This is a genomic window from Novosphingobium sp. UBA1939, assembly GCF_002336885.1.
Taxonomy (GTDB): domain Bacteria; phylum Pseudomonadota; class Alphaproteobacteria; order Sphingomonadales; family Sphingomonadaceae; genus Novosphingobium.
The window spans coordinates 1-57,671 of record NZ_DDFB01000016.1 but is presented as its reverse complement, the minus strand read 5'-3'; the positions used below and the strand labels follow the sequence as shown (position 1 = coordinate 57,671).

Annotated in this window: 49 protein-coding genes (1 of these 49 running past the window's edge); 23 read left to right on the top strand and 26 right to left on the bottom strand. The window is 66.6% G+C overall.

Annotated elements, in window-relative coordinates; all coding sequences use genetic code 11:
* Positions 1–1,527 carry the 3' portion of a DUF885 domain-containing protein gene (locus B3547_RS03085; protein ID WP_194920712.1) on the top strand. It extends 282 nt beyond the left edge of the window, so 1,527 of the gene's 1,809 nt are visible here — the last part of the coding sequence; its start codon lies off the left edge, out of view; it ends in the stop codon at positions 1,525–1,527.
* A 43-nt stretch (positions 1,528–1,570) separates the two neighbouring features.
* On the opposite strand, the gene B3547_RS03080 is transcribed toward B3547_RS03085, so the two are convergent.
* A complete protein-coding gene (locus B3547_RS03080) occupies positions 1,571–3,370 on the bottom strand; it encodes an ABC-F family ATP-binding cassette domain-containing protein (RefSeq protein WP_292960057.1) in 1,800 nt (599 codons plus the stop codon).
* Between the two features lie 131 nt (positions 3,371–3,501).
* On the opposite strand from B3547_RS03080, the gene B3547_RS03075 reads away from it, so the two are divergent.
* The 3 genes from B3547_RS03075 (at position 3,502) to B3547_RS03065 (ending at position 6,043) form a co-directional block, all read left to right on the top strand.
* Positions 3,502–3,801, top strand: a complete 300-nt coding sequence (locus B3547_RS03075) for a PepSY domain-containing protein (RefSeq protein ID WP_124807509.1) — start codon at positions 3,502–3,504, stop codon at positions 3,799–3,801.
* Between the two features lie 109 nt (positions 3,802–3,910).
* The gene (locus B3547_RS03070) at positions 3,911–4,588 is read left to right on the top strand and encodes a response regulator transcription factor (RefSeq protein ID WP_292960055.1); all 678 of its coding nucleotides are present in this window, start codon (positions 3,911–3,913) and stop codon (positions 4,586–4,588) included.
* A gap of 132 nt (positions 4,589–4,720) precedes the next feature.
* The gene (locus B3547_RS03065; RefSeq protein ID WP_124807670.1) at positions 4,721–6,043 is read left to right on the top strand and encodes a sensor histidine kinase; all 1,323 of its coding nucleotides are present in this window, start codon (positions 4,721–4,723) and stop codon (positions 6,041–6,043) included.
* A 7-nt stretch (positions 6,044–6,050) separates the two neighbouring features.
* Here B3547_RS03065 and B3547_RS03060 read toward each other — a convergent pair whose 3' ends face one another.
* From B3547_RS03060 to rph, 4 genes are read right to left on the bottom strand one after another with little or no spacing between them, the layout of a single operon-like run.
* A complete protein-coding gene (locus B3547_RS03060; RefSeq protein WP_292960053.1) occupies positions 6,051–6,947 on the bottom strand; it encodes a tyrosine recombinase XerC in 897 nt (298 codons plus the stop codon).
* Positions 6,944–8,098, bottom strand: coding sequence for a radical SAM family heme chaperone HemW (gene hemW, locus B3547_RS03055; protein ID WP_292960050.1), 1,155 nt, complete (start codon positions 8,096–8,098; stop codon positions 6,944–6,946). Before hemW ends, B3547_RS03060 begins: the two co-directional genes overlap by 4 nt.
* 10 nt (positions 8,099–8,108) lie before the next feature.
* Positions 8,109–8,738: an RdgB/HAM1 family non-canonical purine NTP pyrophosphatase gene (rdgB, locus tag B3547_RS03050; protein ID WP_292960048.1), complete on the bottom strand. Its 630-nt coding sequence runs from the start codon at positions 8,736–8,738 to the stop codon at positions 8,109–8,111.
* On the bottom strand, positions 8,735–9,451 hold the full coding sequence (rph, locus tag B3547_RS03045; protein WP_194920729.1) for a ribonuclease PH: 717 nt from the start codon (positions 9,449–9,451) through the stop codon (positions 8,735–8,737). The genes rdgB and rph overlap by 4 nt, the downstream gene beginning before the upstream one ends.
* Positions 9,452–9,562: 111 nt before the next feature.
* Here rph and hrcA point away from each other — a divergent pair, with 111 nt between their 5' ends.
* Together hrcA and B3547_RS03035 are read left to right on the top strand one after the other, a co-directional pair.
* Entirely contained in the window at positions 9,563–10,627 is a 1,065-nt protein-coding gene (hrcA, locus tag B3547_RS03040) for a heat-inducible transcriptional repressor HrcA (protein ID WP_124807502.1), read from the top strand.
* Positions 10,624–11,184 (top strand): nucleotide exchange factor GrpE, encoded by a 561-nt coding sequence (locus tag B3547_RS03035; RefSeq protein ID WP_292960044.1) that lies wholly within the window; start codon positions 10,624–10,626, stop codon positions 11,182–11,184. The genes hrcA and B3547_RS03035 overlap by 4 nt, the downstream gene beginning before the upstream one ends.
* Before the next feature lie 29 nt (positions 11,185–11,213).
* Here B3547_RS03035 and B3547_RS03030 read toward each other — a convergent pair whose 3' ends face one another.
* Positions 11,214–11,918, bottom strand: a complete 705-nt coding sequence (locus tag B3547_RS03030; protein ID WP_223806408.1) for a cysteine hydrolase family protein — start codon at positions 11,916–11,918, stop codon at positions 11,214–11,216.
* Between the two features lie 145 nt (positions 11,919–12,063).
* Here B3547_RS03030 and B3547_RS03025 point away from each other — a divergent pair, with 145 nt between their 5' ends.
* Positions 12,064–12,324, top strand: coding sequence for a glycine zipper domain-containing protein (locus B3547_RS03025; protein ID WP_124807500.1), 261 nt, complete (start codon positions 12,064–12,066; stop codon positions 12,322–12,324).
* On the opposite strand, the gene B3547_RS03020 is transcribed toward B3547_RS03025, so the two are convergent.
* Positions 12,300–12,815 carry a vgr related protein gene (locus B3547_RS03020; RefSeq protein WP_292960038.1) on the bottom strand — a complete coding sequence of 172 codons (516 nt, stop codon included), beginning with the start codon at positions 12,813–12,815 and terminating at the stop codon, positions 12,300–12,302. The genes B3547_RS03025 and B3547_RS03020 overlap by 25 nt on opposite strands.
* A complete protein-coding gene (locus tag B3547_RS03015) occupies positions 12,812–13,354 on the bottom strand; it encodes a copper chaperone PCu(A)C (protein ID WP_292960035.1) in 543 nt (180 codons plus the stop codon). The genes B3547_RS03020 and B3547_RS03015 overlap by 4 nt, the downstream gene beginning before the upstream one ends.
* Before the next feature lie 166 nt (positions 13,355–13,520).
* On the opposite strand from B3547_RS03015, the gene dnaK reads away from it, so the two are divergent.
* Positions 13,521–15,431 (top strand): molecular chaperone DnaK, encoded by a 1,911-nt coding sequence (gene dnaK / locus B3547_RS03010; protein WP_124807498.1) that lies wholly within the window; start codon positions 13,521–13,523, stop codon positions 15,429–15,431.
* Positions 15,432–15,498: 67 nt separating this feature from the next.
* Entirely contained in the window at positions 15,499–16,629 is a 1,131-nt protein-coding gene (dnaJ, locus tag B3547_RS03005; protein WP_125955395.1) for a molecular chaperone DnaJ, read from the top strand.
* Between the two features lie 30 nt (positions 16,630–16,659).
* Here the strand turns inward: dnaJ and B3547_RS03000 are convergent, their stop codons facing one another.
* Entirely contained in the window at positions 16,660–19,017 is a 2,358-nt protein-coding gene (locus B3547_RS03000) for a patatin-like protein (protein ID WP_292960125.1), read from the bottom strand.
* 265 nt (positions 19,018–19,282) lie between these two features.
* Here B3547_RS03000 and B3547_RS02995 point away from each other — a divergent pair, with 265 nt between their 5' ends.
* The 5 genes from B3547_RS02995 to B3547_RS02975 all read left to right on the top strand — a co-directional run bounded on the left by B3547_RS02995 (position 19,283) and on the right by B3547_RS02975 (position 26,920).
* Complete coding sequence (locus B3547_RS02995; RefSeq protein ID WP_124807496.1) at positions 19,283–20,668, top strand: TIGR03013 family XrtA/PEP-CTERM system glycosyltransferase; 1,386 nt, start codon at positions 19,283–19,285, stop codon at positions 20,666–20,668.
* Positions 20,665–22,812 carry an XrtA/PEP-CTERM system histidine kinase PrsK gene (gene prsK, locus B3547_RS02990; RefSeq protein WP_292960028.1) on the top strand — a complete coding sequence of 716 codons (2,148 nt, stop codon included), beginning with the start codon at positions 20,665–20,667 and terminating at the stop codon, positions 22,810–22,812. The genes B3547_RS02995 and prsK overlap by 4 nt, the downstream gene beginning before the upstream one ends.
* Positions 22,812–24,176 carry a PEP-CTERM-box response regulator transcription factor gene (gene prsR / locus B3547_RS02985; RefSeq protein ID WP_292960122.1) on the top strand — a complete coding sequence of 455 codons (1,365 nt, stop codon included), beginning with the start codon at positions 22,812–22,814 and terminating at the stop codon, positions 24,174–24,176. The genes prsK and prsR overlap by 1 nt, the downstream gene beginning before the upstream one ends.
* Before the next feature lie 13 nt (positions 24,177–24,189).
* Positions 24,190–25,752: a tetratricopeptide repeat protein gene (locus B3547_RS02980; protein ID WP_292960026.1), complete on the top strand. Its 1,563-nt coding sequence runs from the start codon at positions 24,190–24,192 to the stop codon at positions 25,750–25,752.
* Between the two features lie 100 nt (positions 25,753–25,852).
* A complete protein-coding gene (locus B3547_RS02975) occupies positions 25,853–26,920 on the top strand; it encodes a CaiB/BaiF CoA transferase family protein (protein WP_292960024.1) in 1,068 nt (355 codons plus the stop codon).
* Positions 26,921–26,939: 19 nt separating this feature from the next.
* Here B3547_RS02975 and B3547_RS02970 read toward each other — a convergent pair whose 3' ends face one another.
* Both B3547_RS02970 and panB read right to left on the bottom strand, forming a co-directional pair.
* The gene (locus B3547_RS02970) at positions 26,940–27,989 is read right to left on the bottom strand and encodes a DUF475 domain-containing protein (RefSeq protein ID WP_292960022.1); all 1,050 of its coding nucleotides are present in this window, start codon (positions 27,987–27,989) and stop codon (positions 26,940–26,942) included.
* A gap of 127 nt (positions 27,990–28,116) precedes the next feature.
* Positions 28,117–28,986 carry a 3-methyl-2-oxobutanoate hydroxymethyltransferase gene (panB, locus tag B3547_RS02965; protein ID WP_292960020.1) on the bottom strand — a complete coding sequence of 290 codons (870 nt, stop codon included), beginning with the start codon at positions 28,984–28,986 and terminating at the stop codon, positions 28,117–28,119.
* Between the two features lie 204 nt (positions 28,987–29,190).
* On the opposite strand from panB, the gene B3547_RS02960 reads away from it, so the two are divergent.
* Complete coding sequence (locus B3547_RS02960; RefSeq protein ID WP_292960018.1) at positions 29,191–30,711, top strand: amino acid permease; 1,521 nt, start codon at positions 29,191–29,193, stop codon at positions 30,709–30,711.
* An 81-nt stretch (positions 30,712–30,792) separates the two neighbouring features.
* Here the strand turns inward: B3547_RS02960 and B3547_RS02955 are convergent, their stop codons facing one another.
* Both B3547_RS02955 and B3547_RS02950 read right to left on the bottom strand, forming a co-directional pair.
* Positions 30,793–31,518: a hypothetical protein gene (locus B3547_RS02955; protein WP_292960016.1), complete on the bottom strand. Its 726-nt coding sequence runs from the start codon at positions 31,516–31,518 to the stop codon at positions 30,793–30,795.
* Between the two features lie 377 nt (positions 31,519–31,895).
* Positions 31,896–34,658, bottom strand: coding sequence for a hypothetical protein (locus B3547_RS02950; protein ID WP_292960014.1), 2,763 nt, complete (start codon positions 34,656–34,658; stop codon positions 31,896–31,898).
* Positions 34,659–34,695: 37 nt separating this feature from the next.
* On the opposite strand from B3547_RS02950, the gene B3547_RS02945 reads away from it, so the two are divergent.
* The 4 genes from B3547_RS02945 to B3547_RS02930 all read left to right on the top strand — a co-directional run bounded on the left by B3547_RS02945 (position 34,696) and on the right by B3547_RS02930 (position 38,673).
* Positions 34,696–35,001, top strand: coding sequence for an Hpt domain-containing protein (locus tag B3547_RS02945; RefSeq protein WP_124807665.1), 306 nt, complete (start codon positions 34,696–34,698; stop codon positions 34,999–35,001).
* 102 nt (positions 35,002–35,103) lie between these two features.
* The gene (locus tag B3547_RS02940; protein WP_292960012.1) at positions 35,104–36,345 is read left to right on the top strand and encodes a hypothetical protein; all 1,242 of its coding nucleotides are present in this window, start codon (positions 35,104–35,106) and stop codon (positions 36,343–36,345) included.
* 10 nt (positions 36,346–36,355) lie between these two features.
* On the top strand, positions 36,356–37,297 hold the full coding sequence (locus tag B3547_RS02935; RefSeq protein ID WP_292960009.1) for a hypothetical protein: 942 nt from the start codon (positions 36,356–36,358) through the stop codon (positions 37,295–37,297).
* The gene (locus B3547_RS02930; RefSeq protein ID WP_292960007.1) at positions 37,294–38,673 is read left to right on the top strand and encodes a sensor histidine kinase; all 1,380 of its coding nucleotides are present in this window, start codon (positions 37,294–37,296) and stop codon (positions 38,671–38,673) included. The genes B3547_RS02935 and B3547_RS02930 overlap by 4 nt, the downstream gene beginning before the upstream one ends.
* Positions 38,674–38,680: 7 nt before the next feature.
* Here B3547_RS02930 and B3547_RS02925 read toward each other — a convergent pair whose 3' ends face one another.
* The 3 genes from B3547_RS02925 to gltX form a co-directional block, all read right to left on the bottom strand.
* Positions 38,681–38,878 carry a hypothetical protein gene (locus B3547_RS02925; protein WP_292960004.1) on the bottom strand — a complete coding sequence of 66 codons (198 nt, stop codon included), beginning with the start codon at positions 38,876–38,878 and terminating at the stop codon, positions 38,681–38,683.
* Positions 38,879–38,896: 18 nt separating this feature from the next.
* The gene (locus B3547_RS02920) at positions 38,897–40,183 is read right to left on the bottom strand and encodes a citrate synthase (protein WP_124807484.1); all 1,287 of its coding nucleotides are present in this window, start codon (positions 40,181–40,183) and stop codon (positions 38,897–38,899) included.
* A 66-nt stretch (positions 40,184–40,249) separates the two neighbouring features.
* Positions 40,250–41,728: a glutamate--tRNA ligase gene (gene gltX / locus B3547_RS02915; RefSeq protein ID WP_292960001.1), complete on the bottom strand. Its 1,479-nt coding sequence runs from the start codon at positions 41,726–41,728 to the stop codon at positions 40,250–40,252.
* Between the two features lie 119 nt (positions 41,729–41,847).
* Between gltX and B3547_RS02910 the strand changes: the two genes are divergently transcribed.
* Entirely contained in the window at positions 41,848–43,974 is a 2,127-nt protein-coding gene (locus B3547_RS02910; RefSeq protein WP_292959999.1) for a ComEC/Rec2 family competence protein, read from the top strand.
* Here B3547_RS02910 and lexA read toward each other — a convergent pair.
* The 9 genes from lexA to B3547_RS02865 all read right to left on the bottom strand — a co-directional run bounded on the left by lexA (position 43,968) and on the right by B3547_RS02865 (position 53,700).
* Positions 43,968–44,660 (bottom strand): transcriptional repressor LexA, encoded by a 693-nt coding sequence (gene lexA / locus B3547_RS02905; RefSeq protein WP_124807481.1) that lies wholly within the window; start codon positions 44,658–44,660, stop codon positions 43,968–43,970. The genes B3547_RS02910 and lexA overlap by 7 nt on opposite strands.
* Positions 44,661–44,717: 57 nt before the next feature.
* Positions 44,718–45,923 (bottom strand): molybdopterin molybdotransferase MoeA, encoded by a 1,206-nt coding sequence (locus tag B3547_RS02900; protein ID WP_292959988.1) that lies wholly within the window; start codon positions 45,921–45,923, stop codon positions 44,718–44,720.
* Positions 45,920–46,411, bottom strand: a complete 492-nt coding sequence (gene moaC / locus B3547_RS02895; protein ID WP_292959987.1) for a cyclic pyranopterin monophosphate synthase MoaC — start codon at positions 46,409–46,411, stop codon at positions 45,920–45,922. The genes B3547_RS02900 and moaC overlap by 4 nt, the downstream gene beginning before the upstream one ends.
* 286 nt (positions 46,412–46,697) lie before the next feature.
* Positions 46,698–47,576, bottom strand: coding sequence for a hypothetical protein (locus B3547_RS02890; protein WP_292959984.1), 879 nt, complete (start codon positions 47,574–47,576; stop codon positions 46,698–46,700).
* 102 nt (positions 47,577–47,678) lie between these two features.
* Positions 47,679–48,467 carry an indole-3-glycerol phosphate synthase TrpC gene (gene trpC, locus B3547_RS02885; RefSeq protein WP_292959982.1) on the bottom strand — a complete coding sequence of 263 codons (789 nt, stop codon included), beginning with the start codon at positions 48,465–48,467 and terminating at the stop codon, positions 47,679–47,681.
* Between the two features lie 150 nt (positions 48,468–48,617).
* Positions 48,618–49,610, bottom strand: coding sequence for an anthranilate phosphoribosyltransferase (gene trpD / locus B3547_RS02880; RefSeq protein ID WP_292959980.1), 993 nt, complete (start codon positions 49,608–49,610; stop codon positions 48,618–48,620).
* Positions 49,607–50,191, bottom strand: coding sequence for an anthranilate synthase component II (locus tag B3547_RS02875; RefSeq protein ID WP_292959978.1), 585 nt, complete (start codon positions 50,189–50,191; stop codon positions 49,607–49,609). The genes trpD and B3547_RS02875 overlap by 4 nt, the downstream gene beginning before the upstream one ends.
* A 9-nt stretch (positions 50,192–50,200) precedes the next feature.
* Entirely contained in the window at positions 50,201–51,745 is a 1,545-nt protein-coding gene (locus tag B3547_RS02870; RefSeq protein WP_292959976.1) for an anthranilate synthase component I family protein, read from the bottom strand.
* A gap of 26 nt (positions 51,746–51,771) precedes the next feature.
* Entirely contained in the window at positions 51,772–53,700 is a 1,929-nt protein-coding gene (locus B3547_RS02865) for a peptidyl-prolyl cis-trans isomerase (protein ID WP_292959973.1), read from the bottom strand.
* Between the two features lie 261 nt (positions 53,701–53,961).
* Between B3547_RS02865 and tpiA the strand changes: the two genes are divergently transcribed.
* The 3 genes from tpiA (at position 53,962) to B3547_RS02850 (ending at position 56,981) form a co-directional block, all read left to right on the top strand.
* Positions 53,962–54,720: a triose-phosphate isomerase gene (gene tpiA, locus B3547_RS02860; protein ID WP_292959970.1), complete on the top strand. Its 759-nt coding sequence runs from the start codon at positions 53,962–53,964 to the stop codon at positions 54,718–54,720.
* Positions 54,721–54,833: 113 nt separating this feature from the next.
* On the top strand, positions 54,834–55,172 hold the full coding sequence (gene secG, locus B3547_RS02855) for a preprotein translocase subunit SecG (RefSeq protein WP_292960120.1): 339 nt from the start codon (positions 54,834–54,836) through the stop codon (positions 55,170–55,172).
* 177 nt (positions 55,173–55,349) lie between these two features.
* Positions 55,350–56,981, top strand: a complete 1,632-nt coding sequence (locus B3547_RS02850) for a CTP synthase (RefSeq protein WP_292959968.1) — start codon at positions 55,350–55,352, stop codon at positions 56,979–56,981.
* A gap of 265 nt (positions 56,982–57,246) precedes the next feature.
* On the opposite strand, the gene B3547_RS02845 is transcribed toward B3547_RS02850, so the two are convergent.
* The coding region (locus tag B3547_RS02845) for an Hsp20 family protein (RefSeq protein WP_292959966.1) at positions 57,247–57,671 on the bottom strand (425 nt) is incomplete at its 5' end.

The window sequence follows — 57,671 nt, the reverse complement described above, 5'->3', positions numbered from 1 at the left end:
GGCGTGGATGCGGGAAGCCTGAGCGCCGCCGCCCGGCTGAACCGCGATGTCCTTGCCTACAAGTTCGAACAGGAACTCGCCGGCAAGCCGTTCGGGCTGGACGACGTGGAAAATCCCTATCCGATCACGCAGCAGAGCGGCGTCTATTTCAGTGTTCCCGACTTTCTCGACAGCCAGCACCCGGTCGAGAACGCCGATGACGCCGAAGCCTATCTGACGCGGCTGCGGGCCTTCGCTTTCGCGCTGGACGATGAAACCGCGCGGCAGCGGCGCGACGCCGGGCGCGGCCTGATCGCGCCGGTATGGTCCGTCGATCTGGTGCTGAAGCAGATGCGCGCGCTGCGCGCACCGTCGCCCGAACAGAACGCCATGGTGCGATCGCTGGTCAAGCGAACGACGGCGAAGAGCGTGGCAGGCGACTGGGAAAGCCGGGCTGCCCGGATCGTGGCGGGAGACGTCTATCCCGCGCTCGATCGCCAGATCGCGTTGATGCAGCAGTTGCGCGGGCGCACGCGGCCGGGCGATGGCGCGTGGCGTCTGCCCAAGGGCGACGAGATCTACGCGCTGGCGCTGCGCAAGGCGACCACCACCGATCACACGGCCGAGCAGGTCCACAAGATCGGGCTGGAGCAGGTAGCCGATATTTCCGCGAAGCTGGACGCCATCCTGAAGGGCGCGGGCTTCACCACCGGTTCGGTTGGGGCGCGGTTGACCGCGCTCAACGCCTCGCCCGCGCAACGTTATCCGAACACCGATCAGGGGCGCCTGGACCTGATCGCCAGCCTGAACGCGGGTATCGCCGCGATGACGCAGAAACTGCCGCGCGCGTTCCGCGACATCCCGTCCGAGCCGCTCGAAATCCGCCGCGTTCCGGTGGAAATTCAGGATGGCGCGCCGAACGGGTATTACTATTCCGCGCCGCTCGACGGTTCGCGCCCGGCGATCTACTGGATCAACCTGAAGGACGTGGCCGACTGGCCGAAATATTCGCTGCCAGCGCTGACCTACCACGAGGGCATTCCCGGCCATCACTTGCAGGGCGGCTATACCCGCAGCGGCGGGAACCTGCCGATGTTCCTGAAGGACTATTTCATTTCCGCCTATGGCGAGGGCTGGGCGCTCTATGCCGAGCAACTGGCCGACGAACTGGGCGGATATACCGGCATCGAAAGCGCCGGTTATCTCCAGTCCTTCCTGTTCCGCGCGGCGCGTCTGGTGGTCGATACCGGGCTGAACCACTACCGCTGGAGCCGCGAGAAAGCGACCGATTACCTCGTCAACACAGTGGGCTTCGCGCGGCCGCGCAGCCAGCGCGAGATCGAGCGCTATTGCGCCTCGATCGGGCAGGCGTGCAGCTACAAGATGGGCCACACGGCCTGGGTTGCCGCGCGCACCAAGGCGCAGCAGGCACTGGGCGACCGCTTCAGCCTGCCCTGGTTCCACGACATCCTGAAGGAAGGCGTGATGCCGCTGTCGATGCTGGAGCGGCGGGTGGACGAACGGATCGCCGAAGCGAAGCGCGGCTGACGAAGGACGGGCTGGGGCAGCGGAAGGCGGGAGTTACCGGCTCTCAGCCTTCCGCCATCTCCGCCAGTTCCAGCCAGCGCTCCTCGGCCGCGTCCTTGTCGGCGCGAACCTTTTCCAGCGCGGCCATCAGCGCATCGAATTTCTTCGGATCGCGCGCGTAGAGGTCCGGATCGGCCAGCTGTGCTTCGCCGCGCGCAATGGCGGCATCGAGTTCTTCGATCTTTTTGGGCAGCAGTTCGTAATCGCGCTGATCCTTGTAGGAGAGCTTGCCCTTCTTCGCGGCCGGGGGAGGCGGCGGCGGGGCGCTTTCCGCCTTGGGCGCGGCCTTGACCGGCGCAACGCGCGCCTTGCGCTGCTTTTCCCAGTCGGCATAGCCACCGGCCACGACATCGACCTTGCCCGATCCGTCCAGCCCCAGCGTGATGGTGACGGTGCGATCGAGGAAGTCGCGGTCGTGGCTGACGATGAGCACGGTGCCGTCGTAATCCGCGATCACTTCCTGCAGCAGATCGAGCGTTTCGAGGTCGAGGTCGTTGGTCGGCTCGTCCAGCACCAGCAGGTTGGACTTGCGGGCGAATTCGCGCGCGAGCAGCAGACGCGAGCGTTCGCCGCCCGACAGCGTGCCGACGCGCGCCTCGACGAGGCCGGGATCGAACAGGAAGTCCTTGAGATAGCCCTGGATGTGCTTGCGTTCGCCGCGCACGTCGATCCAGTCGCCGCCTTCGGCCAGCACGTCGCGCACGCGCTTTTCCGGCGACATCAGGCTGCGTTGCTGGTCGATCATCACGCCGCTGAGCGTCTTGGCCAGCGTGACCGTCCCGCTGTCGGGCTGGAGTTCGCCGGTCAGCAGCTTGAGCAGCGTGGTCTTGCCCGCGCCGTTCGCGCCGACCACGCCGATGCGGTCGCGCCGGGTGATGCGCAGGCTGAAATCCTTGATGATCGCGCGCGCGCCGGCGCCTTCGCCGAACGTCTTGGTGACGTGATCGGCGACGATCACCGCCTTACTCTTGGCCTCGTCATCGCTGGCGATAGCGAGCTTCGCCGTGCCTTGCGGACTGAGCATCGCGGCGCGCTGGGCGCGCATTTCCCAGAGCTTTTCAAGCCGGCCCTGGTTGCGCTTGCGCCGTGCGGTGACACCGCGCTCAAGCCAGTGCGCCTCGATCTTCAGTTTGGCGTCCAGCTTGTCCGCGGCGCGGGCTTCCTCGGCATAGACCTGTTCCATCCACGCTTCGTAGCCGCCGAAGCCGATGTCCTTGCGGCGCAGCGAACCGCGATCGAGCCACAGCGTGGCGCGGGTGAGCCGTTCGAGAAACGTGCGGTCGTGGCTGATGACCACGAACGCGCCGGTATAGCGCTGGAGCCAGGATTCCAGCCAATCGATCGCGGCGAGATCGAGGTGGTTGGTCGGTTCGTCCAGCAGCAGGATGTCGGGGTCTGAGGCGAGCGCGCGGGCCAGCGCGGCACGGCGGCGTTCGCCACCGCTGGCGCTTTCGGCCTTGCGGGCCATGTCGATGCCAAGCTGGCTGGCGATGGCTTCCACCTCGTGTCGTTCCGGCGCGTCCGGCCCGTGCAGCGCGAAATCCATCAGCGTATCGAACCCGGTGAAGAACGGGTCCTGCTCCAGCGTCACCAGCCGCACGCCCGGCTGGATGGAGCGCTTGCCCTTATCGGCATCGATCTGCCCGGCGATCAGGCGCAGCAGCGTGGTCTTGCCCGCGCCGTTGCGGCCGATCAGCGCCAGCCGGTCGCGCGGGCCGATGTGGAGGTCAAGATCGCGGAAAAGCCAGCCGGTGCCCTGGAGAAGCCCAAGGCCCTCCCAGCTCAAGATCGGTGCTGCTGCCATGCCGCGCGCTTAGCCGCCGGTGGGCAGAAGGTCTAGGGTCAGTACTCCCGGCCGGCACTTTTTGCCTGAACCGCCGCCGGCATCCGCATTCACGCCTTGTTCAATGCTTCGGCTCTAGGCAAAGCAGCATCATGCGCTGGATCATCGCCTTTACCGCCGTCGGTCTCGCGGCCTTGCCTGCGACGGCCTTTTCGGCCCCGAACCGTCCTGACGCCCAGGGCGAAGTCCGCCGCGACCTGCGCGCGGGCAACGTGCGTTCGCTGCGCGAGATCGAGCGGACCGTGTTGCCGACCAAGCCGGGAATGCAATACCTGGGGCCGGAATACGATCCCGCCGCCATGGTCTATCGCCTGAAGTTCATTCGCGAAGGTCATGTCATGTTCGTCGACGTGGATGCGCGCACCGGGCAGGTGCTGGGTGAATCCCGCTGATCTTTCCATTCCTTGACCGTTCAGGTTCAAGGGATCATCTAGCATTCCTGAACACGTAACCGCGCGCTCTCCGGCATGGGAGCGGGCGAGCAGCAGGGGACAGCCTTACATGCGCATCCTGATCGTCGAGGACGAACCGACCCTCGGCAAGCAGCTCAAGGCCACGCTGGAACACAATGGCTACGCCGTCGACCTTTCCACCGACGGCGAGGACGGCCATTTTCTCGGCTCGACCGAGGACTACGACGCGGTGATCCTCGATCTGGGCCTGCCCGAGATCGACGGGCTGACCGTGCTGGGCATGTGGCGCAAGGAAGGGCGCAAATTCCCGGTGCTGGTGCTGACCGCGCGCGACAGCTGGTCCGACAAGGTGGCCGGGCTCGACGCGGGCGCCGACGACTATCTGGCCAAGCCGTTCCAGACCGAGGAACTGATCGCCCGCCTGCGCGCGCTGATCCGCCGGGCTTCGGGCAATTCTTCTTCGGAACTGATCGCCGGCGACGTGCGGCTCGATACCCGTTCGGGCCGGGTCACGCTGAACGGCGAGCCGGTGAAGCTGACGGCGCAGGAATACAAGCTGCTGTCCTACCTGCTTCACCACAAGGGCAAGGTCGTCAGCCGCACCGAATTGATCGAGCATATCTACGATCAGGACTTCGACCGGGATTCGAACACGATCGAGGTGTTCGTCACCCGTATCCGCAAGAAGCTGGGGCCGGACGTGATCACCACGATCCGGGGGCTGGGTTACAGCCTCGACGATCCGGCCTATCCGGGCCGCGGTTGACGATCGGCGCCTTGTCCGCGGCACCGCAGGGCATGACGCGGCATCGCGGCGGACGGGCAGGGAACTGAGAGCGTGACCACCACCGCGCAGGAACCGAAGACAGCGCCGCACACCGGATCGCTGGCGCGGCGCATGATGCTGATCGCGTTCGCGTGGATCACGGTGCTGCTGCTGGGCGGTGGGCTCGCGCTCGACCGCACGCTGACCGGCCTGGTCACGCGCAATTTCGACGAACAGCTGGGCTACATGCTGACCGCCATGGTCGCCTCGGCCGAGATCGGACCGGATGGCGAAGTGTTCTTCAATCGGCCGCTGGGGGACCAGCGCTTTCTGGAACCGAACAGCGGGCTCTACTGGCAGATCAGCGGGCAGGGGCATGAGGATTTCCCCTCACGCTCGCTGTGGGACCGCACGCTCAAGCTCCAGAGCGACCATGTCGATACCGAGCCGCACATCTATGATAGCGGCCAGTTCGAGGGTGAGCGGCTGCGGATGATCGAGCGATCGGTAATCCTGCCGGGCAGCAACACGCTGTGGCAGTTCGCGGTCGCCGCCAGCCGCAGTGAACTCGACGCGCAGATCCGCCGCATCCGCTCGATCCTGATCTGGTCGTTCGTGGTGCTGGGGCTGGGGCTGTTCGGCATGGCGGCCTTGCAGACCTATTACGGGCTGGGGCCGTTGCGGCGCGTGCGGCGGGCGATCGCGGCCATGCGCGAAGGCGGGGCGAGCCGGGTCAACGAGCCGCTGCCGTTGGAAGTGCAGCCGCTGGTGCTGGAGCTGAACGCGCTGCTCGAACATTCGGAACGGCAGGCGGAGGAAGCCCGCACCCACGCCGGCAACCTGGCCCATGCGCTCAAGACGCCGCTGACGGTGGTGATGAACGCGGCCACGGCCAAGGCTTCGGATCTGGCCGATACGGTGATCCGCGAGGCGGCGGTGATGCGGCGTCAGGTCGACCATCACCTGGCCCGCGCCCGCGCCGTCGGCCGCCGGGCGACCGGCCTTTCGCGCGCGGTGGTGTGGGAAAGCGCCGAGGCGGTGGAGCGGGCCGTCACGCGCCTTTATCCCAAGGTCCGCTTCGACATGGACGGTAGCCGCGAGGCGCAGGTCGCGATCGAGCGGCAGGACCTGGACGAGATATTGGGCAACCTGATCGAAAACGCGGCCAAGTATGGCGGCGGCAGCGTGTTCATCACCGTGGACGCAAACCCGGCGGACCCGAAGTTCTGCGACATCTGGGTCGAGGACGACGGCATGGGCATTCCCGAGGAAGCGCGCGAGCGCATCTTCGATCGGGGCGCGCGGCTCGATACCGGCAAGCCGGGGACCGGGCTGGGCCTGGCCATCGTGCGCGACGTGGCCGAGCTTTACGGCGGTTCGATTTCGCTGAACGAAAGCGAGGATCTGGGTGGGTTGCTGACCACGCTGCGCCTGCCGCGCGTGGTGGTGAAGTAACGGCCGCCTACCGTTCGCGCGGATGGGCGTTGCGATAGACGTCCAGCAGCGTTGCCGCGTCCACCTTGGTGTAGATCTGCGTTGAACTGAGGCTAGCGTGGCCCAGTAGCTCCTGCAACGAACGCAAGTCTGCACCCGCGCCGAGCAGGTGCGTGGCGAAGCTGTGCCGCAAGGCGTGCGGGGTCGCGGTGGGAGGCAGGCCAAGCACCGTGCGGGCGCGCGCGACGGCCTTCTGCACCATGCCCTGCGCGAGCGGACCGCCCTTGGCGCCCCGGAACAGGGGGGCGTCCTTCGTCAGCGGCCAGGGCGCCTTGGCGGCATAGTCCTCCACCGCCGCCCGCACGATCGGCAGGATCGCGACGACGCGCTGGCGATTACCCTTGCCGGTGACGACGAGCGATTCGCCCAGCGGGAGGACGGCGGCCGGCAGGGCCAGCGCCTCGGCGATGCGCAGGCCCGCGCCATAGAGCAGCAGCAGGACGGCGCGATCGCGCGCGGCGATCCATTCCTCGCTGGCGTCTTCGGCAACCATGGCGGCGAGATTGACCGCCTCGTCCGGCGTGATCGGGCGCGGCAGGCCCTTCTTCACGCGGGGGCCGCGCAGGCGGGGCGGTGCGATGCCGGTTTCGCCGGATTGTTCGCGCGCGAAGGCGATGAACGACTTGATCGCCGACAGTTCGCGCGCGGCGGAGACATTGCCGATCCCGTCTGCCCGCCGCGCGGCAAGGTGCGTGCGCAGCGTGGCGGGATCGAGCCGGGCGAGCGAGGTCCAGTCCTGCGCGGGGGGCAGCGCCGCCAGCAGGCGCGTGGCGGTGGCGAGATAGGCGCGGACCGTATGCGGGGAGCGGCGCCGCGCCAGCGAAAGGTGCTGGCCCCAGGCTTCGAGGATGTCCTGCGGCGTCATGCCGCGACCAGGCTCGCGGGCACGAGTTCGGCCAGCAGCGCATCGAGCAGCGGCATGCCCTTTTCGGTCACGGCCAGCCGGTCGCCGGTATCGTTCAGCAGGCCCAATCCGGTGTAGAACGCGCGCTTGGTGGGCACCACGAGATCGCTTTCGGCGAAACCGAACCGCGCCGCCAGCGCCTTCACGTCCACGCCTTCGGCCAGCCGCAGGCCCATCAGCATCGCTTCGGAAGCCTGCTCCGCCATGCCCAGCGCGCGCTGTTCGGCAAGGCCATGCGCCTGCGCGTCCACCGCCTTGAGGAAGTTTTCCGGCTTGCGGTGACGCACTGTCGCCACGCCGCCGCGCCGCCCGTGCGCGCCGGGGCCGATGCCGACGTAGTCGCCATAGCGCCAGTAGGTGAGGTTGTGGCGGCTTTCCTGGCCGGGGCGGGCGTGGTTGCTGATCTCGTAGGCGGGCAGGCCGGCGCGCTCGGTGAGTTCGCGGGTCAGGCCGAAAAGCGTGCCGGCCGCGTCGTCGTCGAGCGGCGTGAAGCGACCTTCGCGCACCAGCGTGGCGAAGCGCGTGCCCGGCTCGATCGTCAACTGGTACAGCGAAAGGTGGCTGGTGCCGAAGGCCAGCGCGCGGGTCAGTTCGGCTTCCCAGCTTTCCGGGGTGTGATCGGGGCGCGCATAGATCAGGTCGAAGCTGACGCGGCGGAAATGCCGTTGCGCCACGGCAAGCGCGGCCAGCCCTTCGCTGGCGTCATGAAGCCGGCCGAGAAAGCGCAAGGCGGTATCGTCCAGCGCCTGAAGCCCCAGCGAGACGCGGTTGATGCCGGCCTGCGCCAGCGCCGCGAAGTTGGCGGCTTCCACCGAGGAAGGGTTGGCTTCCAGCGTGATCTCGATGTCTTCGGCAAAGCGCCAATGCCGGCTAGCTTGCGCGATCAGGGTTTCGACCAGCGCGGGCGGCATCAGCGAAGGCGTGCCGCCGCCGAAGAAGATAGAGGTCAGTTCACGGCCGCCGGTCAGAGTGGCCTCGTGCGTCATGTCCGCCAGCAGCGCGGCCTGCCACTGGCCTATGTTGGTGCGTTCGCGGACATGGCTGTTGAAGTCGCAATAGGGGCACTTCGCCAGGCAGAACGGCCAGTGGATATAGAGCGCGAGCGGCGTCATCGGCCCGGTTCTACTCGGGGAACTGTTCCGCGACCAGCTTGGCGAAGGCATCGGCGCGGTGGCTGATGCGATGCTTTTCCTCCGCATCGAGTTCGGCGAACGTGCGGGTGCCACCGGCGGGCACGAACACCGGATCGTAGCCGAAGCCCAGCGTGCCGCGCGGTGGCCAGGTCAGCGTGCCGTGCGCGCGGCCTTCATAGACGGCGCTGGCGCCATCGGGCCAGGCGATGGCGAGAACGCAGGCGAAGTATCCGTCGCGCGGGGTATCCGGCCCCTGTTCGCACAGTTTCCCTTCGACCTTGCCCATGGCCATGTACCAATCGCGACCGGGGCCGCCTTCATAGGATGCAGCTTCGGCCCAGTCGGCGGTATAGACGCCGGGCGCCCCGCCCAGCGCGGCGACGCAGAGGCCGGAATCGTCGGCCAGCGCTGGCAGGCTCGCTGCTTCCGCCGCCGCGCGCGCCTTGATCAGCGCGTTCTCGACGAAAGTCGTGCCGGTTTCGGCCGGTTCGGGCAGGCCGAGTTCGCCGGCGGACAGGCACTCCACGCCATAGGGCGCCAGCAACGCCTGGATTTCGCGGAGCTTGCCCTTGTTGTGCGTGGCGATGACGAGCTTGCCGCGCGCCAGGTGGCGTGTCACCGCGCGACAGCCTTGGCCTGTGCATCGAAGATCTGCGCGCAACCCACGCGGGCGAGGCGGAGCAGCCGGAGCAGACCCTCCTCGTCATAGGTCGCGCCTTCGGCGGTGGCCTGCACCTCGGCGATCTTGCCGCCATCGATCAGCACGAAGTTGGCATCGGCATCGGCCGACGAATCCTCGATGTAGTCGAGGTCCAGCACCGGCACGCCGTTCACGATTCCGCACGAGATCGCCGCGACCTTTTCGGTCAGCGGATCGTCGTTGATGGCGCCGGCGTCGATCAGCTTCTGCACGGCGAGGCGCAGCGCGATCCACGCGCCCGAGATCGAGGCGGTGCGGGTGCCGCCATCGGCCTGGATCACGTCGCAATCGAGCGTGATCTGACGTTCGCCCAGTTTCTTGAGGTCGGTCACGGCGCGCAGGCTGCGGCCGATCAGGCGCTGGATTTCCTGCGTGCGGCCGGACTGCTTGCCCTTGGCCGCCTCACGACTGCCGCGCGTGTGGGTGGCGCGGGGCAGCATCGAATATTCCGCCGTCACCCAGCCTTCGCCCTTGCCGCGCATGAACGGCGGCACGCGTTCTTCCACCGAAGCGGTAACCAGCACCTTGGTATCGCCGAATCCGATCAGGACCGAACCTTCGGCATGCTTGGTGAAGTTGGTCTCGATCGTGATGGCGCGCATTTCGTCTGCGGCGCGGCCGGAAGGGCGCATGGTGATTATCCTGCAAATCCGCATGCCGATGACAGGCGGGTGTTGAAAGTTGCGCAGGCCCTACGCGCAATGCCCTTGAGCCTGCAAGCCTGCCGTTTACATTGGGTGCTTATGGTTTCGCTTCCGCTCACCGAACTGTCCAGCCGCGCCCGGGACATCTTCCGGCTCGTGGTGGAAGGCTATATCGCCAGCGGCCAGCCGGTCGGCTCCAAGACCTTGGCGGGCACGGGCGGGGTCAACCTGTCGCCCGCCTCGATCCGTTCGGTGCTGCAGGAATTGCAGGACGCCGGGCTGCTGGCCGCGCCCCATACCAGCGCGGGTCGGATGCCGACCGAGATCGGCCTGCGCCTGTTTGTCGATGGCATCATGCAGGTGGCGGAACCCTCGGCGGCGGAGCGCGCGCAGATCCAGCGGGGCCTTGCCGAAGGCGGCACGATCGAGGCGGCGCTCAACGCCGCTTCGCTGGCGCTGTCGGAACTGTCCGCCGGCGCGGGCGTGGTGATGGTGCCCCGGCGCGAGCCCCGGCTTATGCAGCTTTCCTTCATGGCCCTTTCGCCCGGACGGGCTCTGGCGGTGCTGGTGGGCGAGGATGGCGCGATCGAGAACCGGCTGATCGACCTGCCGGCGGATGTTCCGCCCCACGCGTTGGAGCAGGCAGGCAATTACCTGACGCACAAGCTGATGGGGCGCACGCTGGGCGAAGCCGCCGTGGAAATCCGGCGCGACATCGCGGGCGGCCGGTCCGCGCTCGATACTGCCAGCCGCGATCTGGTCGAACGGGGATTGGCGATCTGGTCGATGGACGCGGCGCAGCGCCCGGTGCTGGTGGTGCGCGGGCAGGCCAACCTGCTGGACGAGGCCGCGCTGGGCGACATCGAGCGTGTCCGCCAACTGCTGGACCAGCTCGAGAACGCCGAGGCGATCGCCGGGGTGCTCGATGCCGCGCGGGATGCCGAATCGACGCGGATTTTCATCGGCAGCGAGAACCGCCTGTTCTCGCTGTCCGGCTCGTCGGTGATCGCTTCGCCGTGGCGCGATGCGGAAGGGCGCGTCGTCGGCGTGGTGGGGGTTATCGGACCGACGCGGTTGAATTATGCGCGCGTTGTCCCCATGGTGGATTTCACGGCTCAATCGTTGAGCAAACTCATCGGACAAGACGGATTTTCAAGAAAATGACGGATAACGAGACACGCCCGCTGGACGAAGCTGCACAGGCAGAACTGAAGGGTGTGCCCGAGGAACTGATCGATTCGGCGGGCAACGGCGAGGAACTGGTCAAGCTGCGCGAGGAACTCGAGGCGGCGAAGCAGGACATCCTTTACGCAAAGGCCGAAACGCAGAACCTGCGCCGCCGCATGGAAAAGGACATCGCGGACACGCGCGCCTATGCCGCGACCGGCTTCGCGCGCGACATCCTGTCAGTGGCCGACAACCTGGCGCGCGCGCTGGAATCGATCCCCGCGGACTTGCGCGATGACGAGAAGTTCAGGAATCTGGTCGCCGGACTGGAAGCCACGGGGCGGGAGATCGAGAAGGTCTTTGCCGGCCACGGCATCAGCCGTATCGCGGCCACGGGCCTGCCGCTCGATCCGCACCAGCATCAGGCGATGATGGAAGTGCCTTCCGCCGACGCCGAACCCGGCACCGTGCTGCAGGAACTTCAGGCCGGCTACATGATCAAGGACCGCCTGCTGCGACCCGCGATGGTGGCCGTGGCCAAAAAGCCGGACTGAGCCGGACGACGGGGGCGAGCGCTGGCGCGTCAGCGCGCCAGCAGTTCCTCCACCTCGTCGGTCGCATAAAGGTCGGCGAACACCATGGCCATGATGTGCAGCGTGGCGGCGTGCTCTTCGTCGCTCAGCGCGGCGTTGGCGTCCGCGGCGATCAGCACGCGGTAGTTCAACTGCATCGCATCGCGCGCAGTGCTTTCGCAACAGCAGTTGGTCAGCGTCCCCGTGATGAGCACGGTGTCGATCCCGCGTTCCCGCAGCAAGGCGTCGAGCGCGCAAGTGCCCGGCGTGAACGCGCTGAACCGATGCTTGTCGAGGAGCTGATCGCCCGGCGCGACATCGAGTGCGGGCGAGAGCTGCCAGTAGTGCGCGCCGGGGGTGAACGCCGCCTTGTGGCCGGTGGCGGCCGCGCCCTGGCGGATCATGAAATTGGACCAGCTTGCATCGCCTTCGGGCGAACTGGTGTAGCGCAGGAACACGTTGGTGCCCCCGGCGGCCCGCACCGCGCGCGTGATCCGGTTGATGTTGGCGACTATGCTCCGCGCTTCGGGCACTTCCACGGGCGCGCCCGGCTCCATGAAGCCGTTCTGCATGTCGACCACGATGTGCGCCAGGCGGCGCGGATCGATATCGTCAAACACATTGCGCACGCCGCCGCGCCCGGCGGCAAGGCGATCGAGAATGGCGGCGTGATCGACATGGTGCGGCATGGCGTCCTCCGGTGGATTATCAGCCACTTGTCGATCACGAAGCGCATGGCGAGTCTGCCCGCTTCCTGCCGCACTTCCGGCCCGTGAAACGCAACTGCTGCACGGTTCGTCGCAAGCGGCGGAACGCGGCCCCCGGTTCGCGCGTCGCCTGCGCAAGAAACGGAGACACATCATGCGTAAGTTCCTGATTGCCTCGCTTGTTCTGGGTTCCGCCGTCACGCTGGGCGGCTGTTCGCGCAATTATGCGGCCGAAGGTGGCCTCGTCGGCGCAGCGGCGGGCGCCGGTGTGGCGGCGGCGACAGGCGGTGATGCCGCTACCGGCGCCGCGATCGGCGGCGCGGTCGGCGCGCTCGGCGGCTCGCAGATCAAGAAGCACGGCGGCCGGTGCTACCGCGTGGATCGCAACGGCTACGAATACGAAGTGCGCTGCTGATCCGCGAAGGGCAGAATTGCCTGCAGGCGGGCGAGAGGAGGGGCGTCCCCGGCGGGATGCCCCTTTTGCGCGAGAAAGGCGTGGCGGACGATTTCCGCCTGCTGCTCGATGCCATAGCGGACAAACGGCTTGCCCGAGACGAAGCGGTAATCGTAGCGGCAGAACGGATGGCGCATCAGCGGCAGATACCATCGCCCCTTGCGCTGGGCCTGCCAGACATGCGCCATCTCATGAATGAACAGGCCTTGCAGTGATAGCGGGGCTTCCCCGAAATCGTCGCAATAGTGCGCTCCGGCGGGATGAAAGTGGAGGTGGCCCATCGGCGCCATTACCACGTTGCGCGGCTGGAACGGGAAGAACCGCCGCCGTTTGACGCGGACCGGTGCCACATCGATGGCTCCGCCGAACACCTCCCGCACCAGCGCGCACTCGCGTTCGGTGAGCGGCCGATCACCGCCCACCGGGCACGTTTGCGCGGGGCTGGCGATCACATCTTGTGGTCCATATGCTCCATGCCGCCCATCTCGCCGCTCGCCTCACCACCGCCGGGGCTGGTCACCTTGGCGACGACCGTTGCCTTGTCGCCATTGTCGAGCGTGATGGTCAGTTCGGTAGTGCCGCCGGCCTTCAGCGTATCGGCCACGTCGAACAGCATGACGTGGAAACCGCCGGGCTTGAACTCCACGGTCTTACCCGGCTCCAGCGCCACTTCCTTGACCGGAGACATCGAGGAGACGCCGTTCTCCATCTTGCTTTCGTGCATTTCCGCCCGGCCGGCGCCATCGACATGGACCGCCGCGACCTTGCGCGGCGCGCCGTTCCCCTGCGAAACGGTGAAGTAGGCGACACCGGGGCGGCCGGCGACCACCGGCAGTTGCACGATAGCATCGGTCAGGGCGATTCCGGGGGCATTTTCCGGGGTGGCATCGGCGCTCGACGAAGCGGCGACCGGTTCCTGCGGGGCCTTTTCGCCACATCCTGTCAGCGCGAGGGCAAGGCTGGAAAGTCCCGCCAGAACGTAGAGCCGCATCGTCGATCCTCCAGTTGAAAATTCGTCTGTTGATCTAGGCGCGGTCAGGCCTTGTGCCAAGTCAAACCGAACCTATATCGGCCGCGTCGGAGCCGCCGACCGGCGTCTGCCCTTCGCGGGGGGCGCCATGTGCGCGGTGTCTAATCTGGAAGGAAATGGGGAAACCATGGCTAAAGTTATCGGTATCGACCTCGGCACGACCAACAGCTGCGTTGCGGTGATGGACGGGGGCACGCCCAAGGTCATCGAAAATTCGGAAGGCGCGCGCACGACGCCTTCGATCGTCGCCTTCACCAAGGACGGCGAACGTCTGATCGGCCAGCCGGCGAAGCGCCAGGCCGTGACCAATCCGGACAACACCATCTTCGCGGTCAAGCGTTTGATCGGCCGTCGTTTCGACGATCCGCTGACCCAGAAGGACACGGAGCTCGTTCCCTACACGATCGTGAAGGGCAAGAACGGCGATGCCTGGGTAAAGGCCGGTGGCCAGGACTACAGCCCGTCGCAGATTTCCGCCTTCACGCTGCAGAAGATGAAGGAAACCGCCGAAGCCTATCTGGGCGAGACGGTGACGCAGGCGGTCATCACCGTTCCCGCGTACTTCAACGACGCGCAGCGCCAGGCGACCAAGGACGCTGGCCAGATCGCCGGCCTGGAAGTGCTGCGCATCATCAACGAGCCGACCGCGGCGGCGCTGGCCTATGGCCTCGACAAGCAGGACGGCAAGACGATCGCGGTCTATGACCTTGGCGGCGGCACCTTCGACATCTCGATCCTGGAGATCGGCGATGGCGTGTTCGAGGTGAAGTCCACCAACGGCGATACGTTCCTGGGCGGTGAAGATTTCGACACCGCGCTGGTCGAATACCTGGCGGACAAGTTCAAGGCCAAGGAGAACATGGATCTCCGTGGCGACAAGCTTGCGCTCCAGCGTCTGAAGGAAGCGGCCGAAAAGGCGAAGATCGAACTGTCGTCGGCCCAGACGACCGAGATCAACCTGCCGTTCATCACCGCGCGCATGGAAGGCGGCAGCACCACTCCGCTGCACCTCGTCGAAACCATCACCCGCGCCGACCTGGAAAAGCTGGTCGCCGGCCTGATCCAGCGCACGCTCGATCCTTGCAAGAAGGCGCTGGCTGATGCCGGTCTTTCGGCCAAGGACATCGACGACGTGGTGCTGGTGGGCGGCATGACCCGCATGCCCAAGGTTCGCGAAGTGGTGAAGGACTTCTTCGGCAAGGACCCGCACACCGGCGTGAACCCGGACGAAGTCGTCGCCATGGGCGCGGCGATCCAGGCCGGCGTGCTGCAGGGCGACGTCAAGGACGTGCTGCTGCTCGACGTGACTCCGCTTTCGCTGGGCATCGAGACGCTGGGCGGCATCATGACCAAGATGATCGACCGCAACACCACGATCCCGACCAAGAAGAGCCAGGTCTATTCGACTGCCGAGGACAACCAGCAGGCGGTGACGATCCGTGTCTTCCAGGGCGAGCGCGAAATGGCGCAGGACAACAAGCTCCTGGGGCAGTTCGATCTCGTGGGCATTCCGGCAGCGCGTCGCGGCGTGCCCCAGATCGAGGTGACGTTCGACATCGACGCCAACGGCATCGTCAACGTCAGCGCCAAGGACAAGGGCACCGGCAAGGAGCAGCAGATCCGCATCCAGGCTTCGGGTGGCCTCAGCGATTCCGACATCGACCAGATGGTCAAGGATGCCGAGAAGTTCGCTGAGGAAGACAAGAAGCGGCGTGAGGCGGCCGAGGCGCGCAACAATGCCGACAGCCTTGTCCACGCCACCGAGCGTCAGCTTGAGGAGCACGGTGACAAGATCGACGCTTCACTGAAGGCCGAGATCGAAGCCGCCATTGCGGAAACCCGGACGGCGATCGAAGGCGGCAACCCCGACGACATGAACGCCAAGACCCAGGCGCTGACCGAAAAGGCGATGAAGCTGGGCCAGGCGATATATGAGAAGGAACAGGCGGCCGCCGCGTCGCCCGGCGCCGATGCGCCGAAGGCCGATGACGATGTGGTCGACGCCGAGTTCTCGGAAGTCGACGACAACAAGGCTTGATGTTGCGATGAAACGAACCCGCCATTCGCGCACAGGCGTGGATGGCGGGTGACGTTGGGGCTGTTTTATGGCAACCGAAGCCGACTATTACGAACTGCTCGAAATCGAGCGCACGGCGGATGACAAGACGATCAAGTCTTCGTTCCGCAGACTGGCGATGCGCTTCCACCCGGACAAGAATCCGGGGTGCGCCGATTCCGAAGCCAAGTTCAAGCAGATCAACGAGGCTTACGCCTGCCTGTCCGATCCGCAGAAGCGGGCGGCCTATGACCAGTATGGCCACGCCGCGTTCCAGCAGGGCGGCGCCGGTGGCGGCGGCTTTGGTGGCGGCGCCGATTTCGGTGATCTGGGCGACATTTTCGAAACGATCTTCGGCAGCGGCGCATTTGGCGGCGGTCGCCAGCAGGCGCGGCGCGGGGCGGACCTGCGCTATGACATGGAAGTGACGCTGGAAGAGGCGTTCCATGGCAAGACTGCCGAAATCTCGGTCGAGGTTTCGCAGAAGTGCGATCCCTGCGACGGGTCCGGCGCGGAGCCGGGCACCGGTGCGCGGCGCTGCAACCTGTGCGGCGGACACGGCAAGGTGCGCGCACAGCAGGGCTTCTTCATGGTCGAGCGAACCTGCCCGACCTGCCATGGCCGGGGCGAGGTGATCGAGAAGCCCTGCCGGTTCTGCCGGGGCGAGGGTCGCGTCGATCTGGAACAGACGCTGGAAGTGACGATTCCCGCCGGCGTCGACAACGGCACGCGCATCCGCCTTGCCGGCAAGGGCGAGGCTGGGCCGTTCGGTGCCCCCCCGGGCGATCTTTACATCTTCCTGCACGTCAAACGCCACCGCGTGTTCGAACGCGAAGGCACTACGCTGCTGACGCGCGCGCCGATCAGCTTCACGACGGCGGCGCTGGGCGGCGAGATCGAGATTCCAGGCCTGGATGGCAAACGCCATGCCGTGGAGATTCCGGCGGGCATCCAGTCGGGCAAGCAACTGCGCAAGCGTGGTGCGGGCATGCCCGTGCTGCAGGGGCGCGGTATGGGCGATCTGGTGGTCGAGGTCATGGTGGAAACCCCAACCCGGCTTTCCGCGCGGCAGAAGGAATTGCTGCGGGAGTTCCAGGCGACCGAGACCGGCGAGGAATGCCCGCAGTCGAAGGGGTTCTTCGAACGGCTCAAGGAAGCGTGGAGCGACCTGACGGAATAGGGAAATTTCCGCGGGGCAGGGCTGGCGCGCCTATCGCGTTTTGCCCGGCTCCGTTTCTTCGAAGGCCGCTTCCACTTCCGCGATGACGCGGTCGACCATCCCGTTTTCGGCGCAGAGACGGTCCCGCTCTTCGTGCAGGATGGCGAGAAACGCTTGCCGTTTCGCCCGGCGAACGGTGCTGACGTCAAGCGGAAGCTCCGCCGTGGAGACGATCAGGTCGATCATCCGTTCCGCGCCGTGCAGGCGGCCCCAGAGATAGTCGTTCTCGCGATAGGCGCGGCTGAAGAAGGCGCCGAAATTGAAGAACTCCACGCCGCGCAGGCAATCGAGCGTGCCTCCGGCGCGGATCGACGTGGCATCGTCGGGCGAGATGCGATCGACCTTGATCGGATCGAATTCGCCCATGCCCTCGCCCTGCAACAGTGGCAGCGTGGCGACATCGTAGAACGGGAAGCCGAGATAGGCGTGGAGGAAGCGCCGTCGCAACGGCTTGTCCATCGCTTCCAGCGCCGCCACGATCATGGCATCGACCTTGAGGTCGATCCCGGTCAGGTCGCGCCGCGCTGCGATGGAGGCAAGGACCGCCCCCGGATCGCTGGCCACCACGGCGGCGGAGGCGGCGAAGCCCGGGCCAAGGCCGGCGGCGGTCTCGCGGCCCTGATAGAGCGCCTGCGCGCGATAGACGGTATCGCGCGTTGCCTCGCGCGCTTCGGGCGTGATCCCTTCGGCCTCGTCCCAGTCGTAAGTCAGCCGACGGGCGAGAAGCTTGAGCCGGCGAATGCGGAAACCGATATCGTGCGCGCGGAAAAAGCCGATGGCGGCCTCCGTCGCACCGCCCCTGCGTTCGGCCAGCTTGTCGAGACCCGAGGACTGGACAAGGTGCGCCCACAGCACGCTCTCGATTTCCGCGCGCGGCGCGGCATCGGGTGCGGCTTCCACGATCAGGTCCACCAGATCGCTGACGATCCCGGCGAACTTCACCTGGGCATAGCCATGGAAGGCATAGCCAGCCTGTTCGGCGGCGGCCTGTTGCGCCTTGTTCCGCCAGTTGGTCAGGCGCTTGCGGTTGGGCTGGTCGAAAAACAGGGTATAGCCGAACAGGCGTTCGACCGTTTCCTCGATCTCCGGCTGCAGCGCATCGACGATCGAGCGGAGCCGGGCGCGCTCGCGCGATTGCTGTTCCAGCGTTTCTAGATTGTCGCGGATCGGCTGTTCGCGCGGGATCGACGATAGCGAGCCGAAGATCGCGGAGAAGAAGCCGACCGTGCGGCCGCTGCGCTCCTCATAGCGGACGTGATCGGGGCTGGGATCGATATAGACGAAGCGACGGTCCACCTCGCGCTCTGCCGGGCGGTTGCGCAGCACGCCCATCGCCTGTGCGAACGGCCGATTGACCAGCACCGCGCCATCGACCAGCGCAACTTCGCCCACTTCCCCGCGCTTCCAGCGGCTGGGCATGATGCGCTGGAGGAAGCGGTCACGCCCCGGCCAGCCCATGCGGCGCTCCTGCACAAGGCGGTCGATCTCGGCCACCATCAGCGGGGGAAACGCGCCGGGGAAGCTGGCGGTGGATCGCGCGGCAAAGACAAGTTCCGCCCGCGTGGCAAGATCGCTGCCAGGTCCGATACCGGCGACCCGGCTGAAGGCGATGGCCAGCCGGTGTTCGCTTTCTTCCACCAGCGGCGGGCTGTTGAGCCGCAGTTCCTCAAGGTGGCCATTGAAATCGGTTGCGGTGACCAGAAGATCGAGCGGATGGCCGGCCGGAAGCAGCGGAGCCGTGCCGGCCTGTTCCGCCGTGCTCTCCTCCATCGCTTCCAGCGCTTCGGCCAGCAGGCGCGAAAAGCCGATGCCACTGAAAGGCGGTGCGAACCAGCGCGCGCGGATCAGGCTGGAAACCTTACGCCGCACTTCGGCGCGGATGCGCGGGGCGACCATGCGCATCACGGCATTGCCGGGACGGGCCAGCACGAACCACACGATCGGTTGCGCCCAGAATTTGGCGAAGCGGCTCCACGGCTTGGCGTCGGGGTCGAGCAGCACGTCGACATCGGCTTTTTCCAGCCACAGCGTCGTCAGCGGTTCGAGGCTCTGCCCGCTGATCAGCGCCTGGGCCAGCAGCACGCCGTTGATGCCACCCGCGCTGGTTCCCGAGATGATATCCGGCAGGATGCGCAGCCGCAGGCCGCATTCGCGCTGAATCGTTTCGAGAAGGTCGAGGTAGACTTTCTCCACGCCGGCCGACGGGGCGACCCTGGCGGGATCGTCCGTATGCAGCGCTCTGCTGGCGCGCGTGGCGTACCACAATTCCTTGGTCACGCCATGCATGTAGACCGCAAGGCTGATCCCGCCGAAGCAGACCAGCGCTATGCGCAATTCCTTTTGCCGCATGGTGCGCAGCATGGCAGCGAAGCGCGTTCGCCGCCAGTGCCATGTTGCGCTGTTCGCAAACAATCGACGCACCATGATCGAGCGGCTGCGGGCTGTAAACAATACCGACAGATTTCAGTACCTAGCGCGATAACATTTCCATTTTGCAGCGTTTTCCGGCGACCGCGGTGAAACGGAAATTGTCAGATTCACCGACGCTTTACCCTTCCTGGCTACAAGGACGGATGATGGCCGTAATGGTCGAAAGCCAGGTGAAGCAGGGCTGATGATCCGCCTGTTCAAACATTACATTCCGAACGCGGTCTTCCTTCTGGGCCTGTTCGATTTCTTCCTGCTGATCGCGTCGGGCGAACTGGGCTGGATCGTTCGTGCGCGACAGATCGGGCTCGATTTCGGGCCGATCAACGAACGCTGGGCGCCGCTGGCGACGTTCGCCGTGCTGGTGCAGGTGGCGATGATCTCGGTCGGGGTCTACGGGTCGGAGGCGCTGCGGTCCCTGCGCTATGCCGCCGCGCGCCTGCTGGTGGCTGTGAGCCTCGGCATCATTGCGATGTCGGTGGTCTATTTCCTCCTGCCCGGCCACACGCTGTGGCGGTCGAACCTGTTTTACGCGATGTTCCTGGCCATCGGGCTGCTGTTCGGGGTGCGCGTGCTGCTGGGTGGCCTGCTCGGCACCGCCGCGTTCCGCCGGCGCATCCTGGTGCTGGGCTCCGGCCATCGCGCCGATCGCCTGCGCAAGCTGGGAGAGCGCCCCGAGGCCGGGTTCGTGATCGTCGGCTATGTCGGCATGAGCGATGGCGTGCCGGTGGTGGAGGAGGCGATCAACCGCGCCGCCATCCATAACCTGACGCGCTTCGTGGACAACCTGGGCGTCAGCGAAGTGGTGCTGGCGCTGGAAGAGAGGCGTAACGCGCTGCCGCTCAAGGACCTGCTGCGGATCAAGACCACCGGCGTCCACGTCAACGATTTCTCGACGTTCGTCGAGCGCGAAACCGGGCGGATCGATCTCGACTCGGTAAACCCGAGCTGGCTGATCTTTTCCGATGGCTTCTCGTCGGGCCGTATGCTGTCGAGCGCGGCCAAGCGCCTGTTCGACATCGCCGCCAGCCTGCTGCTGCTGGTGATGACGCTGCCGGTGATCGCGCTGTTCGCGGTGCTGGTGAAGCTGGACAGCCGTGGCCCGGCTTTCTTCCGGCAAACTCGCGTGGGGCTCTACGGGCAGAATTTCGATGTGATCAAGCTGCGTTCGATGCGCACCGATGCCGAAGTGGATGGCGCGAAATGGGCGCAGAAGGATGACCCGCGGGTAACGCGGATCGGCCGCTTCATCCGCAAGGTGCGGATCGATGAATTGCCGCAGACGTGGACGGTCCTCAAAGGCGAGATGAGCTTCGTCGGCCCGCGCCCGGAACGGCCGGAATTCGTGTCCGATCTTGAGGACAAGCTCCGCTACTACGCCGAACGGCACATGGTAAAGCCGGGCATCACGGGCTGGGCGCAGATCAACTACCCCTATGGCGCTTCGATCGAGGACGCGCGCAACAAGCTTGAATACGATCTCTATTACGCCAAGAACTACACCCCGTTCCTCGACCTGCTGATCCTGTTGCAGACCATCCGCGTCGTGCTGTGGAACGAGGGCGCGCGTTGAACGCGATCGACGAACTCGCGGGGCATACCTCCAGTGGCTTTGCCCACTGGGGCTACGTGCTTGCGGCGTTCTGCGCTTTGCTGCTCGCGGTCTGGCTGGGCGATGGCGCGCGGCGGCGCGAACCCGGCGGCAAGGTGCGCATCGCCGCGCTGGTCGCAATGGCGCTGTGGGCCTTGCTGTGTGCGGCGATGGGGGCCGGATCGCTCCCGGCGCAGCTGGCGGAAACACTGCGGGATCTTGGCTGGCTGGGCCTTGTCTACGCCCTGTTCGCCAGCGACGGGCGCAACGGCCACATGGGCCCTGTGCGCCCGCTGATGATCGTGCTCGCCTTCGTGGAGGCCTTGCAGGCGATCGCGATCATGCTGGAACTGTGGTTCGGCGCGATCGAGGGGGTGGAGGAGATGATCTTCCACATCTCGGTCATGCTGCGGCTGCTGGTGACCACCGGCGTGCTCGTGCTGGTCCATAATCTCTATGTCGGCGCGGTGGCGCAACAGCGCATCGCGGTGCGCTGGGCTTGCGCGGCAATGGCGCTGGTATGGGGCTACGACCTCAACTTCTACACTATCGCCTACCTGGCGAACTGGGTGCCGGATAATCTCGTGGCGATCCGGGCGCTGACCCAGATCATCGCTACCGTCCTGCTCGCGTTCGGAGCGGCGCGTGCGCAATCCTCGCTGCGCTTTTCGCCTTCGCGCACGATCGCCTTCCAGTCGCTCTCGCTGCTGGTGATCGGCGGCTACATGATCGTGATGGTGGGCGCCGCGCAATCTTTGGCGTGGCTGGGGGGCAACGCCTCGCAACTGGCGCAGCTTGGGTTTGCCGTGGCCATCACGGTGCTGGTGCTGGCCGTGATGCCATCAAAGCGCCTGCGGGGCTGGGCCAAGGTCGTACTCGCCAAGCACCTGTTCCAGCACCGCTACGATTATCGCGCCGAATGGCTGCGCTTCACGCGCACGATCGGACACGGCGGAGCGCAGGCGCTGCCGCTGCATGCGCGCGTGGTGCAGGCGCTGGCCGATATCACCGACAGTGCCCAGGGCCTGCTGCTGGTGCCTTCCGAAACCGGTGACCTTGAACTCGCCGGGCGCTGGCAATGGCCCGCCGCCGAAGTTCCGGGCATGGCGATGGAGGCGGCCAGCGTCGCCTTCTTCGAACAGCATGGCTTCATCGTCGATCTCGACGAAGTGCGCGCCGGCACGGATCATCAGGGCGAACGGGCACGGGTGCCGGGCTGGCTGGTGGAGGACCGCGAAGCCTGGGCACTGGTGCCGCTGCTGCATTTCGAACGGCTGGTGGGCATGGTCGTGCTCGGCAGGCCGCCGGTGACACGCCAGCTCGATTGGGAGGATTTCGACCTGCTGCGCGTCGTCGGGCAGCAGTTGGCAAGCTATCTGGCGGAGAACAACGGCCAGGTCGCGCTGCTGGAGGCGAACCGGTTCGATGAGTTCAATCGCCGCATCGCCTTTGTGATGCACGATATCAAGAACCTTGCGAGCCAGCTCAGCCTGCTGTCGCGCAACGCGGAACGCCATGCCGAAAACCCGGCCTTTCGCGCCGATATGCTGGTGACGCTGCGCAATTCCACGGACAAGCTCAACGCCCTGCTGGCGCGCCTTTCGCGCTATGGCAAGGCCGCGCCGGAAAAGCTCGCGGGGACTGACGTCGCGGACGTGTGCAAGGGTGTCGTCACCCGCTATGCCGGGGCGCAAGGGCCGCGGGCGCATGCTGTTGGGGAAACCTCGTTCGGCGTTCTCGCCCATCGCGAAACGCTGGAGCAGGTGCTCCTGCACCTTGTGCAGAATGCGATCGATGCCAGCCCGCAAGGGATGCCGGTGCTGTTGCGCTGGCGCATCGAGGGCACGGAGGGGTGCATCGACGTGGTGGATACCGGCGCCGGCATGAGCGCCGACTTTGTCCGCAACGGCCTGTTCAAGCCTTTCGTTTCCACCAAGTCAGGCGGTTTTGGCATCGGCGCCTTCGAAGCGCGCGAAATGGTGCGCGCCATGCGCGGGCGGCTTGATGTGGAAAGCCGGGAAGGGCTGGGCAGCCGCTTCACGATCCGCCTGCCCTTGGCTCCCGCCGCCGAACAACACGTCAGTCCCGGAACCGGGGAAGGTTCCGATGAAAAGAAAGTGGCATGATGACCGAGGTGCGCCCCAAGCTGCTGATCGTCGAGGACGATCCCGGTCTTCAGGCCCAGCTCAAATGGGCCTACGAGGATTTCGACGTGTTTATCGCCGGCGATCGCGCCAGCGCCCTGGCGCTGCTGCGGGCAGAAGAACCGGCGGTGGCGACGCTCGATCTGGGGCTGCCGCCCGATCCTGACGGAACCAGCGAAGGCTTTGCCGTGCTGGACGAGATCATGGCGCTCAAGCCCGACACCAAGGTGATCGTCGCCAGCGGCCACGGCGCACGCGAAAGCGCGCTGACCGCGATCGCCAAGGGCGCTTACGATTTCTACCAGAAGCCGGTCGATATCGATGCGCTGGGCCTGATCGTGCGCCGCGCGCTGCACCTCCACCGGATCGAGGCGGAAAACCGCTCGCTGGCGGATCGCGCCGGGCCGGACAACAAGGTGCTGGGTCGGATGATCACGGCGGCGCCGGAAATGGTCAAGGTTGCCCGCACGATCGAACGGGTCGCCGGCACCAATGTTTCGGTCATGCTGCTGGGGGCGAGCGGCACCGGCAAGGAACTGCTGGCGCGCGGCCTGCACGACGCATCGAATCGGCGGCGTGGGGCGTTCGTCGCCATCAACTGCGCGGCCATCCCCGAAAACCTGCTCGAAAGCGAACTGTTCGGTTACGAAAAGGGGGCCTTTACCGGCGCGGTCAAGACCACCGAGGGCAAGATCGAGATGGCGAGCGGTGGCACGCTGTTTCTTGACGAAGTGGGCGACATCCCCTTTCCGCTGCAGGTAAAATTGCTGCGCTTTTTGCAGGAGCGCACGATCGAGCGCATCGGTGGCCGTCGCTCGATCGAGGTCGATACGCGCATCGTCTGCGCCACGCACCAGAACCTCGAAGCGATGATTGCCGACGGGCGGTTTCGCGAAGACCTTTACTATCGCCTGGCCGAAATCGTCGTGCGCATTCCGGGCCTGGCCGAAAGGCCGGGGGATGCCACACTGCTGGCAAACGCCTTCCTTGCACGTTTCGCCGCCGAGATGAATCCGGCGGTCAAGGGCTTCGCAGCCGACGCGCTGACCGCCATTGATTCGTGGAACTGGCCCGGCAACGTCCGCGAACTGGAAAACCGGATCAAGCGCGCGGTGATCATGGCGGACGGCAAGCTGGTGACGGCGCTGGACCTCGATCTGCCCGCGCCCGACGAGAACAGCGACAATCCGCTGAATCTCAAGACCGCGCGCGAGGCGACAGACCGCCGCGTGATCCGTCACGCGCTGGCGCGCAGCGAGGGCAATATATCGGGCACCGCGCGCCTGCTCGGGATCAGTCGACCGACGCTTTATGATCTCCTCAAGCAATACGACCTCCAGCACTAGGCGTTGGCCCCTGTTGTCGCGGCTGGTCGCGGCGGCACTGCTGCTTGCCGCCGCGCTGCCGGTTGCAGGGAGTACGCCCGCGCTTGACGGATTGCGGGGCAAGGCGCGCGCCGCGCTGGACCGGGGTGACGGGATCGCCGCCGAAGTGCCGCTGCGCGAAGCGGTGCGCAACGGCACCCCGGCCGATGCGGTGCGCGATCTGGTGGGCGAGGCGCTGCTGCTCGAAGGCGACCGGACGGAAGCGCGCCGCTGGCTGACGGAAGGCGCGTTCGCCCCTGATACGGCGGGCAATGGCTGGCGTGTTCGCGGACGACTCGAACTGGCGGAAGGCAATCTCCAGCGTGCCGCGCAGGCGTTCGACCAGGCCTTGCGGTTCACGCCCGATGATGTCGGATTGTGGGTCGATATCGCCCGGCTGCGCTTTTCGGGCGGCGAGCAGGCCCAGGCGATCGGAGCGGCGGATCACGCCGTGCGGCTGGACCCGAACAACGTGCGCGCGCTGGAACTGCGCGGGATGCTGGTGCGCGAACAGTATGGCTTGCGCGCCGCCCTGCCGTGGTTCGAAGCCGGCCTGCGGATCGCGCCCAACGACAAGGCCCTGCTGGGCGAATATGCCGCAACCTTGGGTGATCTTGGCCAGTATCGCGCGATGCTGGCGGTCTGCCGCAAACTGATCGAGGTCGATCCGAAGAACGCGCGCGCGCTTTACCTGCAAGCTGTGCTGGCGGCCCGCGCGGGTAAGACCGAACTCGCCCGTTCGATCCTGCTGCGCACGGGATCGGCGCTGCGCGACATGCCGGCCGCCATCCAGCTCAACGGCATTCTCGAATACCGCGCCGGCAACGTGAACCTGGCGGTCGAATATTTCGATCGCCTGTCGCGGATGCAGCCGGACAACCTCGAGGCGCAGAAGATGCTGGCGCGGGCGCTGGATCGCCAGGGGGATTACCGGCAGATACTCGACCGGTTCGAGATCGTGGCGCGGCAGCCCTGGGCATCACCCTATATGCTCGCGCTTGTCGGTCATGCGTGGGAACGGCAGGGCAAGCCGCAACGTGCCGCGCCCTATCTTGCCCGGGCGGCGCAGCACGGCGTTCGTCCGTTCGCGCCACTGCCGTCGGGCGCACCGCTGGGCGTGCTGGGCGTGCGCTACAACGAAGCGCCGAATTTCGCGACCAACGTGCTGCCCTATGTCCGGGGGCTGCTCGAAATGCGGCTCAACGGCGAGGCGCTGGCGGTCGCCACGCGCCTGCGCGACGCCAATCCCGGTGCGTCGGAAGCACACCTGCTGGTTGGCGATGTCAGGATGCTGGCGGGCGACACGACCGGAGCCATTGCCGATTATGATCGGGCCGCGTCCATCCGCTATACCGAGCCGGTTCTGGTCCGGATGGATGCGGCGCTGCGCGCGGCGGGGAGGGCGCGCGACGCCGATGGCATGACCGCGCGCTATCTGTTCCAGAACCCCGGCAGCGTGCAAGCCATGAAGCTGCTGGAAGCGGGCTGGCGACGCGAGGGGCGGGGTGCGGATGCGGATGCGATGGCGCAGGTCCTGGCCGGGCGCGGGCAGGGCTGATCGCGCCTCTCTCCTGGTCCGGCGGATTCGCTCTGGACAGGACACCGCCCCGGGCGTTACGACCTCGCTTTAATCGATCAATTAAATGCGAGGGAGCGGCATGGCCGGAGCGCTGGAAGGACTGACTGTCATCGAGTTCGCAGGGATCGGGCCGGGGCCGTTTGCCTGCATGATGCTGGCGGATCATGGCGCCAGGGTGATCCGGATCGACCGCCCCGGGGCCACCAGCCGCGTAGGCGACGATGGCCAGCGCGATATCCTCAACCGCAACCGTCAGCGCATCGCGCTGGATCTCAAGGACCCGGCGTCGCTGGCGCGCATTCGCGAGCTGGTGAAGGAGGTCGATGCCATCGTCGAGGGCTATCGCCCCGGTGTGATGGAGCGGCTCGGGCTTGGTCCGGACGTGTTGCTGGCCGACAATCCGCGGCTGGTCTACGGCCGGATGACGGGCTGGGGCCAGGATGGGCCGATGGCGCCGCTGGCGGGGCACGACATCAACTATATCGCCCTGTCCGGTGCGCTGCACACCTATGGCGAGGCGGGGGGCAAGCCCCAGTTTCCGGTCAACGCGGTCGGCGATTTCGGCGGTGGTGGAATGCTGATGGCGTTCGGCATCATGGCGGCGGTGTTCAGCGCCCGCACCACCGGCAAGGGGCAGGTGGTCGACTGCGCGATGGTCGATGGTGCGGCGATCCTGTCCGCGATGACGTGGACGTTCTTCGGCAACGGCATCTGGAAGGACGAACGCGGCGTCAACCTGCTCGATGGTGGCACGCATTTCTACGACACCTACGAGACGGCGGACGGCAAGTGGATTTCGATCGGATCGATCGAACCGCAGTTCTATGCGCTGCTGATGGAGAAGACCGGGCTGAAGGACGATCCGGATTTCGCGCGGCAGATGGATGCGAAGGCGTGGCCCGATCTCAAGCAGCGGACCAAGGCGCTGTTCCTGACGAAGACCCGCGACGAATGGTGCGCGATCATGGATGGCACGGACATCTGCTTCGCGCCGGTGCTCAGCCTGTCGGAAGCGCCCGGCCACGCGCACAACGTCGCACGTGGCACGTTCGTCAAGGATGGAGGCATGGTGATGCCCGCACCGGCGCCGCGCTTCCTAGGCACGCCGGCTCCCGAACCGACGCTCGCCTCGACGCCGATTGAATAGGAACCCGACGGAGTGAGGGTCAGTCCGCGCCGGTGTCGGGATGCCGACGCCGGTGGCGGATCGACCACCACAGCGAAAGGCCGATCAGCGCCGCGCCGATCAGTCCGGTGACGCTTTCGGGAATGTGGAAGCGCGCCGATGCCAGCATGATCCCGCCCAGCGCGATGATTGCCCAGAACGCGCCGTGTTCAAGATAGCGGTATTCCGCCAGCGTGCCGCGCTTCACCAGCATGATGGTCATCGAACGGACAAACATGGCGCCGATCGACAGGCCCAGCGCGATGATGACCATATTGTTGGAAAGGGCGAATGCGCCGATCACGCCGTCGAAGCTGAACGAGGCATCCAGCACGTTGAGGTACAGGAATCCGCCAAGGCCGGAGCGGACCATCGCGCCCGCCGCCTTCTGCGCTTCCTCGCGCATTTCGAGGATCGTGCCGATCGCTTCCACCGCGATGAAGGCGACGATGCCGAGCATCCCCGACACGATGAAGGTATGCGCCTCGGTGGCGTCCAGCAGCAGCGAGACCAGATAGAGCCCCACCATCAGCAGGCCGATCTCGGCGGCCTTGACGTTGGAGACGAGGCTCAGCTTCTCCTCGATCCAGCGGATCCAGTGGACTTCCTTTTCGCCGTCGAAGAAGAACGACAGGCCCACCATCGCCAGAAACGCGCCACCGAAGCCGGAAATGCCGACATGCGCGCCGCTGACGATCGCTTCGTAGCGCGCCGGTTCGTTGAGCGAGAGCTTGAGCGCTTCCACCGGCCCGATTCCGGCGGCAATCGCCACGATCGCCAGCGGGAACACGATGCGCATGCCGAATACCGCGATCACCATGCCCCAGGTGAGGAACCGCCGCTGCCAGATGTCGTCCATCTCGGCGAGGACGGTGGCGTTGACCACCGCATTGTCGAACGACAGCGAGATTTCGAGGATCGACAGAACCGTGACGATCCACACCAGCGCCAATGTTGCCGATGCCGAGCCCGTCAGCCACCAGCCATAAGCTACCGCCAGCGCGAGGCAGACCAGCGTGAAGCCGATCGAGCCCTTGAAGAAACGAAGCACGGTTTGGTCCCCTGAAGATGCGGTAATGCGGTGGCCGGTGCGCGGCCACGGACGGTCGCGCCGGGCATAGCGGAACGACCCGGCAACGCAATGCCGGGAAATGCGCGGATGCTTGCGTTATGCGGAATCAGCGCGGCTGGTAGGTCTGTTCGATGCCCGGGAAGGTCCGGTTGCGGACTTCGTCGGCATAGCGCGCGGCCGCGCCGGAGATCGTCTCGGCCAGGTTCTCGTAGATCTTCACGAAACGCGGCACCCGTTCGAACATGCCCAGCATATCCTCGGTCACCAGCACCTGCCCGTCACACTGCGCCGATGCGCCGATGCCGATCGTGGGGCAGGGCACGGCCTTCGTGATCTGGATGGCGATGGGTTCCACCACGCCTTCGATCACGATGGCGAACGCGCCGGCATCGGCCAGCGCCCTGGCGTCGCCGACGATCTTGGCGGCTTCTGCTTCGCTGCGGCCGCGCGCGTTGTAGCCGCCCAGCACATTCACTGCCTGCGGGGTAAGACCAACATGGCCCATCACGGGGATCCCCCGCCGGGTGAGGAAGGCCACGGTTTCCGCCATGGCTTCGCCCCCTTCGAGTTTCACCGCTGCGCAGCCCGTCTCCTTGAGCAGGCGCGAGGCGCTGGCGAACGCTTGTTCCGGTGAACCTTCATAGGCGCCGAATGGCATGTCCACCACGACGGCGGCGTGATAGCTGCCGCGCACGACCGCCGCGCCGTGCGCGGCCATCATGTCGAGCGTGACGGGAACGCTCGAAGGCAGGCCGTAGATCACCTGCCCCAGCGAATCCCCGACCAGAAGAAGATCGCAATGCGCATCGAGCAACTGTGCCTGCCGGGCGGTGTAGGCGGTCAGCATCACCACGGGCTGGTCGGTCACTCCGTCCTTCTTGCGCTGACGGATCGCCGGAACCGTCAGGCGCTTCATCGGCGCCGGCGTCGGGTTGGCGCGGCTGGTCGCGGTATCGAGCTGGAACGTCGTGGACATGCATGTGGTCCCTTCGGAATACGGGGACAAGCCTTCTAGACCATCGTTCGCCTGCCGCAAGCATGCCGGCATCCCCAGAAGGCGGGGGAAAAAGACCTTTGCGTGACGGAACCTTGCCGCTAGCTTCCTCCGCCACAACCTGGTTGCCGGTGTAACCGTTCCGAGGGATCGGCGGTCCGCAACGGTCCAAGGCGGGAGAATTCCATGTTCGGTCGCGTCAAACCACTCGACGCCATTCTTGCTACTGCCGAGAAGAAATCCTTGCATCGCTCGCTCGGCGCCTTCCAACTTACCATGCTCGGCATCGGCGCCGTGATCGGCACCGGCATTTTCGTGCTCACGGCCGAAGCGGCGCAGAAGGCCGGGCCGGGCATGATGCTCAGCTTCGTCATCGCCGGCTTCGTCTGCGCCGTTGCCGCCCTGTGCTATGCCGAAATGGCGGCGATGGTGCCGGTTTCCGGCTCCGCCTACACCTACAGCTACGCCGTGATGGGCGAACTCATCGCCTGGATGGTCGGCTGGGCCTTGATCCTGGAATACGCGGTGGCGGCCGGCGCGGTCAGCGTCGGCTGGTCGGGCTATGTGGTCGGGCTGGTGGAGAACGCTTTCCACATAGACATACCCGACATGCTCGTGCGCGGCCCCTATGACGGTGGCGTTATCAACCTGCCGGCGATGCTGATCGCCAGCCTCGTCACCGGGCTCCTCGTAATCGGCACCAAGGAAAGCGCGACGGTCAACGCCGTTCTCGTGGCTATCAAGGTGTCCGCGCTGACGCTGTTCGTCATCCTGTCGGTACCGGTGATGAACATGAAGAACTTCGAACCGTTCATGCCACTGGGCTTCAGCGGTGTGGGCGCGGCTGCCGCCTCGATCTTCTTCGCCTATGTCGGCTTCGACGCGGTCTCGACCGCGGCGGAGGAAACCAAGAACCCGCAGCGGAACATGCCGATCGGCCTGATCGGCAGCCTGGCGATCTGCACCGTCTTCTACCTGCTGGTAGCGGCGGGCGTGATCGGTTCGGTCGGTGCGCAGCCGGTGATGGATGCGCATGGGATCGGCCTGGAGCCCGGCAGCCGTGAGCTGGCGGCACAGTGCGCCAGCATTGGCGATCAGGCGGTGGTTTGCTCCAAGGAAGCGCTGGCGTGGACGCTGCGCGAGATCGGGTGGCCGCAGATCGGCAATCTGATCGGTCTGGCAGCCGGCCTTGCCCTTCCTTCGGTGATCCTGATGATGATGTTCGGCCAGACCCGCATCTTCTTCGTGATGAGCCGGGACGGCCTGCTTCCGGCAGCCTTTTCCAAAATCCACCCCAAGTTCAACACCCCGCACGTGATCACCATCCTGACGGGTGTGTTCGTGGCCTTGTTCTCCGCGTTCTTTCCGGTCGGCCTGCTGGCGAACATTTCGAATTCGGGCACGCTGTTCGCTTTCGCGGCGGTGTCGGTCGCGGTGCTGATCCTGCGGCGCACGGAACCCTCGCGCCATCGCCCGTTCCGCACCCCGGCGATTATGATCACGGCGCCGCTGTCGTTCCTGGGCTGCCTCTATCTGTTCTACAAGCTGGACGTGAAGAGCCAGATGCTGTTCGTGGTCTGGGCGGCGGTGGGCCTGCTGGTCTATTTCGCCTACAGCCGCAGCCGCAGCCATGTGGGCCGTGGTACGGTCGAGGTGCACGAGGAGGACGCGGACATTCCGCCGCAGCCGGTGCCGCCGCTGCCCTGATCGGCCGGTTCGATCGGATCTGCGCAAAAAAAGGGGCGCTTCCTTCGGGAAGCGCCCCTTTTCGTTCCACGGATGCCGCAATCAATCCGATGTGACGAGGTGCAGCGCCCTGACGTTTTGCGCGGATGCCTGCGCCATCATTTCGTAGGCCGCCCGCGCCCATATCTCGGCATGGGTGAAGCGTTCCGCCCGGTTCGCGGAATCCGCTTCGGCCTTGTCGGTGGCCGCGTGCCCCGCTTGCGCAACGGCTTTGACCTGATCGGCGATCGAGAACTGCGTCCCGGCGGGCGACGACGACGTCGCAGGCGCGGTCTGGTCCATCCTTGCCGGCTGATCGGCCGAGGGCGATGCCGGGTTTGTCGTTGCCGTATTGCTGGCGACGCCTGCCGTGTTAACCGGCGGCGAAGCTGCGGGCTTGTCGTCGACTGGCGCCTGTGGCTGCGCCGCCTTGTTCTCGGCCACCTCGGGGCCTTCGGCGTCCGCTGGCGTGTTAACTTCCGACGCCGGAGGATTGGTGTCCGCCGGGGGCGCCGACGCAACCGCCGGGGGCGTTTGGTCCAGCGGTTCGGCGGGCGCGCTCGCGGCTTGCCCGGTCACAGCTGGCGGCTGTGCGGTTGCCGTCGCCGGATCGGCCGCAACGGGCTCCTGCGCAACGGGCTGGCTGTCGGTAACGGCCGGCGCAGCGAGAGAGGTGTTGTCGTTGGACGAAGCGGGCGACGATGCCACCGGCGCAGGCTCGACCGGGGCGGGCGCGACCGCCGGAACAGAGTAGGTTACCGGCTCCGCAGGCGTATTGCCGGTTTCCACGATTACGCCCGGCGAGGTTGCGCTTCCGGTCGACGTGCCGGCCGATGCGGGCGCGGTCGCGCTGGTCGCGACGGGCGCGCTTGCGACTGCCGTGGATGTCGAAGTGCTTGTGGCCGGAGCCGGCTGCGTTGTCGTGGATGATGCAACGGTATTATTGTTCGTCGTCTGCTTCGGCGCTACCCAGCCGAACAGACCACCAAGTGTCAGTCCCATGATGTCTACCCATACGTGTTATCGCGTTGGGAGCTACCGGTGGCCTGTTAAGGCGTAAAAAATGGGAATGGTTTACCGGCGGGTAATCGTCTCCGGTCCGGTTCTATCAGACCACACTACGTGGGCTTGGTTAAGATCGGGTTTCCACGCCGGTCGGCAGGCGTTTATCCCCGCAGCCGCTCGATGCCCTGCGCCAGCGCCACGTAGAGCTTGCCCATGTCCGAGGACAGCAGCGTCACGCCCAGCGCGTTGCCATCGCGTGTGGACAGAAGCTGGCGCAGCATCGCCTCGAAATCGTGGATGTAATGGTTCACGTTCTCGCGGAAATCGCGGTTGCGTTCGTAGTGGTTCTGGATCGCCTTGGCCTGCCCGTTGTCGATCAGGCTGACCGCGCGCCGTGTGAAGATGCCCCGGTCTCCGCGGAGATAGGCCGCCCACGCGGTTTCCGACACGTCGGTCGACAGCGCCTTGGCGATATCGATGGAGGTCGAGTTGAGCGATTCGGTGATGAGCGCCACCCGCCGGGCAAAATCGTTGTCGACCTGTTCGGTTGCGCGTTCGCGCAGGCGTTCGACGCGCGCTTCCAGATTGCCGGCCAGTTCGTCCACGCGGCTTAACTGATCGCGCATCTGGATAACCGAATCACGGCTCGCCTGCGTCGCGGCGTCGATCGCTTCTTCCAGCTTGCCCACCAGTTCCGCGCCGCGTCCCTGAAGCACGCGCACGATGGCCGCTCCGCTCTGGTCGCCGAGCTGGTTCGCGATTTCCTCGATTTCGCCGACGGTGCCTTCGCGCAGTTGCGAGGCGATCCCCGAAGCGACGCTGGAGAGCCGTGTAAGCACTTCGGTAAGCCGCTCGTCAACTTGCGTGGCCAGCTCCTCGCTTTCCTCGCGCGCCGTGGCGAGGATCTGGCGCAGTTCGCTGATGCTGACCTGTTGTTCGGCGGCACGGCTGAGAAAGGCTTCCTGAAACCGGCCGACGTCCTTGATCGCATCGCGCACTTCGCCGCGCGTGGCGACAATGTCTTCGGACAGGGTGCGCCCGCTGTCGCCCGCTTCGCGCAACGTGTCGCGCAGCATGAACACGCGATCCTCGATGCCTTTCAGCCCGGCTTCGGAACTGCGCAGCGCTTCGGGAAGCTGTGTGCGGGTGTGTTCGCCGCTCACCTGGATCAGTTCGAGCAGGCGAACCGCCGCCAGCGTCAGTTCCCCGATCTGCATGTCCGTTTTCGAAAGGGCCTCGCACGATTCCGCAAGCCGCTGGTTGAGCAGACCCAGGGCCTGATCGACGGCCTGCGCGGTTTCCCCGCCCTGTTCGCCCGAGGCGCGCAGCGCCAGCGAGAACGACACCACGCGTTCGGCGATCTGATCGCAATGCGTGGCGAGCTGCCGGGTGCTCTGCATCTGTTGCCGGCGCTGTTCCTCGATCACCTGGTCCAGCTCGGCCAGCTTGGCGGCCAGCGCGTCGGCCGCTTCGGCGCCGGCGGCTTCCATTGCCTGGCGCCGCAGCAGGATGGCATCGTCGATCTCGGTCAAACGGCGCGTCAGCGCGGCGCGCTGTTCCGAAGCGGAAGCCTCGGTGCTCGCGCGCCGGCGTGCCAGTTCGTCGTCCAGCCGCCGGGCTTCCGCCTCGATCCGGGAAACCAGCGAGCGGGCGGAATCCTCGAACCCGGCCAGCCGCTCCATCGCCTGCGCCACCACCGCTTCATGATCGCGGCTGACCGCGCCCAGCGATTGCAACGTGGTATCGGCATGGGCGGCGGAGCGTTCGTACCAGGCCTTGAGCGCGTCGCTTTCGGCGGCGGCGATCTGTTCGCCAAGCCTGCCGCTTTCCTCGCGCAGCGTATCGAAGCGCAGTTGCAGGGCATCCAGCGCCTCGGCCTCGGCCGCCATCGTGGCGACGCGGTGCTGGTCCAGTTCCGTCGCGAGGTGATCGGCGCGCGCACGGATCGCCGCCAGGGCCGCGATCTCGTCCTGATCGAGCCGCTCGCGGAATGCCTCGCCTTCAGCCGTCAGTGCGGCAAAGCGCTCGGCCGATGTTGTTTCGAGCTCGTGAGTTGCGGCCTCGAACGCGGCGAGCGCCTCGTTCACCTTGCGGCGGATCGAATCGACCTGCCGCTCGCTCGCCACGCCGAACTCGTTGAGGCGCTGGAATCCGGCAACCAGGCTTTCCAGTTCGAGATGCGCCGTGCGCCCGGCTCCGGCGATATTGTTGGTTACATCCTTCGCCGCGTTGGCGATCACCGGCAGTTGCCCCCGCAACTTCTCCATGTTGTCGAGCGCGCTGACCGAAACGGTGGCGATGCGATCGACCTGCGCGCCGTTGTCGACCACCAGTTCCTGCAACCGCGCCGCGCTGCCGGTAATGCGCTCCACCGCGATGCGCCCCAGCGCTTCCAGATCGCGGCTTTGCGAGGCAATGAAGTTGCGCGCCAGCGAGAGTTCAGTGTTGACGCTCGTCAAACGCTGTTCGAGCCGTTGCGACTCCAGCGAAAGCCCGCGCGCGGCATCGTTGAACCGCGCGGCTTCGCGCTTGCTCAAGCGCAGGACCAGCAGCAGCGCGACAAGACACAACAGCACGGGCATCGACCATGTGGAGATCGACTGGACCCAGACGTTCAGAGCGGACGTTGCACGCAGCCCGTCCAGGTTGGCCAATACGAAAAGAACGGTCCAGGCACCTATCGCCAGGGCCGCCAGCGTGGGCGCGAGAAGGCCTGAAAACCGAGAACGGGTTGCTTCCTCGAACCATTCGCCTTCGTCGGTTTCGAACATCGGCAAGTCACTGATCGGATCGGTCAGTTCCAGCGGTTCTGTCTGATTGTCGCGCGTATCGGCAGCCGCCTCCGCTTCGGGCTGGCTGCTGTCGATCGGAATGATGCGTCCCCCACTCATGGAGCCGGCATACCACGCCGCGGGCAGCGGCATAAACCCAGTTTTAACAATGACTGTTGAATATGGCCCGATGGCCTATCTCGGCGAAAACATCGATGCCGCGCTGGCGGCGGCTGCGGGCGACGATCCGGCCCTGTTCCTTGAACTGCGCGCGGCGTTCGTGGAGAGTGTAGAGCGCCAGCTGGACCTGCTTTCGCGTGCGCGGTGCGATGGTAACTGGCACATGGCCGCGCTGCGGCTGAAGGGCCTTTCCGCCAGTTTTCATGACACGTCGCTGATGCAACTCGCCGACGAAGCGATCGAATCCGCGCCGGGCGAACCGCGCATCCTCCGGCAAATCCGCCAGCACATCGATGGGCTCGCCCCCGAAGTCTGACGTATCACCACGGCGGACCGCCGGGCGGGGATAAGGCGGGCGGCGCGCTTGGCATAACTGCCTCCGCGCCCTACCATGGCGGCTTACAGGAGGCCGGAGAGCGTGCGGGTCGCGTTGCTATCGCTGATGGATGCAGCGGCGGAAGAACCGTCGGGGCTGCGCGGGCACCTGCCGATCGGCGGGCGTTCGGTGTTGCGCCATCAGGTGGGCCTGGCGCTGGCCTTCGGATGCGCGCGCATCGTCGTGCAGGCAGAGGCTTTGACCGGCGAACTCGTGGCGCTTCAGCACGTGGCTGAGAGCGCTGGCGCCCGGTTTCATGTCATCCCCACGGGGCGGGCGCTGGTGCCGCTGGTTTCGCCCGAGGACGAACTGCTCGTGCTGGCCGATGGGCTGCTTGCCGTGCCAGAGGATGCCTTGCGCCTGCTCAACGACGGACCGGTGATCCTGACCATGCCGGTCGAAACGGGATTGGCCGCCGGGTTCGAACGGATCGATATCAACCACGCCAGCGCCGGCGCCATGCGATTGCCCGGGCGCGTTGTGGCGGGGCTGGGCGAATTGCCGCCCGAATGGAGCCCGGCCTCCGCCTTGCTGCGAATCGCGGTGCAGGCCGGCGTGCCACAGCGCGATATTCCCTTTGCGTTCATCGATCAGGGACGGTGGCGCCTTATCCGCAGCGAGGATGAAGCACACCGGGCCGAGCCGGGCTGGCTGCGGCTTCACACCATCGGTGCGCACCGCCGTTCGCCGGGCGAAATGCTGGCCGGCATTGCCGTGCAGAAGATCGGCCCCGCGCTGCTGCACGCCGGCACCCGGCCTTATATCGTCACCATAGCCTCGTTCGCGCTGGGCGTGCTGGGCGTCGGCGCGGGCTGGTTTGGCAGCGCGACGATCGGCTTTGCCCTGCTGGCGCTCTGCTGGCTCGTGGCCGAATGCGCCGCGCTGCTCGCTCGCGTGGAGCGGGCATCGCTTCTGGCATCGGCCCGCATGGCGCCGACCGGGGCCGCGTTCGCGTTGCTGCTCGATGCGGGCTTTGTCGCGCTTTGCGCGTGGCGGTCCGAACTGGCGGATATTTCGGGTGTGGCTGCGGCGCTGCGCCTGTTCGCCCCGCTGGTCCTGGTGTTGACGTTGCGGCTTGTGCCCGCGGTCTGCGCGGCCCGCGACTGGACATCGTGGCTGAGCGACCGCTTTCTGTGCGGCATCGGTCTGGCGGTGCTCAGCGCGATCGGGCCGTTCGACGCCGCGCTTCGGATGGTCGTGCTGGCCCTGCTGGCGGGAACGCTGCTTGATGCCAGCGCTGTCGGCCGCCGTACCGCTAACGCCGCATCAACCATTCGGGAATAAAAGATTTCCGATGATGGACCCCGTGGTTCCCGCAGTCGCTTCCGGAGCGATGGAGGACGTGCTGGCCACGCGGCTGGCGGCGGAGGAGCGCGCGTATGCAGGGGCGGGGCCAGTCCTGCAATATCTCCTCCACAACGGACTGGGGACCATCTTCGATGACGAAATTCTGGCCCGCGTGCGCGGCATGCTGGCGGACTGCGCCCGCCAGCTTGCCGCCGCCCTGATCGGGCCGGATCGCGCCAGCCACCACGGCGAAGCGACGGTGGATGCGCTGATTGCCGGGCTCGCGGAACAGCCCGCAGTCCTCGAACATCTTCATGCTCTTGCGCTCGAATGGCGTCTTGCGTTGCGGCTGCGGGATAGGGCCGCGCTCGATCCGGCATTGTCGCCGTTGATCCAGGAGCAGATCGGCGCTGCCAACCCATCGGTTTCGACGCTGGCGGTGAACCTGATGGCGGCGCAAGCGCGCTTCTGCCAGCAGCAGCGGCGGATGCAGTTGCCGCTGATGGAATTGCCCGGCGATGTGCTGAACCGCGCGATCCGCGTGATGCAGGGCGTGGCTCGCGAAGCCGATGCCGATGCGGTGCAGGCGGAACGGATCGTGCGCACCGGACTGGACGAAAAGCGCAGCCGTCTGGCTCTGCTGCGCCGCTCGGTGGCGGCACTGGGCGAGCGCGCCGGCGTCTCGCTGGTGCTGGCCCATGCGGGCGCGGCGCTGTTCGTTACGGCGCTGGCGCTGGGCGCAGGATGCTCGCGCGAAGCCGCCGTTTTCGCCACCGTCGAAGGGCATGAGACCCGGCTGCTGTTGGGGTTGATCGCCTGCGGGCTGGAGGAAAGCGCGATCGCGGCGCAATTCCTGGCGGTGCATCCGGGCGGAACGGTTCCAGAGGGCCTTGGCCTTGTCGCACCCGAACGCGCGGCGGCGCTGCTGTCCGGGTACGAACGTTCATGAAGGCGCTCGATCTGGCTCACGGCGTCAGCGATCCCGACGACCGGCTCATCGATGCCAGCGAAGTGCTGGCGGACTGGCAACGGCGCTGCGGGGGCGAACTGCCCGGCGTGATCGCGATCCCGGCTCTGCTCGAACTGGTGCGGTCGGCGCGGCGGGCCGGCACGCCGCTCGCGCGCACGATAACGTTCTTGGACGAAACGCGGGCGCTGTCCACGTGGGCCGCGGTAACGCCCGAAGCGGACGGGACGCGGATCGAACTCAGCCGGTGGCGGACGTCCGCCGTGGAGGACGGCGGCGCGGACGCGCCCGGAGCGGCGGCGCTGGTCCGGCAGATCGCGGAAGCGCAAGTGCTGCTGGATGCCGAACAGCGCGTGGTCTCGGTCGACGCCATGGCCGCCGACCTCGCCGGCATGGCTGCAGCCATGCGCGAAGGAATCGGCCGGCGCTGGACCGAGTTCGTGACTCTGGCGGAGTTGGAGCATCACCAGAGCGCGCTGCACTGGCGTCTGCTGGACGATGCGGCGGTGGGAATCGACGGATCGAACCGGCCCTGGCGCGCGCGGCTCTTCCCGATGGGGGATGCCGGCTTCGAACTGCTGCTGATGCCGGACGGGATCGGCATCGTACCGCATGAAAGCGTAGCGCCATCACCCCAGGCACCGGACGCGGCGAGCTGGAACGGCATCATCGGCCGCGAACTGGCGCCGGCGCTGCGGCAGCCGATCAACCGCATCATCGCCAACGCCGAAACGATCCGCACGCGCCTCGCCGGGCCGCTGTCGGACGAATACAGCACCTATGCCGGGGATATCGCCGAGGCGGGCCGCCATCTGCTGGGGCTGATCGAGGATCTGGCTGATCTGGAAGCCGTGGAGGCGGAGGGTTTCAAACCTGCGCCCGATCGGATCGATCTGGCCGATTGCGCCCGGCGCGCGGCGGGTATCCTGTCGGTGCGGGCGCAGGAGCGCGCGATCAGGCTGGCGACGCCCGCGGAAGAGGCGCGGACCCCCGCGATCGGTGAGTTCCGGCGCGTGCTTCAGATCCTGATAAACCTGCTGAACAACGCCATCCGCTACACGCCGGGCAGTTCCACCGTCACGCTGACCTGCTGGACTGATGGCGTGCGCGCGTGGCTGTGCGTGGCCGACGAAGGGCAGGGGTTGACGCAGGAGCAGGTGGACCGGCTGTTCGCCAAGTTCGAACGGCTGGGCCGATCGGGCGACGGCGGAACCGGGCTTGGCCTCTATATCTCGCGGCGATTGGCGCGCGCGATGGGGGGAGACCTGTCGGTGGAGGCGACGCCGGGGCAGGGCGCGCGGTTCGTGCTGGAACTGCCGGCCGATACGAACGCCGAAATGGGCGTGTCGGAAATCTGAAAGGGGTCTAACCCCGTCTGCGCGAGGCTCGCCATAGGGCGCCGACGCCCAGCAGGGCGAGCAGCGCGCCTTTCCATACCCATTCGCGTTGATCCAGCATGAAGCTGGAGGCGGGCCACAAGATGAGGCCGGTTCCCTGGCCCATCCACAGCCCGCCCATCAGGACGGCGGCGATACCGAAAATCCGCAGGATTATTCTGAGCATCGCCGCCGCTCCCGAAGCTTAGCGCTGGTTCAGCGGGATGTAGTCGCGCTGCGTCGGCCCGGTGTAGAGCTGGCGCGGACGACCGATCTTCTGGCCGGGATCGGAGATCATTTCGTTCCACTGCGCCACCCAGCCCACAGTGCGGGCCAGAGCGAACAGCACGGTGAACATCGTGGTCGGGAAGCCGATCGCCGACAGGATGATGCCCGAATAGAAGTCCACGTTCGGGAACAGCTTCTTCTCGATGAAGTAGGGATCGCTGAGCGCGATCTCTTCGAGGCGAAGCGCGGTTTCGAACAGCGGATCGTTCACCTTCAGCGCCGAGAACACCTCGCGCACCGTCTGCTGCATCACGGTCGCGCGCGGATCGTAGTTCTTGTACACGCGGTGGCCGAAGCCCATCAGGCGGAACGGATCGTTCTTGTCCTTGGCGCGCTCGATGTAGTGCGGGATCTTGTCGGGCGTGCCGATTTCCTTGAGCATGTTCAGCGCGGCTTCGTTCGCGCCGCCATGCGCCGGCCCCCACAGACAGGCGATGCCCGCCGCCATGCACGCGAACGGGTTGGCGCCCGACGATCCGGCAAGGCGCACGGTCGAGGTGGAGGCGTTCTGTTCGTGATCGGCATGGAGGATGAAGATGCGGTCCATCGCCCGTTCCACTTCGGGCACGACTTCGTATTCCTCGGCGGGCACGCCGAAGGTCATGCGCAGGAAGTTGCCGGTGTAGGACAGTTCGTTCTTCGGATAGAGGAACGGCTGGCCGACCGAATACTTGTAGGCCATGGCCGCGATCGTCGGCATCTTGGCGATCAGGCGATGCGAGCTGATCTTGCGGTGCTGCGGATCGGCGATGTCGGTGGAGTCATGGTAGAATGCCGAAAGCGCGCCGACCACGCCGCACATGATCGCCATGGGATGCGCATCGCGACGGAAGCCGCGATAGAACGTGCTGAGCTGTTCATGCACCATGGTGTGGCGGCTGATCGTGCGGGTGAACTCGGCAAGTTCATCCTGGTTCGGCAGTTCGCCATTCAGCAGCAGGTAGCTGACTTCCATGAACGAGGAGTGTTCGGCAAGCTGGCCGATCGGATAGCCGCGGTGCAGCAGCACGCCTTCATCGCCATCGATATAGGTGATCGCGGAATCGCAGCTCGCGGTGGAGGTGAAGCCGGGATCGTAGGTGAACAGGCCGGTTTGCCCGTAGAGCTTGCGGATATCGACCACATCCGGCCCGATGGTGCCGCTGCGGACCGGCATTTCGACAGTCTTGCCGTCCGCGCTCAAAGTAGCCTGGTTTTCGCTCACGCTAAGCCCTCCTGATCTGGGTTGTGCCGTGGGAGATACGGCAAGGAGATTAGAAAACGAACTGGTTCATGCGGATTGGTCCCGGAGTCGCGCAAGCGCTTCCTCCTTGCCCAGCAAGACCAGCACGTCGAATATGCCCGGCGAGGTTGTCTGACCCGTCAACGCTGCGCGTAACGGCTGGGCAAGCTTGCCCAGTCCTACTCCCAGCTCCTCTGCCATGGCCTTGAGACTGGCCTCCAGCGTGGAGGTTGTCCAGTCGCATTCCGCATCGATCCTGGAGATGATCGCTGCGAGAATGGTGCGTGCATCGTCCGTCAGCAGGCTCTGCGCTTTCGCGTCGAGCGGCAGCGGACGCTGCGAGAACAGGAACACGGCGCCCTGCGCCAGTTCGTTGAGATCGGCCGCGCGTACCTTGAGCACGGGCATCGCCTGCTCCAGCAGCGCCATGTCCCGCGCGTCGTCGAACGCGGGGGCCAACGGCTTGAGCCGGGAAGCGACCAGACCGGCCAGCCGCGCATCATCGGCTTCGCGCAGGTAGTGGCCGTTGAGATTGAGCAGCTTCTTGAAATCGAACCGCGATGCGCCCTTGCCGACATGGCCGATATCGAACCATTCGACCGCCTGATCGCGGGAGATGATCTCCTCGTCGCCATGGCCCCAGCCAAGGCGCAGCAGATAGTTGAACACCGCCTCGGGCAGCAGCCCCATCTCGTCGCGATAGGCGTCCACGCCCAGCGCGCCGTGCCGCTTGGAAAGCTTGGCCCCGTCTGCGCCGTGGATCAGCGGAATGTGGGCATAGGCGGGGTCCGGCCAGCCGCCCTCGATCGCGTGCATACCGCGAATGATCACGAGCTGGCGGAAGGCGTTGTTGATGTGATCGTCGCCCCGGATAACGTGCGTCACGCCCATGTCGTGATCGTCGACCACGACCGCGAGCATGTAGGTCGGCGTCCCGTCCGAGCGCAGCAGGATGAAATCGTCGATCTCGCTGTTGCTGACCGTGATTTCGCCCTGCACCAGGTCGGTGATGACCGTCTGTCCTTCGCGTGGGGCCTTGATCCGGACGACATAGGGCTGGCCCGCGGGCCAGGTCGCGGGATCGGCGTCGCGCCATTCGCTGTCGATGCGGAACGGGCGGCGTTCTTCCTGCGCCTTGGCGCGGCGCGCTGCCAGCTCTTCCTGCGTCAGGTAGCAGCGATAGGCATGGCCGGCCGCGAGCAGCGCATGCGCCACTTCGGCGTGCCGTTCCGAGCGGGCGAACTGGAACACGGCCGGTTCGTCACCGATAAGGCCCAGCCATTCCAGCCCGTCGAAGATCGCGTCGATCGCCGCGTCGGTGGAGCGGGCGCGATCGGTGTCCTCGATCCGCAGCAGGTACGTGCCGCCGTGGTGGCGGGCGAACAACCAGTTGAAAAGCGCGGTCCTGGCGCCGCCGATATGCAGGAACCCGGTCGGCGAGGGAGCAAAGCGCGTAACAACGCCGGAGCGTTCCTGGCCGGCTCTGGCGGCCGATTGTGCGGAAACGGTTTCAGTGGCGCTTGCCATCGGCCGCGCGGTCCTTCCTATTGCATTCCATGGCGTCCATGGCCGCAGTCGAAACTGAGGCTGAACCGGCGGTGAATCTGCCGGTGGAACCGGCGCGGCATTGGGCCAATTATCGGCGCTTGTCCAGCATACTTCCGTCGAGCAACGCATTCCTCGCCGCCCGCCCGTTCGACCGTGCGCCATGGCTTGCGGTCGCGTTCCTGACGGGAATCGCAAGCTGGCTGGAACTGGACGGGCCATGGCAGTGGATGGCGCTTCTCGCCGCCTGTGCGGCGGTGGCGACGCTGGCCCTGGCGATCCCGCGCGAGGGTTCGCTGGATTACGTTCGGCTTGCCGCGCTTTCTCTGCCGCTCATGGTGGCGGCAGGTTGCGTGACGGTGTGGAGCAAGTCCGCGCTCGTCGGAAAGTCGGGGGTGGACCATCCGACCTTCGGCTGGGTGGAGGGGCGCATTCTCGACCGGCAGGAGGAAAGTGCGCGGGGGCGGGTGCGCCTCCTCGTCGACGCGCGGATCGAAGGCGTACCCGGTGCGATGCGGGTGCGCGTGAACCTGCCGCTGGAAGAGGACAGGCCCGGTCTTGCCGAAGGCGCCACGGTGCGGCTGCGGGCGCGCCTGATGCCGCCCGCTCCGCCGATGCTGCCGGGCGGATACGACTTCGCACGGGCCGCGTGGTTCCAGGGCCTTGCCGCGACCGGCAGCGTGGTCGGGCCGGTCGATGTGCTGGCCCCGCCTGACGGGGGAGGGCTGCTGCGCCGCTGGCAGCAACACCTGGCCGATCACATTCGCGCCCGTCTCGCCGGATCGCCCGGTTCGATCGCGGCCGCACTGGCAAGCGGCGATCGGGGCAGCATCGCGCCGACCGACGAGGACGCGATGCGCGATGCCGGGCTGACGCATCTGCTTTCGATCAGCGGCCTGCATGTCAGTGCGGTGATCACGGCGGTCTATGTCCTGACTGTGCGCCTGTTCGCCTTGTTTCCCTTCGTGGCGCTGCGCGTGCGCCTGCCGATCGTCGCGGCGGCGGGGGGGGCGCTGGCGGGCATTGCCTATACCCTGCTGACGGGATCGGAAGTGCCGACGGTGCGATCGTGCATCGGCGCCTTGCTGGTGCTGGCGGCGCTGGCGCTGGGGCGCGATCCGCTGTCGCTGCGGATGCTGGCGGTGGCGGCGTTCTTCGTCATGGTGTTCTGGCCCGAGGCCGTGTTCGGGCCGAGCTTCCAGATGAGCTTCGCCTCGGTGATCGCGATCATCGCGTTCCACGGTTCCGCGCCGGCCAAGCGCTTCCTGGCCGCGCGCGAGGAAGGGGTACTGCTTCGCCTGGGGCGGCATCTCGTGATGCTGCTCGCGACGGGACTCGTGATCGAACTGGCGCTGATGCCGATCGGGCTGTTCCATTTCCACCGCGCGGGCATCTACGGCGCGGCGGCCAACGTCGTGGCCATTCCGCTCACCACGTTCGTGACCATGCCGCTGATCGCGCTGGCGCTGGTGCTGGACGTGGTGGGGGCGGGCGGGCCGGCGTGGTGGCTGACGGGCAAGTCGCTCGAACTCCTGCTGTGGCTGTCGCACGTGACGGCGGGGCAGCCTGGCGCGGTGACGCTTATGCCGTCGATGCCGCCCGGGGTGTTCGCGCTGTTCGTTGCCGGCGGGCTGTGGCTGGCGCTGTGGACCGGACCGGTGCGCCTGTGGGGGCTTGTTCCGGCAGCGGTGGCCGCGCTGGTCTTCGCCACCATGCGCCCGCCCGACATCCTGGTCTCGGGCGATGGCCGTCACGTGGGCGTGACCGGAGAAGGGCCGGAACTGCTGGTGCTGCGCCAGACGCGCGGGGACTATACCCGCGAAAACCTGCTGGAAATGGCCGGGATGGAGGGGAACGTCCGCCCGCTCGACACCTGGCCCGCCGCGGCCTGCAACGCCGACTTCTGCCGGATCGCGCTGAAGCGGGGCGGGCGTTCGTTCGCGGTGCTGATGGCGCGCGGGCAGGATCTGGTGGAGATCGGGGAGTTGAAACGGGCCTGCGCAGCGGCCGACATTGTCATCGCAGATCGCCGCCTACCACGCACCTGCCTGCCCCGGATGCTGAAAGCGGATCGGGCCTTGCTGGCACGGACCGGCGGGCTCGCCATCGATCTTGCCGCTGGCACCGTGCGCACCGTGGCCGAAACCCAAGGGCACCACGGCTGGTATCGCTGGCGGGCGACGCGCCGGCCGGAAGCCGCCCCGTCGCCCGCTTCAACGGATCAGTGATAGCGGCGCAGCAGCCCCGCCAGCTTTCCCTGCACCTGCACTTCATCGGGACGGTAGTATTGCGGATCGTAGGCGGCGTTGGCCGGATCGAGCCGGATCATGCCCTTTTCGCGGCGCAGGTACTTGAGCGTCGCTTCCTCGCCCCGGATCAGCGCCACCACGATTTCGCCATCGCGGGCGATGTCCGTGCGGCGGACCAGCGCGAAATCGCCATCGAAAATCCCGGCATCGACCATCGAATCCCCGGACACTTCCAGCGCGTAATGCTCACCCGCGCCGAGCAGGGCTGCGGGCACCGGCAATACGCTGGAGCCTTCCAGCGCCTCGATCGGGGCACCGGCGGCGATGCGGCCGTGCAGCGGCACTTCGATGACGTCGTTGGCCGGCGCCGGTGCGGTCTTCGGCGGGCTGCGCAGCGGCACGACCACATCGTTTGCGGGAGCCGTGCGCGACGCGGCCTTGGTGGTTGCGCTGTCCGGCTGGCGCAGCACTTCCAGAGCGCGGGCGCGGTTGGGTAGCCGACGGATGAAGCCGCGTTCCTCCAGCGCTGAAATCAGCCGGTGGACGCCCGATTTCGATTTGAGATCGAGAGCTTCCTTCATTTCCTCGAACGAGGGGGAAATGCCGGACTCCTCAAGCCGGAGCTGGATGAAAGTCAGCAGTTCGTGCTGCTTGCGCGTCAGCATTGCGCGTCACTCCATAGTGAACGAATGCGGAACGAATAAGCAACCAAAACGCACCCGTCAAGCAATTCCGCCATTTTCCAGCAAATAGACCGGAACATCCGTTCCCGCTGGCGTCAATGGCGCGCGGGCTTCGCGCCGGACCAGCGCGTTGCTGCGCGCGAGCGACGACAGCGCACCGGAATCCTGCAGGGGATCGAGCGTTACGCTGGCACCGTCCCAGCGGGCGCGCAGGAATTCGGTACGTCCGCCGCCCGCCGGCATATCCTGCGCGAGGCGAGCCGGAATCAGGCGCGGCAGCGTTTCCGCCGCACCCAGCGCGGCCCGGAGGAGCGGCAGCAGGAACAGGTAGCCGGTCACGAAGGCTGCGGCGGGATTGCCGGGCAGGCCCAGGATCACCTGTCTGCCGCGTTGTGCCACCATCAGCGGTTTGCCCGGCTTGATCGCGACCCGCCAAAAATCGAGCGTCGCGCCGGTGGCCTCGATTGCCGGGCGAACGAGATCGTGATCGCCCACCGAAGCGCCGCCGCTGGTAACCACCACATCGGCATCGCGCACGCGGTCCAGCGCGGCGGTCAGGTCGTCGAGCCGGTCGGGGATCGGCCCGATGCGATCGGTCACGACCTGGCAGGCAGCCGCCAGCGCCGCCAGCATCGGGCCGTTGCTGGCGGGAATCTGGTGCGGCGCGAGCGGGGTGCCGGGGGCGACCAGTTCATCGCCGCAATCGATGACGGCCAGTTTCACCGGCCGGCGCACGGCAAGGTAATGGTGCCCGGCGGCAACGGCGAGCGCGATCTGCGCCGCGCCCATGTGTTGCCCGGCCGGCAGCAAGGGGGCATCGAGGCTGAAATCCATGCCGCGCGGGCGGATGTGCTTGTCTCGGGGCACGGGCGGTTCGCCCGTCAGGCGCAGGTTGTCGTCTTCGCGCGTGGCGTCTTCCTGGATCAGCACCATGTCCGCGCCGTCGGGAACCACGGCGCCGGTGCTGATCCGCACCGCCTGTCCGGGCGCGACCGTGCCATCGAACGGATGGCCGGCGGCGCTTTCGCCCGCGACGGTCCACGGGCCGGGTAGGTCGGCCGCGCGCAGGGCGTATCCGTCCATGGCGGAGAGCGCGGCCTCGGGCTGGTTGCGCCGCGCGGTGAGCGGCTGGGCGAGATGGAACCCCAGGCATTCGGCGGCGGGGCGACGTTCCACCGGCAGCGCGGGGGCCAGCGCGAGCAGGCGCCGCTGCGCCTCCTCCAGCGGTAACGGTGGGGTTTTCATGCCTGGTCTTGCCGCTCTTCGTCCGCGCGCCACGTGCCCGACTTGCCGCCGCGCTTTTCGATCAGGCGGACCTGTTCGATCACCATGCCTTTGTCCAGCGCCTTGGCCATGTCGTAGATGGTCAGCAGCGCGATCGAGACGGCGGTCAGCGCTTCCATTTCGACCCCGGTCCGGCCGGTGAGCGAGGCAGTGGCAGTCACCTCCACGCCATCGGGCACGAAGGCGAACTCCACTGCGACCGCATCGAGCGCAAGCGGATGGCACAGGGGGATGAGTTCGCCCGTCTTCTTCGCCGCCATGATCCCGGCGATCCGCGCTGCCGCGAGAACGTCGCCCTTTGGCGCATCGCCCTCGCGGATGGCGGCAAGCGTGGCCGGCGTCATGCGGATGCGGCCCTGCGCGATGGCGACGCGCGCCGTTTCCGCCTTGCCGCCGACATCGACCATGCGCGCATGGCCTTGTGAATCGAGATGCGTAAGCCCGCTCATGCGCAGCAATCTTGCGAAGTTGACAAAGTTGACACGGTCCATGGCGAAGGAACACGGGGTGGGCACGGGCCGGTGAAAACCGCGCCGCGACAAAAGGAAAAGCAGGCTGTCATGCCGTGGTCATGCCAGAGGATCGCGGCTTAGGACAGGGGGTTAGGGGCCGATCAGTGCCGAGTGGTCCGTTCGTCATTGCGAGCGGAAGCGAAGCAATCCAGAGCCGCGCGTGCTGCCCGGGATTGCCGCGGGGCTGCGCCCCTCGCAATGACGACAGGGTGGCCGTCCAACCCTACCAGTCGCGCCAGCCGTCGATTTCCTCCAGCAGCCGCTTCTGCCCGGCAACCCGGGCCATCTCGGCGAGAGCGGCGCGGATGTCGTCGCGCTCCGCCGTACCGATCATGCCGCCGATGCGGTGATCGGCATGGTTGAACCACGCCACGCAGCGTTTGAAGATCGCGCGGGCGGCGGGCTTGCGCGGCTTCGGCGCCAGTGCGGAGAGTTCGGCGCAGGCCAGCAGCAGTGCCCGGCGCGCGCCGGCCACGAACGCGGGCGGCAGCCCCGTCTCGGCCGCGCTCCAGCCTGCCAGCGGCGTTTCGGCGCGCAGACGGTCCCACGTCAGCCCGGCCATCCGGGCGGCGAAGCGGGTGCGGGCGGCGGCTGCTTCCGCCTTTTCGGCGATCTGTTCGCGCGCGACTTCATCGCGCAAGGCATCGCGATCATGCGCCCAGCGCCATTCGCCCTCGGCAGCCTCGCTCGCGCTGGCGAGCGAGGTGCCATAGCGCGCGCCGATGCCGTAGCGGGCGATGGCTTCGGCATGGGCTCGGTCTTGAGCCGACAACGGCGTTTCGCCCAGCAGCATCGGTTCGCGCAGGTCGGCCAGCTTCCAGTCCGGCGGCTGCAAGCCGAAAATCGCGGGTTCCCGGCGCAGCGAGAACCGGTGTTCACGCAGGATGCCGCAGGTGGCGGTCTCGGCGCGCGATGGGCGCGCGGACCATATCCCGTCCAGCACCAGGACCGCGATTGTCGCAGGGTTGGCACCGATCACGCGCAATGCGGCCCACCGCCCGGTTTCGGCCGGCGAAAAGCGCGTGAACGGAGCGGTGCGGAAGGAAAGGACCGTGCCGGCGGCGGGCAGGACGCGGCGCGATCCCCGCAAGACTGCCTTCATGCCACCTTTCACCTTGCCGCCCGTGCCGTTGGGACGGGATCGCCCCTACTGCCGTGCCGGGACGCGAGGTATGGTGAAAATGGACCGATGCGGAGCGGCGGATCAGCCCTGGAGCAGGGCCTTTACCGCCGCCGTGACATCCGCCTGGCGCATCAGGCTTTCGCCGACCAGGAAGGTGCGTGCGCCGCACTTTTCGAGCCGCTGGAGATCGGCATGGGTATTGATGCCGCTTTCGCTGACCAGCAGCGTGCCTTCGGGGGCCAGCGGGGCCAGCCGTTCGGTGATGGCGATATCGGTGACGAAGCGCTTGAGATCGCGGTTGTTGACGCCGATCAGGCGCGAGCGCAGCCGCGCGGCGCGCTCCATCTCGGCCTCGTTATGGACCTCCACCAGCACGTCCATGCCGTGGTCGATCGCGGCGGCCTCGATCTCGGCCATGGCACCGTCGTCCAGGGCGGCGACGATGATGAGGATGGCGTCGGCCCCGATCGCGCGGGCTTCCGTGACCTGCCAGGGATCGACCATGAAATCCTTGCGCAACACCGGCAGCGCGCAGGCGGCACGGGCGGCGATCAGGAAATCCTCGTGCCCCTGGAAATAGGGCGCGTCGGTCAGGATCGAAAGACAGGCCGCGCCCCCGGCTTCATACTGCCGCGCGTGTTCGGCGGGCTGGAAATCGGCGCGGATCAGGCCCTTGGACGGGCTCGCCTTCTTGATCTCCGCGATCAGCGCGTAGCCAGCGGCCGCTTTCGCGCGCAAGGCCGCCTCGAACCCCCGCGGGGCGCTCTGCCCGGCGGCGCGGGTGGCCAGGTCGGCCAGCGAGGTGGCGGCCTTGCGGGCGGCGACTTCGCTGCGCTTGGTGTCGCAGATCTCGGTGAGCTTGTCGGTCATCGCGGCGCTTTAGCGGGACTGCGCGGGGCGAGTCGAGAGGGTGGTGCGGTGTGTCTCGACTTCGCTCGACACGAACGGGGACCGAGTGTCCTTTAACCTCCGTTCGTGTCGAGCGGAGTCGAGACACCGGCGCGCCCGCAATCCCGGCCTCTAGCGCAGCGCCACGATCCAGCAATCGAGCAGGGCCTTGGCCAGCCCCTTGTCGATCGCCTCGGCCGCTTCCTCCACGCCTTCGTGCCAGTCGCGCGCTTCGCCCGCGACCATCAGCGCGGCGGCGGCGTTGAGGAGGACGGCGTCGCGATAAGCGCCGGGCTCGCCCAGCAGCAGGCGGCGCAAGGCCTCGGCATTGTGCGCGGGATCGCCGCCCCGGATCGCCTCGATCGGTGCGGTGGGCAGATCGGCATCGGACGGTGCGACGCGGCGCATCACGATCTCCGCGCCGGTCACGTCGGCCAGTTCGTTGCCACCGGCGAGCGAGAGTTCGTCCAGCCCCTCGTCGCCCGAGACGACAAAGGAACGCGCGGTGCCGAGCCGGGCCAGCGCATCGGCATAGATCGGCACATAGGCGGGCCGTGCGATGCCGACGAGCTGGCGCGCGACCTGCGCCGGATTGGCCAGCGGCCCCATCAGGTTGAAGATCGTGCGCCGGCCGATCGCCTTGCGGATCGGCATGATGCGGCCCATCGCCGGGTGGTGGCGCGCGGCAAAGAGGAAGCCGATGCCGATGTCCGCCAGCGTCTCTTCCGCCGTTTCGGCAGCGCGATCGAGGTTGAGGCCCAGCGCTTCGAGCGTGTCGGCCGCGCCGGCCTTGGAACTGGCGGCGCGGTTGCCGTGCTTGGCCACCGGCACGCCGCAGGCCGCGACGACCAGGCTGACGGCGGTGGAGACGTTGAGCGTATGGTGCCCGTCACCGCCGGTGCCGCAGACGTCGATGGCGTTGGCGGGGGCCTTCACCGGGATCATCCGCGCGCGCATCGCTCGCGCCGCGCCGGCAATCTCGCTCGCCGTCTCGCCCCGCTCCGACAGCGCGACGAGGAAGGCGGCGATCGCGTCGTCTGGAACCGAGCCATCGAGAATCGCGGCGAAGGCCCGCTCGGCGGTGTCCTCGTCGAGCGGGTGGTCGACCGGCGGCAGCGCGGTCACGCCGGGACTTTCGCGTCCACGCCGCACAGCCGAAGGAAGTTTGCCAGCATGGCGTGGCCGTGTTCGGTGGCAATCGATTCCGGGTGGAACTGCACGCCGTGGATCGGCAGCTCGCGATGGCGGAAGCCCATGACGTGCGTATCGTCCGACGTGGCGTTGACCGCCAGCGCATCGGGAATGTCGGTCACGATCAGCGAGTGATAGCGCGTGGCGGTGAAGGGCGAGGGGATGCCGGCGAACATGCCGGTGCCGTCATGGGCGACGGGCGAGGTCTTGCCGTGCATCAGCCCGCCGCGCACCACCTGCCCGCCGAAATACTGCCCGATCGACTGGTGGCCCAGGCACACGCCGAGCAGCGGCACCCCGGCGTCGGCCGCCGCGCCCACCAGATCGAGGCTGATCCCGGCCTCGTTGGGCGTGCAGGGACCGGGCGAGATCAGGAACCCCCGCGCGCCAGAGGATATCGCCTGCCCGGCGGACAGCGCATCGTTGCGGACGACATCCACTTCCGCGCCCATCTCCATCAGGTAGTGAACGAGGTTCCAGGTGAAGCTGTCGTAATTGTCGATGACGAGGATCATGATGGGGTCCTACTGCCCGAAGCCCGGATCGCTGGCCACGCGGATCGCCTCGCGCGCGGCGGCGAAGAGGGCGCCGGACTTGTGTTCGCATTCGCGCTGTTCGTAGACGGGATCGCTGTCCGCCACGATGCCCGCGCCGGCCTGGACGTGGAGTACGCCGTCCTTGATCACGCCGGTCCTCAGCACGATGCAGCTATCCACCGAGCCGTCGGGTGCGAAATAGCCGACGCCGCCGGCATAGGCGCCGCGCGTTTCGGGTTCCAGTTCGGCGATGATCTCGCAGGCGCGGACCTTGGGCGCGCCGCTGACGGTGCCCGCAGGGAAGCCTGCGAACAGCGCATCGACCGAATCCGCGCGCTGGGTATCGAGTTCGCCCACCACGTTCGAGACGATGTGCATGACGTGGCTGTAGCGTTCGATCGTGTAGCTTTCGGTGACCTTGACCGTGCCCGCCTTGGCCACGCGGCCCACGTCGTTGCGGCCGAGGTCGAGCAGCATGAGGTGTTCGGCGCGTTCCTTCGGATCGGCCAGCAGGCTTTCCTCGTTGGCGCGGTCCTCTTCCGCCGTCTTGCCGCGCGGGCGCGTGCCGGCGATGGGGCGGATCGTCACCTCGCGCTTGCCATCCTCCTTGCCGCGCACGCGCACAAGGATTTCGGGGCTGGAGCCGATCAGCGCAAAGCCGGGCAGATCGAGGAAATAGAGGAAAGGCGAGGGGTTCACCCGCCGCAAGCTGCGATAGAGCGCCAGCGGGGGCAGGGTGAAGGGCGCGGTGAAGCGCTGGGCCAGCACCACCTGAAAGATGTCGCCCGCCTCGATATAGTCCTTGGCCGCGCTCACCATCTCGCCATAGCGCCCTGCGGGCATGGTGGGCGTCAGTTGCGGCACGGGCAGATCCTGCGGTGCGCGCGCAGCCACCGGCGCGGGTTGCGTTAGGCGCGCCAGCGCGGCATCGATCCGTTCCTGCGCGCCCAGCAGCGCGGCCTCGGGCGCGCTGTCCGAGGGCCAGACCGGCGCCACGGCAAAGAGTTCATCGCCCAGCCGGTCGAACACCAGAATGAGGGTGGGGCGCACAAACAGCATGTCGGGCAGCACCAGTTCGCTTTGCGGCGCGCGCGGCAGCTTTTCCACCAGTCCAAAGGTTTCATAGCCGAAATAGCCAACGATGCAGGCCAGCGCGCGCGGCAGGGCGGCGGGCACATCCATCCGGCAACTTTCCACCAACGCGCGCAGCTCGCCCAGCGCATCGCCAGCCAGCGGCTCGAACGCCTCGCGGTTATGGCTCCACTGGCGGTTGACCTCGGCGCTGTGGCCCGTGGCGCGGAACACCAGATCGGGGGCGAGGCCCAGCAGGCTGTAACGCCCGCGCACCTCGCCACCTTCCACCGATTCCAGCAGGAAATCGCCGCGCCCGTCTTCCATCAGCTTGACGCCCGCGCCCACCGGCGTTTCGGTATCGGCAATGGTGCGACGCCAGACCAGTGCCGGCTTCCCCGCTTGGAGCAACGCGCGCGCGGCGTCCCAATTGTCGGGGTGGAGGCTGGTCGGTTCGGTCATCGCTCTTTCGCTTTTAGGGTTGGGGATCAGTTGCCGCCCGCCAACTGGCTGGCGACGGATTTGAAGGCGGTGTCGTTGCGCTTCACCGTCACTTCGGCGCGGATCGCGCGGCGCAGCGCGGCATCCTGTTCACGCGCGGCAAGGGCAGAAAGCTCGGCATTGACCTGCGCGATCATCGGGTCCTTGGCATCGACTGTGCCGGGCACGATCTGCTTCAACTGCACCACGAACCAGCCCTGGTTGCCGGCCATCGGCAACAGTTTGGTGGTGCCTTGCGCCATCGCGAAAAGCAGACCCAGCGCGGGCGGGATGCGGCCCTGCATGGCGGCGATCTGGTCGCGACCCATGCTGATCGGTTGCGGCGCGGGCACGGCTACACCCAGCCCGCCGAGCAGCGGGGCCAGTTCGCCCCCCTTCTTGGCCCCAGCCAACACCTTGAGCGCGGCGGCCTTGGCGGCGGTGGCGCCCTTGTCGAGCGCGATATCGGCGGCCACGCGCGCCTTGATGCTGTCGAGCGGGGCAGGGGCGGCGGCGGTGATCTTGGCAACGTCGTAGATGACAAAGCTCTTGCCCGCGACCAACTCGCTGATCTGGGCCTGCCCTTCATGCTCCAGCCCGAAGGCGGCCTTCAGGATCGGCGCGAGTTCCTTGGGCAGGGGCGAACCCGCGCTCTGGCCATCGGCGGTCAGCTCGCCGGTCTGGTTCAGCGTCAGCCCAAGATCCTTGGCGGTATCGGCCAGCGCGTCGCCCTTGTCGAAAGCGTCGCTCACCTTTTCGGTCAGCGCGGCAAGCGCAACCTTGCGCTTCTCTTCGGTCAGCGCCGCGACGATTTCGGGCTTTACCTGATCGAGCGTGCGGGCGGGTTTGCTCTCCACACCATCGACGCGGACCAAGGCCCAGCCCAACGCGCCCTTGACGGGACCGGCGATAGCGCCCTGCTTGGCGGCGAAGGCGGCATCGGCCACACCCGCGCCGCTGCGGGTCGTCAGATCGGCCTTGGTCACCAGACCCAGCGAGGCGGCGTTGAGCCCCTTGGCCTTGGCGGCGGCTTCGAGCGGGGTGCCCTTGGCAACGGTGGCGGCGATGTCCTTGGCGAGGCTTTCGCTGATGACGATAAGCTGCGTCACCTTGCGGCTCTCGCTGGCGGCATAGCGCGCCTTGTTGGCGTCGAAGCGCGCGGCAATCTCGGCGTCGGTGGGCGCGGCCACGTTCTTGGCCGCGCTTTCGTCGAACATCGCATAGCGGATGACGCGGCGTTCGGGGATAGTGTAGGCAGCCTGATGGCTGCGGTACCAGGCGCCGATTTCGGCGGGCGAAGCGGGCGTCTTGGGTGCAAAGGCTGCCGAGGGCAACACGCCGATCACGCCATTGCGGTGCTCTTTCAGCAAAGCGGCATATTGCACCAGCGCGGCCTGCGGCAGGCTGGCGCCAAGCTTGGCGGGGCTGAGCAACTGGCGGCCCACGAGTTCGCGGGTGAAACTGTCGCGCACATCGGCATCGTTCAACTGGCGCTGGGCCAGAATGCCGCGATAGGTGTTCTCGTCAAACTTGCCGCCCGCGCCCTGAAAGGCGGGGATCTTGGCCAGTTCACTGTCGACCAGACGCTTGCCCGCGACCACGCCGTTCTTGGCGCCGAAGGAGACCATCGCCTCCTCGTCGATCATCTGGTCGAGGATTTGGTCCAGCCCGCCTTGCGCCAGCAGGTCCTTCATCGTGGCCGACGGGTTCTGCGCGCGGACGCCCTCGAGCGCCTGCTGCGCCTGTTTGGTCAGTTGCGCGGTGCCGATGGAGCTGTCGCCCACCTTGGCCACGCGATCGCCACCCGTAATGCCACCGGAACCGGTCAGATTGGCCACATCGCCCGCCGCAAAGGCCAGCGCCAGCATCACGATCAACGCGAGCGCCGAGAACACCCCCACCGAGGAATGGAAAAACTTGCGGAAGACCTGAAGCATCACGAAACCCTGAACAGATCCGGCGCGCGCCGGACAAGACACTATGCGGCGGGCTTTAGGCGGCCTTCGCGCCGACCGCAAGCGCGGCGCGGGCCATTGTGCTGCGCTCAAGGGCAATTTCCACCGGATGCAACCTTTGTCCTTTTGACAAGCCGATCCCGCTGGCCTAGGCGCCAAAAGGCATGAAAACGCGGGTTTCCGCCGGATCACGGTCGGGCGCCGCAGCTTTTCGCACGGAATAACAACAGGGATTTCATAGTCATGGCGCAACGCCCCTATATCGTCGGCAACTGGAAGATGAACGGCCTCAAGGCGAATCTGACCGAAGCCCGCGCTATTGACCGTGTTGCCGGTCGCTATCCGGCAGTTGATGTGGGTCTGGCGCCTGCTTTCACGCTGGTCGCCGCGATGGCTGACGCTGCCGAGGTGATGGCCGTGGGCGGGCAGGATTGCCACGCCAAGGTGTCGGGCGCCTATACCGGCGATGTCGCGGCGCCGATGCTGGCCGATGCTGGCGCGGATTTCGTCATTCTGGGCCATAGCGAACGCCGCGCCATGCATGGCGAGAGCGATGCCGATGTGCGCGCCAAGGCGGACGCCGCGCTGGCCGCCGGTCTGAAAGTGATCGTCTGTGTGGGCGAGACCGAGGCCGAGCGCGATGCCGGACAGGCCGAGGCCGTGGTTGGCGCGCAGGTGGCGGGTTCGATCCCGCTGGGCGAGGGCGTTGAGACCTCGGTTTCCGTGGCTTACGAGCCGGTTTGGGCGATCGGCACGGGCCGCGTGCCCTCGGTCGAGGATGTAGGAGCGATGCACCGCTCGATCCGCGCCGGTCTGGTGGCGGCCTATGGCGAGGCGGGCGCGGCAGTGCGCATTCTCTATGGCGGCTCGGTCAATGCGGGCAATGCCGCGCAATTGCTGGCTGCCGACGAGGTGGGGGGCGCGCTGGTTGGCGGTGCCAGTCTGACGGCGGAAAGCTTCGGCACCATTATCAGTGCCGCCGCGGCGCTGGCAGAGGGTTGAGTTTCAGGGGCTGATTTAGGGGCTGATCCCCCTTGCAACTGACGCGCGGCGCGCCTAGATGCGCGCCGTAGCCGCGCTATATGGGTGTGGCGGAAACGAAAGCACAGATCCGCATGTTTATCTTCCTCATCGTGGTTCAGGCCCTTATCGGGGTGGCGCTGGTGGGCGTGATTCTGATCCAGAAGTCGGAAGGCGGCGGTCTGGGCGTGGGGGGCAGCCCCACCGGCTTCATGTCGGCGCGCGGCGCTGCCGACTTCCTCACCCGCTCGACGGCGGTGCTGGCGACGATCTTTGTCAGTCTGTCGATTGTGCTGGCGGCGATTGCGGTGAAGTCCTCGTCGGACCAGAAGGTGGATACCACGCTGGATCGCACTGTGACGCCCGCTGCGGCGCCTGTTGTTCCGGCGCCGGTGCTGCCGGCCGATCCGCTGGGCGGCGCGGCCAAGAAGTAAGGTTTATTCCCATAGGCTGATGCCCTTCCGCTGCGTTTGCGGCGGGGGGTGTTTGGTTTTTGGCGATCTTGTGTTCGGCCGCCTTTCGCGGGGCGCGATCAGGGCTGTGGATTGCCATGAGTTTTGCGCGTGCGCGCGCTTGGATTGAACGGTTTTAAAAGGTAAGGCGCAACTCCCATGACGCGGTACATTTTCATCACCGGCGGCGTGGTTTCCTCGCTTGGCAAGGGTCTTATGGCGGCTTCGCTGGCTGCCCTTCTGCAGGCGCGCGGCTTCAAGGTCCGCATCCGGAAATTCGACCCCTATCTCAATGTCGATCCGGGCACGATGAGCCCCTATCAGCACGGCGAGGTCTTTGTGACCGACGACGGTGCGGAGACCGACCTCGATCTGGGGCATTACGAGCGCTTCACCGGCGTTTCGGCGCGCAAGAGCGACAATATCACCTCGGGCCGCATCTATCAGACAATCATCGCCAAGGAGCGCCGTGGCGACTATCTGGGCGCGACGGTGCAGGTGATCCCGCATGTGACCGACGCCATCAAGGAATTCGCCCAGGCCGACACCGATGATCTCGATTTCGTGCTGTGCGAGATCGGCGGCACGGTGGGCGACATCGAGGGCCTGCCCTTTATCGAGGCAATCCGCCAGCTCCGCAACGAGTTGGGCCGCGAGCAAACCTGCTTTGCCCACGTCACGCTGGTGCCCTATATCGCGGCTGCGGGCGAGTTGAAGACCAAGCCGACTCAGCACTCGGTGCGCGAACTGACCTCCTACGGCATTCAGCCCGACGTGCTGCTGTGCCGTTGCGAGCAGGAATTGCCCGAGAACGAACGCAACAAGATCGCGCTGTTCTGCAACGTGCGCAAGGAAGCGGTGATCCCCGCGCTCGACGCGCCCAATATCTATGCTGTGCCGCTGCAATACCATGCCGAAGGGTTGGACAATGCCGTGCTGCACCACTTTGGCCTCGCCGCGCCCGAGCCGGAACTCAAGCGTTGGGAGGGTTTGACCCAGACCTATGCCCATCCCGAGGGCGAGGTGACGATTGGCGTGGTCGGCAAATATGTCGTGCTGCAGGACGCCTACAAGAGCCTCAACGAGGCGCTGGTGCATGGCGGCATGGCCAACAAGGTGAAGGTCAACATCCGCTGGCTGGATGCCGAGATTTTCGAGAAGGGCGATGACGAGATCGCCGCCAATCTCGAGCCTTTGCATGGCATTCTCGTGCCCGGCGGCTTTGGCGAGCGCGGCACAGAGGGCAAGATCGCCGCGGTGCGTTTCGCCCGCGAGCGCAAGGTTCCGTTCCTCGGCATTTGCCTTGGCATGCAGATGGCCTGTATCGAGGGTGCGCGCAACACGGCGGGCATTGCCGAGGCCTCCTCGACCGAATTTGGCCCGACAGCCGAGCCGGTGGTGGGCATCATCACGGAATGGATGAGCGAGGAGGGCTTGCAACAGCGCTCGGCCGACACCGATCTGGGCGGTACGATGCGTCTGGGCGCCTATGAGGCCAAGCTCAGTCCCAACAGCCATGTTGCCACGATCTATGGCAGCGAATTGATCTCGGAACGCCATCGCCACCGCTACGAGGTGAATGTCGCCTATCGCGACTGCCTCGAAAAGGGCGGGCTGGTGTTCTCGGGCATGTCGCCTGACGGCTTGCTGCCCGAAATCGTCGAGCGGCCCGATCATCCGTGGTTCGTGGGCGTGCAGTTCCACCCTGAACTCAAGAGCCGCCCGTTCGAGCCGCATCCGCTGTTTGCCGGCTTTATCGGCGCGGCGGTGCGTCAGGCGCGGCTGGTCTAAGGGTTTAGGATCAGGGGGCTCCGGCGGGTTAAGGGCGCGTCCTAGATGCCGATGTGTCGAGACAAATCGGTTGGGCCCTTAACAATCCCGATAGGGTCAACGTGGCGCTGGCTCTGAGGGCTGGCGCTAAGCGGCGAAGCCTTGGGGCCTATGGCCTCCGGCGTTGCGCAGGTGGTTGGTTTAGGCGCAATGCCGGCAATCACGGGAGCGCGAGGGTGTAACCACCCTCGCACCTACCCTTTTCTTCAAAAATCAGGCGAAGCCTTTACGCCGCGCTCTTGTCCTCCACCACGGTCAGTGTGGCGGGAGCCTCGCCGTTGATAGCGATCTTCTTGGGCTTCATCGCCTCGGGAATCTCGCGCAGCAGGTCGACCACCAGCAGGCCATCTTCCAGCGAGGCATTCTCGACCCGCACGAAATCGGCCAGTTCAAAGCGGCGCTCGAAACCGCGTTGGGCAATGCCGACATGCAGGAACTCGCCCTGCGCGGCAGCCTCGTCGCCCTTGCGGCCCTGAATGACCAGCAGGTTCTGCTGGGCGGTGATGTCGATATCGGCGGGCTTGAAGCCGGCAACGGCCAGCGTGATGCGATAGGCATCCTCGCCGCGGCGCTCGATGTTGAAGGGGGGATAATTGTCGCCGCTTTGCGCGCGGGTGGCGTTTTCCAGCAGGTCGAACAGGCGGTCGAAGC

Bases quoted from the DNA above. Each gene is read 5' to 3' on its own strand.
- B3547_RS03080 (WP_292960057.1), bottom strand. From the start codon at position 3,370: ATGGCAGCAGCACCGATCTTGAGCTGGGAGGGCCTTGGGCTTCTCCAG.
- B3547_RS03075 (WP_124807509.1), top strand. From the start codon at position 3,502: ATGCGCTGGATCATCGCCTTTACCGCCGTCGGTCTCGCGGCCTTGCCT.
- B3547_RS03070 (WP_292960055.1), top strand. From the start codon at position 3,911: ATGCGCATCCTGATCGTCGAGGACGAACCGACCCTCGGCAAGCAGCTC.
- B3547_RS03065 (WP_124807670.1), top strand. From the start codon at position 4,721: ATGATGCTGATCGCGTTCGCGTGGATCACGGTGCTGCTGCTGGGCGGT.
- B3547_RS03060 (WP_292960053.1), bottom strand. From the start codon at position 6,947: ATGACGCCGCAGGACATCCTCGAAGCCTGGGGCCAGCACCTTTCGCTG.
- hemW (WP_292960050.1), bottom strand. From the start codon at position 8,098: ATGACGCCGCTCGCGCTCTATATCCACTGGCCGTTCTGCCTGGCGAAG.
- rph (WP_194920729.1), bottom strand. From the start codon at position 9,451: ATGCGCCCTTCCGGCCGCGCCGCAGACGAAATGCGCGCCATCACGATC.
- hrcA (WP_124807502.1), top strand. From the start codon at position 9,563: ATGGTTTCGCTTCCGCTCACCGAACTGTCCAGCCGCGCCCGGGACATC.
- B3547_RS03035 (WP_292960044.1), top strand. From the start codon at position 10,624: ATGACGGATAACGAGACACGCCCGCTGGACGAAGCTGCACAGGCAGAA.
- B3547_RS03025 (WP_124807500.1), top strand. From the start codon at position 12,064: ATGCGTAAGTTCCTGATTGCCTCGCTTGTTCTGGGTTCCGCCGTCACG.
- B3547_RS03015 (WP_292960035.1), bottom strand. From the start codon at position 13,354: ATGCGGCTCTACGTTCTGGCGGGACTTTCCAGCCTTGCCCTCGCGCTG.
- dnaK (WP_124807498.1), top strand. From the start codon at position 13,521: ATGGCTAAAGTTATCGGTATCGACCTCGGCACGACCAACAGCTGCGTT.
- dnaJ (WP_125955395.1), top strand. From the start codon at position 15,499: ATGGCAACCGAAGCCGACTATTACGAACTGCTCGAAATCGAGCGCACG.
- B3547_RS03000 (WP_292960125.1), bottom strand. From the start codon at position 19,017: ATGCGGCAAAAGGAATTGCGCATAGCGCTGGTCTGCTTCGGCGGGATC.
- B3547_RS02995 (WP_124807496.1), top strand. From the start codon at position 19,283: ATGATCCGCCTGTTCAAACATTACATTCCGAACGCGGTCTTCCTTCTG.
- prsR (WP_292960122.1), top strand. From the start codon at position 22,812: ATGACCGAGGTGCGCCCCAAGCTGCTGATCGTCGAGGACGATCCCGGT.
- B3547_RS02975 (WP_292960024.1), top strand. From the start codon at position 25,853: ATGGCCGGAGCGCTGGAAGGACTGACTGTCATCGAGTTCGCAGGGATC.
- panB (WP_292960020.1), bottom strand. From the start codon at position 28,986: ATGTCCACGACGTTCCAGCTCGATACCGCGACCAGCCGCGCCAACCCG.
- B3547_RS02960 (WP_292960018.1), top strand. From the start codon at position 29,191: ATGTTCGGTCGCGTCAAACCACTCGACGCCATTCTTGCTACTGCCGAG.
- B3547_RS02950 (WP_292960014.1), bottom strand. From the start codon at position 34,658: ATGCCGCTGCCCGCGGCGTGGTATGCCGGCTCCATGAGTGGGGGACGC.
- B3547_RS02945 (WP_124807665.1), top strand. From the start codon at position 34,696: ATGGCCTATCTCGGCGAAAACATCGATGCCGCGCTGGCGGCGGCTGCG.
- B3547_RS02935 (WP_292960009.1), top strand. From the start codon at position 36,356: ATGATGGACCCCGTGGTTCCCGCAGTCGCTTCCGGAGCGATGGAGGAC.
- B3547_RS02930 (WP_292960007.1), top strand. From the start codon at position 37,294: ATGAAGGCGCTCGATCTGGCTCACGGCGTCAGCGATCCCGACGACCGG.
- B3547_RS02925 (WP_292960004.1), bottom strand. From the start codon at position 38,878: ATGCTCAGAATAATCCTGCGGATTTTCGGTATCGCCGCCGTCCTGATG.
- gltX (WP_292960001.1), bottom strand. From the start codon at position 41,728: ATGGCAAGCGCCACTGAAACCGTTTCCGCACAATCGGCCGCCAGAGCC.
- lexA (WP_124807481.1), bottom strand. From the start codon at position 44,660: ATGCTGACGCGCAAGCAGCACGAACTGCTGACTTTCATCCAGCTCCGG.
- B3547_RS02900 (WP_292959988.1), bottom strand. From the start codon at position 45,923: ATGAAAACCCCACCGTTACCGCTGGAGGAGGCGCAGCGGCGCCTGCTC.
- moaC (WP_292959987.1), bottom strand. From the start codon at position 46,411: ATGAGCGGGCTTACGCATCTCGATTCACAAGGCCATGCGCGCATGGTC.
- B3547_RS02890 (WP_292959984.1), bottom strand. From the start codon at position 47,576: ATGAAGGCAGTCTTGCGGGGATCGCGCCGCGTCCTGCCCGCCGCCGGC.
- trpC (WP_292959982.1), bottom strand. From the start codon at position 48,467: ATGACCGACAAGCTCACCGAGATCTGCGACACCAAGCGCAGCGAAGTC.
- B3547_RS02875 (WP_292959978.1), bottom strand. From the start codon at position 50,191: ATGATCCTCGTCATCGACAATTACGACAGCTTCACCTGGAACCTCGTT.
- B3547_RS02870 (WP_292959976.1), bottom strand. From the start codon at position 51,745: ATGACCGAACCGACCAGCCTCCACCCCGACAATTGGGACGCCGCGCGC.
- B3547_RS02865 (WP_292959973.1), bottom strand. From the start codon at position 53,700: ATGCTTCAGGTCTTCCGCAAGTTTTTCCATTCCTCGGTGGGGGTGTTC.
- tpiA (WP_292959970.1), top strand. From the start codon at position 53,962: ATGGCGCAACGCCCCTATATCGTCGGCAACTGGAAGATGAACGGCCTC.
- secG (WP_292960120.1), top strand. From the start codon at position 54,834: ATGTTTATCTTCCTCATCGTGGTTCAGGCCCTTATCGGGGTGGCGCTG.
- B3547_RS02850 (WP_292959968.1), top strand. From the start codon at position 55,350: ATGACGCGGTACATTTTCATCACCGGCGGCGTGGTTTCCTCGCTTGGC.